52 protein-coding genes (2 of these 52 cut by a window edge) are annotated in these 56,862 nt (G+C 60.3%); 39 read left to right on the forward strand and 13 right to left on the reverse strand.

Features of this window, described 5'->3' with window-relative positions; genetic code table 11:
* The 3 genes from ACRWA7_RS24380 to ACRWA7_RS24390 all read right to left on the reverse strand — a co-directional run.
* Positions 1 to 410, reverse strand: the 5' portion of a protein-coding gene (locus tag ACRWA7_RS24380) for a septation protein A (RefSeq protein WP_060857214.1). Its footprint begins 130 nt before the window's first position; the window shows 410 of its 540 coding nt (coding positions 1–410); its start codon is at positions 408 to 410; the stop codon falls past the left edge of the window.
* Positions 411 to 668: 258 nt separating this feature from the next.
* Entirely contained in the window at positions 669 to 1,091 is a 423-nt protein-coding gene (gene msrB, locus ACRWA7_RS24385; RefSeq protein ID WP_060857215.1) for a peptide-methionine (R)-S-oxide reductase MsrB, read from the reverse strand.
* Between the two features lie 63 nt (positions 1,092 to 1,154).
* Entirely contained in the window at positions 1,155 to 2,741 is a 1,587-nt protein-coding gene (locus ACRWA7_RS24390; RefSeq protein ID WP_438396606.1) for a protein adenylyltransferase SelO, read from the reverse strand.
* A 173-nt stretch (positions 2,742 to 2,914) separates the two neighbouring features.
* Between ACRWA7_RS24390 and ACRWA7_RS24395 the strand changes: the two genes are divergently transcribed.
* The 9 genes from ACRWA7_RS24395 to ACRWA7_RS24435 all read left to right on the forward strand — a co-directional run bounded on the left by ACRWA7_RS24395 (position 2,915) and on the right by ACRWA7_RS24435 (position 12,606).
* Positions 2,915 to 4,573 (forward strand): 3-(methylthio)propionyl-CoA ligase, encoded by a 1,659-nt coding sequence (locus tag ACRWA7_RS24395; protein ID WP_438396607.1) that lies wholly within the window; start codon positions 2,915 to 2,917, stop codon positions 4,571 to 4,573.
* Positions 4,574 to 4,824: 251 nt separating this feature from the next.
* Positions 4,825 to 6,909 (forward strand): 3-hydroxyacyl-CoA dehydrogenase NAD-binding domain-containing protein, encoded by a 2,085-nt coding sequence (locus ACRWA7_RS24400; RefSeq protein WP_438396769.1) that lies wholly within the window; start codon positions 4,825 to 4,827, stop codon positions 6,907 to 6,909.
* Between the two features lie 23 nt (positions 6,910 to 6,932).
* On the forward strand, positions 6,933 to 7,559 hold the full coding sequence (pncA, locus tag ACRWA7_RS24405; RefSeq protein WP_438396608.1) for a bifunctional nicotinamidase/pyrazinamidase: 627 nt from the start codon (positions 6,933 to 6,935) through the stop codon (positions 7,557 to 7,559).
* Between the two features lie 39 nt (positions 7,560 to 7,598).
* Positions 7,599 to 8,777, forward strand: coding sequence for an acetyl-CoA C-acyltransferase (locus ACRWA7_RS24410; protein WP_438396609.1), 1,179 nt, complete (start codon positions 7,599 to 7,601; stop codon positions 8,775 to 8,777).
* Positions 8,778 to 8,866: 89 nt separating this feature from the next.
* Positions 8,867 to 9,169 (forward strand): Dabb family protein, encoded by a 303-nt coding sequence (locus ACRWA7_RS24415; RefSeq protein ID WP_438396610.1) that lies wholly within the window; start codon positions 8,867 to 8,869, stop codon positions 9,167 to 9,169.
* Between the two features lie 4 nt (positions 9,170 to 9,173).
* Positions 9,174 to 9,638 (forward strand): PaaI family thioesterase, encoded by a 465-nt coding sequence (locus ACRWA7_RS24420; protein ID WP_060857221.1) that lies wholly within the window; start codon positions 9,174 to 9,176, stop codon positions 9,636 to 9,638.
* A gap of 39 nt (positions 9,639 to 9,677) precedes the next feature.
* On the forward strand, positions 9,678 to 10,685 hold the full coding sequence (locus ACRWA7_RS24425) for an NADP-dependent oxidoreductase (RefSeq protein ID WP_438396611.1): 1,008 nt from the start codon (positions 9,678 to 9,680) through the stop codon (positions 10,683 to 10,685).
* 26 nt (positions 10,686 to 10,711) lie between these two features.
* Entirely contained in the window at positions 10,712 to 11,581 is an 870-nt protein-coding gene (locus ACRWA7_RS24430; RefSeq protein WP_438396612.1) for an SDR family oxidoreductase, read from the forward strand.
* Positions 11,582 to 11,640: 59 nt separating this feature from the next.
* Complete coding sequence (locus ACRWA7_RS24435) at positions 11,641 to 12,606, forward strand: alpha/beta hydrolase (protein ID WP_438396613.1); 966 nt, start codon at positions 11,641 to 11,643, stop codon at positions 12,604 to 12,606.
* On the opposite strand, the gene ACRWA7_RS24440 is transcribed toward ACRWA7_RS24435, so the two are convergent.
* Together ACRWA7_RS24440 and ygfZ are read right to left on the reverse strand one after the other, a co-directional pair.
* A complete protein-coding gene (locus tag ACRWA7_RS24440) occupies positions 12,603 to 13,436 on the reverse strand; it encodes an NRDE family protein (protein ID WP_438396614.1) in 834 nt (277 codons plus the stop codon). The genes ACRWA7_RS24435 and ACRWA7_RS24440 overlap by 4 nt on opposite strands.
* 9 nt (positions 13,437 to 13,445) lie before the next feature.
* Complete coding sequence (ygfZ, locus tag ACRWA7_RS24445) at positions 13,446 to 14,444, reverse strand: CAF17-like 4Fe-4S cluster assembly/insertion protein YgfZ (protein ID WP_438396615.1); 999 nt, start codon at positions 14,442 to 14,444, stop codon at positions 13,446 to 13,448.
* A gap of 61 nt (positions 14,445 to 14,505) precedes the next feature.
* On the opposite strand from ygfZ, the gene mltG reads away from it, so the two are divergent.
* The 10 genes from mltG (at position 14,506) to ACRWA7_RS24495 (ending at position 24,277) form a co-directional block, all read left to right on the forward strand.
* Positions 14,506 to 15,522 carry an endolytic transglycosylase MltG gene (gene mltG, locus ACRWA7_RS24450; RefSeq protein WP_060857260.1) on the forward strand — a complete coding sequence of 339 codons (1,017 nt, stop codon included), beginning with the start codon at positions 14,506 to 14,508 and terminating at the stop codon, positions 15,520 to 15,522.
* Positions 15,522 to 16,142: a dTMP kinase gene (gene tmk / locus ACRWA7_RS24455; protein ID WP_438396618.1), complete on the forward strand. Its 621-nt coding sequence runs from the start codon at positions 15,522 to 15,524 to the stop codon at positions 16,140 to 16,142. The genes mltG and tmk overlap by 1 nt, the downstream gene beginning before the upstream one ends.
* Positions 16,143 to 16,223: 81 nt before the next feature.
* Entirely contained in the window at positions 16,224 to 17,243 is a 1,020-nt protein-coding gene (locus ACRWA7_RS24460; RefSeq protein WP_060857228.1) for a DNA polymerase III subunit delta', read from the forward strand.
* A gap of 29 nt (positions 17,244 to 17,272) precedes the next feature.
* A complete protein-coding gene (locus tag ACRWA7_RS24465) occupies positions 17,273 to 17,794 on the forward strand; it encodes a GNAT family N-acetyltransferase (protein WP_438396620.1) in 522 nt (173 codons plus the stop codon).
* A 33-nt stretch (positions 17,795 to 17,827) separates the two neighbouring features.
* Positions 17,828 to 18,619, forward strand: coding sequence for a TatD family hydrolase (locus tag ACRWA7_RS24470; RefSeq protein WP_060857230.1), 792 nt, complete (start codon positions 17,828 to 17,830; stop codon positions 18,617 to 18,619).
* Between the two features lie 135 nt (positions 18,620 to 18,754).
* Positions 18,755 to 19,456 carry an ankyrin repeat domain-containing protein gene (locus ACRWA7_RS24475; RefSeq protein WP_438396622.1) on the forward strand — a complete coding sequence of 234 codons (702 nt, stop codon included), beginning with the start codon at positions 18,755 to 18,757 and terminating at the stop codon, positions 19,454 to 19,456.
* 150 nt (positions 19,457 to 19,606) lie between these two features.
* Positions 19,607 to 19,963: a Rap1a/Tai family immunity protein gene (locus ACRWA7_RS24480; protein ID WP_060857232.1), complete on the forward strand. Its 357-nt coding sequence runs from the start codon at positions 19,607 to 19,609 to the stop codon at positions 19,961 to 19,963.
* Positions 19,964 to 20,117: 154 nt separating this feature from the next.
* Positions 20,118 to 21,395 (forward strand): mechanosensitive ion channel family protein, encoded by a 1,278-nt coding sequence (locus ACRWA7_RS24485; RefSeq protein WP_438396623.1) that lies wholly within the window; start codon positions 20,118 to 20,120, stop codon positions 21,393 to 21,395.
* 155 nt (positions 21,396 to 21,550) lie between these two features.
* The gene (otsA, locus tag ACRWA7_RS24490; RefSeq protein WP_438396624.1) at positions 21,551 to 22,957 is read left to right on the forward strand and encodes an alpha,alpha-trehalose-phosphate synthase (UDP-forming); all 1,407 of its coding nucleotides are present in this window, start codon (positions 21,551 to 21,553) and stop codon (positions 22,955 to 22,957) included.
* Between the two features lie 252 nt (positions 22,958 to 23,209).
* The gene (locus tag ACRWA7_RS24495) at positions 23,210 to 24,277 is read left to right on the forward strand and encodes a glycosyltransferase family 4 protein (protein WP_438396626.1); all 1,068 of its coding nucleotides are present in this window, start codon (positions 23,210 to 23,212) and stop codon (positions 24,275 to 24,277) included.
* A gap of 119 nt (positions 24,278 to 24,396) precedes the next feature.
* On the opposite strand, the gene ACRWA7_RS24500 is transcribed toward ACRWA7_RS24495, so the two are convergent.
* The 3 genes from ACRWA7_RS24500 to ACRWA7_RS24510 form a co-directional block, all read right to left on the reverse strand.
* Positions 24,397 to 24,987: a BPSL1445 family SYLF domain-containing lipoprotein gene (locus ACRWA7_RS24500; protein ID WP_060857236.1), complete on the reverse strand. Its 591-nt coding sequence runs from the start codon at positions 24,985 to 24,987 to the stop codon at positions 24,397 to 24,399.
* Between the two features lie 390 nt (positions 24,988 to 25,377).
* The gene (locus ACRWA7_RS24505) at positions 25,378 to 25,857 is read right to left on the reverse strand and encodes a hypothetical protein (RefSeq protein WP_438396627.1); all 480 of its coding nucleotides are present in this window, start codon (positions 25,855 to 25,857) and stop codon (positions 25,378 to 25,380) included.
* A gap of 287 nt (positions 25,858 to 26,144) precedes the next feature.
* Positions 26,145 to 26,453: a PsiF family protein gene (locus tag ACRWA7_RS24510; protein ID WP_060857238.1), complete on the reverse strand. Its 309-nt coding sequence runs from the start codon at positions 26,451 to 26,453 to the stop codon at positions 26,145 to 26,147.
* Positions 26,454 to 26,870: 417 nt separating this feature from the next.
* On the opposite strand from ACRWA7_RS24510, the gene ACRWA7_RS24515 reads away from it, so the two are divergent.
* From ACRWA7_RS24515 to ACRWA7_RS24555, 9 genes are all read left to right on the forward strand, one after another.
* Positions 26,871 to 27,152: a hypothetical protein gene (locus ACRWA7_RS24515; RefSeq protein WP_060857239.1), complete on the forward strand. Its 282-nt coding sequence runs from the start codon at positions 26,871 to 26,873 to the stop codon at positions 27,150 to 27,152.
* Between the two features lie 198 nt (positions 27,153 to 27,350).
* Positions 27,351 to 28,355 carry a substrate-binding domain-containing protein gene (locus tag ACRWA7_RS24520; RefSeq protein WP_438396629.1) on the forward strand — a complete coding sequence of 335 codons (1,005 nt, stop codon included), beginning with the start codon at positions 27,351 to 27,353 and terminating at the stop codon, positions 28,353 to 28,355.
* Positions 28,356 to 28,613: 258 nt separating this feature from the next.
* A complete protein-coding gene (locus tag ACRWA7_RS24525; RefSeq protein ID WP_438396630.1) occupies positions 28,614 to 30,224 on the forward strand; it encodes a sugar ABC transporter ATP-binding protein in 1,611 nt (536 codons plus the stop codon).
* Between the two features lie 272 nt (positions 30,225 to 30,496).
* A complete protein-coding gene (locus tag ACRWA7_RS24530; protein ID WP_060858953.1) occupies positions 30,497 to 31,531 on the forward strand; it encodes a LacI family DNA-binding transcriptional regulator in 1,035 nt (344 codons plus the stop codon).
* A gap of 277 nt (positions 31,532 to 31,808) precedes the next feature.
* Positions 31,809 to 33,533, forward strand: coding sequence for a methyl-accepting chemotaxis protein (locus ACRWA7_RS24535; RefSeq protein ID WP_438396632.1), 1,725 nt, complete (start codon positions 31,809 to 31,811; stop codon positions 33,531 to 33,533).
* Positions 33,534 to 33,815: 282 nt separating this feature from the next.
* Entirely contained in the window at positions 33,816 to 34,577 is a 762-nt protein-coding gene (locus tag ACRWA7_RS24540) for a 2-keto-4-pentenoate hydratase (RefSeq protein ID WP_438396633.1), read from the forward strand.
* Positions 34,578 to 35,322: 745 nt separating this feature from the next.
* Complete coding sequence (locus ACRWA7_RS24545; protein WP_060858950.1) at positions 35,323 to 37,245, forward strand: PrkA family serine protein kinase; 1,923 nt, start codon at positions 35,323 to 35,325, stop codon at positions 37,243 to 37,245.
* Positions 37,246 to 37,471: 226 nt separating this feature from the next.
* Positions 37,472 to 38,737: a YeaH/YhbH family protein gene (locus ACRWA7_RS24550; RefSeq protein WP_060858949.1), complete on the forward strand. Its 1,266-nt coding sequence runs from the start codon at positions 37,472 to 37,474 to the stop codon at positions 38,735 to 38,737.
* Between the two features lie 128 nt (positions 38,738 to 38,865).
* The gene (locus ACRWA7_RS24555) at positions 38,866 to 40,386 is read left to right on the forward strand and encodes a SpoVR family protein (RefSeq protein WP_374728658.1); all 1,521 of its coding nucleotides are present in this window, start codon (positions 38,866 to 38,868) and stop codon (positions 40,384 to 40,386) included.
* A 72-nt stretch (positions 40,387 to 40,458) separates the two neighbouring features.
* On the opposite strand, the gene ACRWA7_RS24560 is transcribed toward ACRWA7_RS24555, so the two are convergent.
* Positions 40,459 to 41,541, reverse strand: coding sequence for an AI-2E family transporter (locus tag ACRWA7_RS24560; RefSeq protein ID WP_438396635.1), 1,083 nt, complete (start codon positions 41,539 to 41,541; stop codon positions 40,459 to 40,461).
* Between the two features lie 189 nt (positions 41,542 to 41,730).
* On the opposite strand from ACRWA7_RS24560, the gene ACRWA7_RS24565 reads away from it, so the two are divergent.
* From ACRWA7_RS24565 to ACRWA7_RS24575, 3 genes are all read left to right on the forward strand, one after another.
* A complete protein-coding gene (locus ACRWA7_RS24565) occupies positions 41,731 to 42,312 on the forward strand; it encodes a TetR/AcrR family transcriptional regulator (RefSeq protein WP_438396636.1) in 582 nt (193 codons plus the stop codon).
* 87 nt (positions 42,313 to 42,399) lie between these two features.
* Positions 42,400 to 43,329 carry an SDR family oxidoreductase gene (locus tag ACRWA7_RS24570; protein WP_438396638.1) on the forward strand — a complete coding sequence of 310 codons (930 nt, stop codon included), beginning with the start codon at positions 42,400 to 42,402 and terminating at the stop codon, positions 43,327 to 43,329.
* Positions 43,326 to 43,985 carry an NAD-dependent epimerase/dehydratase family protein gene (locus ACRWA7_RS24575; RefSeq protein WP_438396640.1) on the forward strand — a complete coding sequence of 220 codons (660 nt, stop codon included), beginning with the start codon at positions 43,326 to 43,328 and terminating at the stop codon, positions 43,983 to 43,985. The genes ACRWA7_RS24570 and ACRWA7_RS24575 overlap by 4 nt, the downstream gene beginning before the upstream one ends.
* A 60-nt stretch (positions 43,986 to 44,045) precedes the next feature.
* On the opposite strand, the gene ACRWA7_RS24580 is transcribed toward ACRWA7_RS24575, so the two are convergent.
* Together ACRWA7_RS24580 and ACRWA7_RS24585 are read right to left on the reverse strand one after the other, a co-directional pair.
* Positions 44,046 to 45,050, reverse strand: coding sequence for an aldo/keto reductase (locus ACRWA7_RS24580; RefSeq protein WP_438396641.1), 1,005 nt, complete (start codon positions 45,048 to 45,050; stop codon positions 44,046 to 44,048).
* An 81-nt stretch (positions 45,051 to 45,131) separates the two neighbouring features.
* Positions 45,132 to 46,514: a DHA2 family efflux MFS transporter permease subunit gene (locus tag ACRWA7_RS24585; RefSeq protein WP_438396642.1), complete on the reverse strand. Its 1,383-nt coding sequence runs from the start codon at positions 46,512 to 46,514 to the stop codon at positions 45,132 to 45,134.
* Between the two features lie 125 nt (positions 46,515 to 46,639).
* On the opposite strand from ACRWA7_RS24585, the gene ACRWA7_RS24590 reads away from it, so the two are divergent.
* A complete protein-coding gene (locus ACRWA7_RS24590) occupies positions 46,640 to 47,500 on the forward strand; it encodes a LysR family transcriptional regulator (RefSeq protein WP_438396643.1) in 861 nt (286 codons plus the stop codon).
* A gap of 220 nt (positions 47,501 to 47,720) precedes the next feature.
* Complete coding sequence (locus ACRWA7_RS24595; protein WP_438396644.1) at positions 47,721 to 49,373, forward strand: tannase/feruloyl esterase family alpha/beta hydrolase; 1,653 nt, start codon at positions 47,721 to 47,723, stop codon at positions 49,371 to 49,373.
* Between the two features lie 50 nt (positions 49,374 to 49,423).
* Here the strand turns inward: ACRWA7_RS24595 and ACRWA7_RS24600 are convergent, their stop codons facing one another.
* Positions 49,424 to 49,846 (reverse strand): CHRD domain-containing protein, encoded by a 423-nt coding sequence (locus ACRWA7_RS24600; protein ID WP_060858956.1) that lies wholly within the window; start codon positions 49,844 to 49,846, stop codon positions 49,424 to 49,426.
* A 234-nt stretch (positions 49,847 to 50,080) separates the two neighbouring features.
* On the reverse strand, positions 50,081 to 50,593 hold the full coding sequence (locus ACRWA7_RS24605) for a Dps family protein (protein ID WP_060858939.1): 513 nt from the start codon (positions 50,591 to 50,593) through the stop codon (positions 50,081 to 50,083).
* 229 nt (positions 50,594 to 50,822) lie between these two features.
* On the opposite strand from ACRWA7_RS24605, the gene ACRWA7_RS24610 reads away from it, so the two are divergent.
* From ACRWA7_RS24610 to ACRWA7_RS24635, 6 genes are all read left to right on the forward strand, one after another.
* Positions 50,823 to 51,533, forward strand: a complete 711-nt coding sequence (locus ACRWA7_RS24610; protein ID WP_438396645.1) for a GntR family transcriptional regulator — start codon at positions 50,823 to 50,825, stop codon at positions 51,531 to 51,533.
* Positions 51,534 to 51,581: 48 nt separating this feature from the next.
* Positions 51,582 to 52,388, forward strand: coding sequence for an SDR family oxidoreductase (locus ACRWA7_RS24615; RefSeq protein WP_060858937.1), 807 nt, complete (start codon positions 51,582 to 51,584; stop codon positions 52,386 to 52,388).
* Between the two features lie 35 nt (positions 52,389 to 52,423).
* Positions 52,424 to 53,356, forward strand: a complete 933-nt coding sequence (locus ACRWA7_RS24620; RefSeq protein ID WP_438396647.1) for a 3-keto-5-aminohexanoate cleavage protein — start codon at positions 52,424 to 52,426, stop codon at positions 53,354 to 53,356.
* A 78-nt stretch (positions 53,357 to 53,434) separates the two neighbouring features.
* Entirely contained in the window at positions 53,435 to 54,181 is a 747-nt protein-coding gene (locus ACRWA7_RS24625; protein ID WP_438396772.1) for an N-acyl homoserine lactonase family protein, read from the forward strand.
* Between the two features lie 42 nt (positions 54,182 to 54,223).
* Positions 54,224 to 55,351 (forward strand): sugar ABC transporter substrate-binding protein, encoded by a 1,128-nt coding sequence (locus ACRWA7_RS24630; RefSeq protein ID WP_438396649.1) that lies wholly within the window; start codon positions 54,224 to 54,226, stop codon positions 55,349 to 55,351.
* Between the two features lie 10 nt (positions 55,352 to 55,361).
* Positions 55,362 to 56,862 carry the 5' portion of a sugar ABC transporter ATP-binding protein gene (locus ACRWA7_RS24635; RefSeq protein WP_438396651.1) on the forward strand. It continues 29 nt past the right edge of the window, so the window shows 1,501 of its 1,530 coding nt (coding positions 1–1,501); it begins with the start codon at positions 55,362 to 55,364; the stop codon falls past the right edge of the window.

The raw sequence follows: 56,862 nt of genomic DNA on the forward strand, positions 1-56,862 counted from the left end.
ACGAACAGGTTGACCACGCCGAGGATCGCAAAAAACACCGCCCATGCGAGGTTCAACTGGCCCCACACGCGATGCGGCAGCACGATCTGCTTGCCCATCATCGCCTCGATGAGGTTCTTGCCGAACGCAACCTGGGAGACGATCAGCGCTCCGGCGAAAAGCCAGTAAAGCGCGGTGGGTTTCCACTTGATGAACGTATCGTTATGCAGCACGAGCGTTGCGCCGCCGAACACGACCACGACGCCCAGGCTCACCCACAGCATGGGGTCCACCTTGCGATGCCGGAACGCGACCCACGCAATCTGCACGAGCGTGGCGACGATCGCGACCGCCGTGGCCGTGTAGATGCCCCAGATCTTGAAAGCAACGAAGAAGAGGAGGATCGGAAACAGATCGAACAGAAATTTCATTTCGTAGATTTCTTAGGGACGAAGAGGGGCATCGATTTCAAACCGGTTGAACGGTTTAGAACGTGCTCGCACGCCAGATGCGGCCCGGATCGAATTGTGTCCGCCGCAGCCGCGAAAAGACGCGTGTGAAGCAAATGTGACTCAAGGGATCTTTAGTAAGTACCCGCTAAAGAAAGCAGTTCAAACCCATGGCTCGAACGCGCCTGTTTGCACCGCAGTCATAAAAAAGGCGGCTTACCGGAGTAAGCCGCCCCGTACTTACTTGGGTTCGAATTGTAGCGCAGCCGAGTTGATGCAGTAGCGCAGGCCCGTTGGCGCGGGACCGTCCTCGAAAACGTGGCCCAGATGCGCGCCGCAGTTCTTGCATTGCACTTCGATGCGCAACATGCCGTGCGTACGATCCGTTTTTTCCTTGATGACTTCGCCATTGATCGGCTTGAAGTAGCTTGGCCAACCGCAGCCGGCATCGAATTTCGTGTCCGATTCAAAGAGCGGCGTGCCGCAACACACGCAATCGTAAACGCCGCGTTCCGTGTGATCCCAGTATTCGCCGGTGAATGGCCGCTCGGTGGCGGCGTGGCGAGTGACCTGATACTGGATATCGGACAGTTCTTTTTTGTAAGTGGCGTCGTCCTTTTGCAGCGGAGCAGCGGGTTCCTTCGTGAGGTCGTCTCGGTTCATCTTTCGTTTCTCCAGAGCGGTAGAGCGGCTTTGATAGTCCGGCTCAAGTATTTGGGGGCTTTTTCAGGAAGAACAACTGACTTCCAGATCGTTCGCCCAGTCGGGCGGCAGGCCGGCGTAGGATTCGAATTCGGGTTGCTCACTAAACGGATGGCGCAGCACGCGTGCCAGCCGTTCGACTTCCGAAAAATCCTTTTCCTTCGCCAGGCGGATGGCGTTTTCGGCCAGATGATTGCGCAGGACGAACTTCGGATTGACAGCGTTCATGGCAATGGCGCGGTCTTCGTCGCTGCGCGTTTCCTCCGATAAACGCAGCCGGTATGCGTTCGCCCAGACGTCGAAGGCGGCGCGATCGAGGAACAGGTCGCGCACCGGCGCATCGCCGCAAGCGTCTGCCTTGTGCATCTTGGCAAGGTTGCGAAACGTCAGCGTGAAGTCGGCTCGGTTCGCGTTCATCGCTTCGAACAACTGGTTGGCGAGTTTATCGTCGCCATCGCGGATTTCCGCAAGACCGAGTTTCGCGCGCATCCGGCGTTCGAGCGCGGGCGCGAACCGGTCTCGGAAGCCCTCCAGCACGCGTTGCGCATCTTCAATGATCTTCTCGTTGCGAACGGATTCGTCGTAATGCGGACCGAATAGCGGCACCAGCGCTTGCGCCAGACAAAACAGGTTCCAGTAGCCAATCTGCGGTTGCATCTTGTACGCGTAGCGGCCTTGCGAATCCGAGTGATTGCAGATGTGACCGGCGTTGAATCCGTCGATAAACCCAAACGGCCCGTAGTCGATCGTCAGCCCAAGGATCGACATGTTGTCCGTGTTCATCACGCCGTGACAAAAGCCGACCGCTTGCCAGTCCGCCATCAGATCGGCGGTGCGCAGCGTGACTTCGTTCAGGAGCGCGAGGTAAGGGTCATCGGCTTCACGGCATTGCGGATAAAACCGGTCGATCACGTGATCGGCGAGCTTGCGCAGTTCGTGCAGCCGGTCGTTCGTGTAGAAATGCTCGAAGTGGCCAAAGCGCACGAAACTCGGCGCAACGCGGGTCACGACCGCCGCCGTTTCCATGGTTTCGCGGCGCACGGGCTGGTCCGATCCGGTCACGCACAGCGCGCGCGTGGTCGGAATGCCGAGATGGTGCATGGCTTCCGAGCACAAATATTCGCGGATCGATGAGCGCAGCACCGCGCGGCCGTCGCCCATGCGTGAATACGGCGTGCGTCCCGCGCCCTTCAACTGCAACTCGAGCCGCTTGCCGGCGTGTTCGATTTCGCCAAGACCCAGCGCGCGGCCGTCGCCGAGTTGTCCAGCCCAGACGCCGAACTGATGCCCTGAATAAACCGATGCATACGGCAACTCATCAGGCGGTAAATCGCGGGTTGTGTTGCCCGTGAAATATTCGATAAATGCAGGATCGTGCGCATGGCTTGCGTCGAATCCGAGTTGCGCGGCGGTATCGGCGGAAATGCCGACCAGATAAGGCGCGGGCAAGGGCGAGGCGGGCAGGCGCGTGAGGAACGCGGAACCGAGCGCGACGAATGAATCCCGGCGGTCGGTTTCAATGGACCCGACCAGCGCATTCACTGCGTCCGGGCCCGCCAGTTCGGCTTCTGCAGCGGCACCGGCAACCGTACCGCTTGGGGAAAACGACATATTGAGCACCTCATGGTTAACCGATATTGTAAATCCGCGCCCGCGCCGCTGCAGGAGCCCGCTCCGAGCCTTTCGCACCTTGGCTTTGAGACAAAATCAGATATTGCTTATCCAGGTATCGCAGTAGAACGCGCATCGAATCCCGTGCATCCGGACTTGTGAGGAACTTGCCCATGACGTCGCCGCTTTTCGGCCAGATGATGGATGTACCGCTGCTCGCTTCATCGCTGATTTCCCACGCTTCGCGCCACTTCGGCAGTACCGAGATCGTGTCGCGCCGTGTTGAAGGCGACATTCATCGCTACACCTGGCGCGATTGCGAAAAGCGCGCGAAGCAGCTTGCGCAGGCGCTCATTGGCCTGAACGTGCAGCCGGGCGAGCGCATCGGCACACTGGCCTGGAATGGGTATCGTCACCTGGAGTGCTATTACGGCGTGAGCGGCATGGGCGCCGTTTGCCACACGATCAACCCGCGGCTGTTTCCCGACCAGATTGCGTTCATCATCAACCATGCCGACGACGAATATGTCGCCTTCGACATGACGTTCACGGCGCTTGTCGACGCCATTGCGCCGCAGTGCCCGAACGTGAAAGGCTGGATCGCGCTTGGCGACGAAGCGTGCATCAGCACCCATCTCGCCGACATGGCCACGCCTGTCATCAGCTACGAAACGCTGCTCGCAAGGCACGATGGCGACTACGCATGGCCCGTGCTCGATGAATGCTCGGCATCGTTTCTTTGCTACACGTCCGGCACGACCGGCAATCCGAAGGGCGCGCTCTACACGCATCGTTCGACGGTCTTGCACGCTTTCGGCGCGGCGCTTCCCGACGCCATGGCCTGTTCGTCACGCGATTCGATCCTGCCCGTCGTGCCAATGTTCCACGTCAACGCATGGGGCATTCCGCACGCCGCGCCGCTCGTCGGCGCAAAGCTCGTGCTGCCCGGCAATTGTCTCGATGGCAAGTCGCTCTATGAACTGATGGAAGCCGAAGGCGTGACCTATTCGGCTGGCGTGCCGACCGTATGGCTGGGTTTGCTCAACTACGTGAAGCAGGCCGGCGTGCGCTTTCACACGCTGCAACGGACGGTGATTGGGGGCTCGGCGTGCCCGCCCGCGATGCTGCGCACGTTCGAGGACGATTACGGCGTCGAGGTCATCCATGCATGGGGCATGACGGAAATGTCGCCGCTCGGCACGCTCGCCAAGCTCAACTGGGAACAGCGCCAGCGTTCGCCGGAAGAACAGCGGCATCTGCGTGAAAAGCAGGGCCACGTCATGTTCGGCGTGGACATGAAAGTCGTCGGCGACGACGGCGCGGAACTTCCGTGGGACGGCAAGTCGTTCGGCGATCTGTACGTGCGCGGTCCGTGGGTTATCGACAGGTATTTCCGCAAGGAAGATTCGCCGCTCGTGGATGGCTGGTTTCCGACGGGAGATGTCGCGACCATCGACGAGGATGGTTTCATGAACATCACGGATCGCAGCAAGGACGTGATCAAGTCGGGCGGCGAATGGATCAGTTCGATCGATCTGGAGAACGTGATGATGTCGCATCCGCAAGTTGCGGAGGCCGCGTGCATTGCGTGTTCGCACCCGAAGTGGACGGAGCGGCCGCTGATCGTGGTCGTGCCGCGTCCAGGCGCGACCGTGACGCGCGAGGAATTGCTCGCGTTTTATGACGGCAAGGTGGCGAAGTGGTGGCGCCCGGACGACGTTGTTTTCGCCGATGAACTTCCGCATACGGCAACCGGCAAGCTGCAGAAGCTGCGGTTGCGGGAGTTGTATCGTGAACATGTGTTGCCGACGGTTGGCGAAAGCGTCGACTAGATCATGATTCACCGGGCTGCCGCCGCGCAGCCCGCGTCCGCCTTTTTCTTCCTTTTACGTCCCGCCTCCGTCATCCCGCAATAATGAAATTGAACGATCGTTCTTTTTTGTGTATTCTTCACGGGTAACGCAGACTTACCGCAACAATTATCGCGGCACGGAAATCAGCGTCATCCGGATTTTTGCCGGAAGATACGAACGAGACATGGCGCGCATCGAATTGCATGAAAGACGGAATGGAGGAAGACGAAATGGCAGTGGATTACACGACCCGCGACGGCATCGCCGTTATCACGCTGAACAACCCGCCGGTGAATGGCCTCGGGTTTTCCACGCGGCTTGGCATTGTTGAAGGCGTGGAGAAAGCCCAGGCCGACGCGTCGGTCAAGGCGATCGTGCTGATCGGCGCGGGCAAGGCATTTTCCGGCGGCGCCGACATCACCGAATTCAATACGCCGAAGGCGACCCAGGAACCGACGCTGCATACCGTCATCAAGGTCGTGGAGAGCAGCGCAAAACCTGTTGTGGCCGCGATCCATAGCGTGGCGATGGGCGGCGGTCTCGAGCTTGCGCTTGGTGCGCATTATCGGATTGCGTCGGCGGGAGCGCAGATCGCGTTGCCCGAAGTCAAGCTCGGCCTCCTGCCGGGCGCTGGCGGCACGCAGCGTCTGCCGCGCGCGGTGGGCCTTGAAACGGCGTTGAACATGATCGTCTCGGGCGCTCCGGTGATGTCGGAGAAGCTGGCCGGATCGGGCCTGTTCGACCTGATGGCCGAAGGCGACCTGCTGGATGAAGCCGTCAAATTCGCCAAGAAAGTCGGCGCGCAAGGCGGGGCGCTTCCGAAGGTGCGGGATCGCAAGATAGATCATCCGAACGCGGAAGGTTTCATTCAGTTCGCGCGCAACATGGTCACGCCGATGGCGAAGAATTTCCCGGCGCCGCTCAAATGCATCGATGCAGTCGCGGCCGGCGTGAAGCTCGGTTTCGACCAAGGCCTGGCGGTCGAGCGCGAATGTTTCATGGCGCTGGTGCAGACGCCTGAAAGCCGCGCGCTGCGTCATGCGTTTTTCGGCGAACGCGCGGCGAGCAAGATTCCCGATGTGCCGTCGAATACGCCGGTGCGCAAGATCGAGCGCGTGGGTGTGATCGGCGCGGGAACCATGGGCGGCGGTATCGCGATGAACTTCATCAACGCCGGCCTGCCCGTGACCTTGCTTGAAACGAAACAGGAAGCGCTCGATCGCGGCCTCGCGACGATTCGCAAGAACTACGAAAGCGCCGTGAAGAAAGGCCGGCTGACGGCTGAAAAGCTCGAAGAACGGCTTGCGCTGATCACGCCGACTCTTTCCTACGATGACCTCAAGGATGCGGATCTCATTGTTGAAGCGGTGTTCGAGGAACTCGGCGTGAAAGAGCAAGTGTTCTCGAAACTCGATCAGGTGGCGAAGAAGGGGGCAATCCTGGCGTCGAATACGTCCACGCTCGATGTCGACAAGATCGCGGCCTTCACCAGGCGTCCCGAAGACGTCGTCGGCATGCACTTCTTCAGCCCCGCGAACGTGATGAAACTGCTCGAAGTCGTGCGCGGCGCGAAGACATCGAAAGACGTGCTCGCGACCGTCATGCAGCTTGCCAGGAAGATCAGGAAGACGGCTGTGGTGTCGGGCGTGTGCGATGGGTTTATCGGCAACCGGATGATCGAGCAGTACTTGCGCCAGGCGCTTTTCATGCTCGAGGAGGGCGCGCTGCCGGCGCAGGTGGATCGCGCCATCGAAAAGTTTGGCTTTGCAATGGGACCGTTCCGCATGAGCGATCTGGCCGGCAATGACATTGGCTGGGCCATTCGCAAGCGCCGCTATCAGGAGAAGCCGGACCTGAAGTATTCGAAGATCGCGGACCGTTTGTGCGAGACCGGACGCTTCGGCCAGAAGACGGGCGCGGGATGGTACGACTACAAGGCTGGGGACCGTGCCGCGCATCCGTCCAAGATCGTGGACGAGATGATCGTCGGGTATTCGAAGGAACACGGTATCGAACGCCGCAAGATTGCCGACGAAGAGATCGTCGAGCGCCTCGTGCTCGCACTCGTCAATGAAGGCGCGCTGATCCTGGAAGAAGGGACTGCGTCGAAGGCGTCGGACATCGACATGGTCTATCTGACGGGCTACGGGTTTCCGCTGCATCGCGGCGGGCCGATGTTGTACGCGGACACGATCGGCCTCTACAACGTCGAGCGCGCGATGCGCAAATACGCCGCGCAAGCCAATGGCGATGCCTGGAAGCCTGCGGCGCGCGTGACCAAACTCGCGGCGCAGGGCCGCGGTTTCAATAGCTGAAACAGCCTGGAAGCGAGGCAGTAATGAAAGGTGCGGACGAAGTCCTGCTTGTCATCGACGTGCAGAACGATTTCATGCCGGGTGGCGCGTTGGCCGTGGCTCACGGCGATGAAGTCGTGCCCGTGATCAACCAGCTTGCGCTGGCGTTTTCGCATGTCGTCGTGACGCAGGACTGGCATCCGGCCACGCATGTGTCCTTCGCCGAGCATCACGCAGGGCGCGCGCCTTTCGAGATGACCACGCTCGCGTATGGCGAGCAGGTTCTATGGCCGACCCACTGCGTGCAGGACACGCAGGGCGCGGCGCTGCATCGCGGCCTGCATGTGCCGCACGCGCGGCTCGTGATCCGCAAGGGGCATCACGTGGGCGTGGATAGTTACTCGGCCTTCATGGAAGCCGATCGCGTCACGCCGACGGGCCTGACCGGCTATCTTCGTAATACCGGCGTGAAGCGCGTCTACTGCTGCGGACTGGCGACGGATTATTGCGTCGCCTGGTCCGCGCTCGACGCACGCGGCGCGGGCTTTGAAACAGTTGTTATCGACGACGCCTCCCGCGCCATCGACCTGAACGGATCGCTTGAACGCGCGTGGGAGCAGATGACGGCCGCCGGGGTTTTGCGGACCCGCTCTGTGGACGTGCTGCGCTGAACACCATCAACATTATTCGTACTTGAAGTGGAGACAGGAATGACTGACGCGGTAATCGTATCGACGGCACGTACGGGCCTGGCCAAATCGTGGCGCGGCGCATTCAACATGACGCACGGCGCAACGCTCGGCGGCCACGTGACGCGGGCGGCGGTGGAGCGCGCCGGCATTGACCCGGCGCGCGTGGAAGACGTGATCATGGGCTGCGCGAATCCGGAAGGCGCGACGGGCATGAACATCGCGCGGCAGGTCGCGTTGCGCGCCGGTTTGCCCGTCAGCACGCCCGGCATGACGGTGAACCGCTTTTGCTCGTCCGGGCTGCAAACCATCGCGCTCGCGGCGCAGCGCGTGATTGCCGGCGAAGGCGATGTCTTCGTGGCCGGCGGCGTGGAGTCCATCTCGTGCGTGCAGAACGAGATGAACCAGCACATGCTGTTCGACGGCTGGCTGAAGGAACACAAGCCCGGCATCTACTGGTCGATGTTGCAGACCGCCGAGAACGTCGCGAAGCGCTACGAAATCTCGAAGGAACGCCAGGACGAGTACGGCGTTCAGTCTCAACTGCGTGCAGCGGCCGCTCAGGCTGCGGGCAAGTTCAATGACGAGATCGTGCCGATCACCGTGCTCGCCGGTGTCGCCGACAAAGCCACGGGCCGCGTCTTTACAAAAGAACTCACGCTTTCATCCGATGAAGGCATTCGCGCCGACACGACGCTCGAAGGGGTATCGAAGATTCGCACCGCCATGCCTGGCGGCGTGATTACCGCGGGCAACGCCAGTCAGTTTTCCGATGGCGCGTCGGCCTGCGTGGTGATGAATGCGTCGCTGGCCGAAAAGGAAGGGTTGAAGCCGCTCGGGATTTTCCGGGGCTTTGCGGTCGCGGGATGCGAGCCGGACGAAATGGGTATCGGCCCGGTGTTCGCCGTGCCCAAGCTTTTGAAGAAGGCCGGGCTCAAGGTCAGCGACATCGGCTTGTGGGAATTGAACGAGGCGTTCGCGGTTCAGGTGCTGTATTGCCGCGATACCCTGGGCATTCCCGCCGACCGTCTGAACGTGAACGGCGGCGCGATTGCAGTGGGACATCCTTACGGCGTGTCGGGCGCGCGGCTGACGGGACACGCGTTGATCGAAGGGAAACGGCGCGGCGCGAAATTCGTGGTGGTCACCATGTGCATTGGCGGCGGGCAGGGCGCGGCCGGGTTGTTCGAGGTGGTGTGAGCCATGACGGTCGCCCGGGGTTTTTGATACGCTTGGGCGACGCGGCATATCCGTGCCGTGTTCGCTGCAGCTACAACCAGGAGCCTGTCTTGTTACGACACATCGTCATGTGGAAGCTGAAGGAAAACGCCGAGGGCGGCACGCGCGCCGAGAACATGGTCAAGCTGAAGGCCAAGCTCGAAAGCTGCCGCAGCATTGTTTCAGGTCAGGGGCATTTTGAGGTCGGTGTGGCGCAGGACGGCTACGAAGCCACGTGCGACGTCATCCTCGTTTCGGATTTCGATAACAAGGAAGCGCTTCACGCGTATCAGGTCCACCCGAAGCATGTTGCTATCAAGGACTTCGTGGCGGCGGTGCGTGAGTCGCGTCAATGCATCGATTACGAAGTCTGATCCCATGGCCGACTTTTCCGCGCTGCCAGAAAGCCCGTTCATCGATTCACTCGGGGTGCAGCTTGTTTCCGCCGAAGATGGCGCAAGCGAAGTCTTGCTTGCGTTGACCGCCACGCACATGAACACGTGGGGAATCGCGCACGGCGGCGTCACCATGACCCTCGCCGATGTCGCCCTTGCAATGGCGGCGCGCAGTCTAGCGGGCACGGGCATAGGCGTTGTCACCGTCGAAATGAAAGTGAACTTCATGGAGCCGGGCCGGGGCGAACTGCGCGCGTTCGCGCGCGTGCTGCATCGCTCGACCACCATGGCGTATTGCGAAGGCGAAATCCGCGATAGCGAAGGGCACTTCGTCGCCAAAGCGCTCGGAACATTCAAGTACATGCGCAGGCTCGCGGTTGGCCGCGATATTGCGCAACAACGCCTTCGATCCGATCCGTCGGCGAAACCCGGTCCGAGCGACGCCTGACCGTCAGGGAACGCATCAAGACCGCACAGGAGCATCACGATGTCCGAACGCGCTTCAATCAATCGTCAGATTCTCCTCGTCTCGCGTCCTCAGGGCGCGGCGAGCACCGACAACTTCAAGCTCATTGAAACGCCACTTGCGCCGCTCGCCGATGGCCAGGTGCGCGTGCGCAATCACTACCTCTCGCTTGATCCTTACATGCGCGGCCGCATGGACGACGCGAAGTCGTACGCCGCGTCGCAGCCGCTCAACGAAGTCATGATCGGCGGGACGGTGGGCGAAGTGGTGGAGTCGAAGCATCCAAAGTTCGCGATCGGAGACAAGGTCGTTGGAACCCATGGCTGGCAGGAATTTGGTACATCGGATGGCCGGGGCCTGCGCAAGGTCGACGATACGCACATCCCGCTTTCCGCGTATCTCGGTCCCGTGGGCATGCCCGGCGTGACGGCATGGCTTGGCCTGAACAAGATCATCGAGCCAAAGGCGGGCGAGACGGTGCTTGTCAGCGCCGCGAGCGGCGCGGTGGGCAGCGTGGTCGGACAGCTGGCGAAGGCCGCGGGTTGCCGCGCGGTGGGTATCGCGGGCGGCGCGGACAAGTGCCGGTATGTGACCGAAACCCTCGGCTTCGACGCGTGCGTGGACTATAAAGCGGGCAATCTCCACGACGACCTGAAAGCGGCGCTGCCCGATGGCGTGGACGGCTATTTCGAAAACGTCGGCGGCGAAGTGCTCGACGCCGTGTTGTCGCGCATGAACGCGTTTGGCCGTATTGCGTTATGCGGGATGATCGCGAACTATGACGGCTCGCCAAAGCCGCTTACGAAACCCTCGCTGCTGCTCACGCAGCGGCTGAAGGTGCAAGGCTTCATCGTCAGTGAGTCGCCGGAAGTCTGGCCCGAAGCGCTTGCGCAGCTTGGCGGCCTCGTGGCGCAGAAGAAGCTGCTGTATCGCGAAAGCATTGCGCAAGGACTCGAGAACGCGCCCGAAGCGTTTCTCGGCCTGCTCAAGGGCAAGAACTTCGGCAAGCAGCTCGTGAAGCTGATCTGACGCGGGTTGCATCGAGGGGAGACACAGTGGATCAGTTCGACGGAAAAGTGGCGGTCATCACGGGCGCCGGCAGCGGCTTCGGGCGGGCGTTCGCCATGCAGGGTGCGTCGCTTGGCATGAAGCTCGTGCTTGCCGACGTCGATGTCAAGGCGCTCGCACAAACCGTCGAGATGGCGCGCGCTCTGGGTGCACAAGCGCTCGGCGTGCCCACCGATGTCTCCGATGCAAAGCAGGTCGACGCCCTCGCCAGCGCAACCATGGACACGTACCGCGCCGTGCATCTGCTCTTCAACAACGCGGGCGTTGGCGCGGGCGGCTTCGTATGGGAGAACAGCGCGAACGACTGGGCGTGGGTATTCGGCGTCAACGTAATGGGCGTGGCGAACGGCGTGCGCGCGTTCACGCCGTTGATGCTCGCGCAAAACGAGCCCGCGCATATCGTCAACACGGCGTCTGTCGCCGGTCTGCTTTCCGCGCCTGCGATGGGCGTGTACAACGCATCGAAGCATGCGGTCGTCGCGCTGACCGAGACGCTTTATCACGACCTGAAGATTGCTGGCGCACAGGTGGATTGTTCGTTGTTGTGCCCGGCGTTCGTGCCAACGGGCGTTGCCCAGGCGGAACGCGCGCGGCCCGAAGCGCTGCGCAACGACGAACCCATGACGACATCGCAGCGCATGGCCGTCAGGCAACTGACGAAAGCGGTGGAGGGCGGCAAGCTAAGTGCGAACGACGTGGCGCAAATCACGTTCGACGCCGTACGCGAACGGCGGTTCTACGTGCTGACGCATCCGAAGATCCTGGCGTCGGTACAACTGCGTTTCGATGACGTCGCGCAAATGCGTAACCCGACCGATCCGTTGTCGCTGAAACCCGAGGTCAGAGGGCGAGGATAGGGCGAACCGGGAGGGCCGAATGTGTCATTATCGCGAGCTTTCACCGCCATACATTCCTCATGCCGCTGAATCCCGCCATTGCGCAGGTCCTCGAACTGATCGCGAAAGCCAGGCGGCCGCCGTTCCACACGTTGACCGCCGAAGCTGCGCGCGCGTCGTACGAACGCAGTGCGCTGATCATCGATATTGCGCCCGCGCCCATGTTCGATATCCAGGAACTCACGATTCCCACGCGTGATGGCGCGTCCATTCGCGCGCGGCTGTTTCATCCGGTCGAACCGGCGTGGACGTCGCCCGCGCCGACGCTCGTGTATTTTCATGGCGGCGGTTTCGTGGTGGGCAGTATCGATACCCATGCCGCGCTGTGCCGGCGTCTCGCGGCCGATTCGGGATGCGCGGTGGTATCGGTGGATTACCGGCTCGCGCCCGAACACAAGTTCCCAAGCGCCGTCCACGATGCATTCGATGCCCTCGAATGGCTTCACGAGCAAGCGGCGTCGCTAGGCCTCGATAGCACGCGTTTTGCCGTCGGCGGCGACAGCGCCGGCGGTACGCTCGCCACCGTTTGCGCGGTGCTCGCTCGCGACGCCGGCATTGCGCTGCGCCTGCAATTGCTGATTTATCCGGGCGTCAGCGCGCGTCAGGACACACGTTCCTATGCGCAATTCGCGGAAGGCTACGTGCTTTCGGCGAAAACGGTGGAGTGGTTTTTCAAGCACTATCTGCGTAACGAGAATGACCGCGATGACTGGCGTTTTGCGCCATTGGACGCGCGTGGAGGGATGCCATCGCTTGAGGGCGTTGCGCCGGCTTGGATAGCTGCCGCAGATCACGATCCGCTCTTCGATGAAAACATCGCCTACGCTGCGAAACTCAAACGCGAGCGCGTGCCGGTCGAACTGGTCCGCTACGAAGGCATGACGCACGAGTTCTTCAAGATGGGCGGGCTGGTGCCGGATGTCGCGAAAGCGCATGCGGACGCAGCGAACGCGTTGCGCAAATACCTGAGCGCGACAGAAAGTTAGCGGACGATCACGAACGCGTCGCTGCGTTCGAAGTTTCCAGGGCGGACGATCTTGTGCGAGCCGTCGTCGTCGCTGAGTTCCTTGATTTGCAGCGTAAGCTGATTGCCAGCGGAGGCAACGCGCAGCGCGGTGGTACTGCGCGTCCCATACCCATCCGACTCTATGAACGCCGCCGACAACACACGCTCGCGCTCAAGCGAAACGCCGGTGGAGGGCAGCAGCGCGTCATCAGCAACATGGGGATTTCGCATTGTCTCGATCAGCACGTCCAGCGAGGGCTGGATCTGATCGCCGGCATGGACGAGATCGCGAAGCGCTTCGCGTTGGGCGACGAGCTTCGGCCAGGGTGTATCGAGCAAACTGTTCGACAAGCCGTGAATGCCGGCATCGAGCAACGCGGGCGGGGCGTCGGCGCGATTGCCGTACCACGCAAGTTCGCGCCGCGTGAAATCGCCGACGATCAGGTTGAAGCCGTTATACAGACGGCCGTTGCGCGCAACGTGATTGAGATAGTCAAGCGGCGCGACCGGCTTTCCTGTCAGGAAATCGCTGACCAACGTACCGCGGGTCGGCGCATCCGGTCGAACTTCAGAAGGCGCCCGATAATTCGTCAACGCGGCAAAGCAGCCATCGCGCGTCACGCCGAGCCACGTTCCGCCGCCGGTCAGATCGCGTCCGGCAAGCAGGTCGGGCGCATCGTTCCACCAGTGCATCGGCTCGGTTTCGCGGCTATAGAATTCGTCGCGGTTCGCGGCGAGCGTGAGCAAAGGAATACCGGACCGCGACGATCCGTCAGCGTCCGGCTGCCAGTCGAAGACGATCAGGCACATGAATTCGGCTCAGGCTTCGGTCGGTAGCGTATAGGGCAACGTCGAGAACTTGAGCATGGGGCCATCGGCCGTGCCCACATGCACCGAACCGTGCTCCAGAGCCGCGAGCTTGATTTCCACCAGCGCGTCCACGCCGCCTTCCGGCGCGCGCGCGACGTTGACCACGAGGCCGCACGGCTGGCCGGGATCATCGGAGTGAAAAAGTTCGTTGCCGGGCTGGGCCGATTCCATGTGCGCAAGTGCTGTGCGCCGTTTGATCGTGCCGCGATACTGGCTGCGCGCAACCACTTCCTGGCCCGGATAGCAGCCTTTCTTGAAGTTCACGCCGCCAAGCACGTCGAAGTTCACCATCTGCGGGACGAACTGCTCGGCAACCGGCTGAGTGATGCGCGGCTCGCCCGCGTGGATGTCGAGCCAGTCCCACACGTCGGCGCTTGCGCGCGTCAGCTTCTTTTCCAGATCGGCGAGGTGCGCGTCCACTTCGGCTTTCGGACCGACCCACAGAAAACGCGGCCGGCCAACGGCGTCGGGCACACGGATCAGCGAACCGAGCGGGCCGTCGACCTTGACATGCACGCCGTCAGGCATGGCGTCGAAGAGATGGGACAGCGCATGGCGCACGTCGCCGGCAAACCCTACGGCTGTGAGCGTAGGCGTGGTGTCGGCGAGTTTGGCCTTGGCGCGCATCACGAACATGGACAAGCGCTTTTGCACCGTGGCCTGAAGGTCCGCGGCGATCATCAGGCGCACGGCGTCCCCCGCGCGCCACATCAGGAAAGACGCCATCAGGCGGCCCTTGGGCGAGCAATAACCCGCCAGGCGCGCCGACGACGCATCCAGATGCTGGACGTCGTTAGTCAGTTGGGTGTGAAGAAAAGCGGCGGCGTCGTCACCGGTTGTATCGATGAATCCGAACTGCGTGAGCGGCGCAAAAATACCGCCGCCGGGCACGGCCTGAAAGGGCGAAGCAGCGGACGGCGTGGCAGGTGAGGCGGCTGAAGAATTCATGGACCTGACTTTGGCGGATTCGAGCTTGTATTATATGGGTCTATCCCAGAGCGTGTTTCGCATGTCCCTTTTGAAGAAATGTCTGGTCGCGGCTGTCGTCGCGGCCGTGGTTGGCGGTGCGCTCGTTGCGGGCATGTTCAAGTGGGCGAACAGCCCGGTCGACCTCGCCGCGCCCGAACTCGATATCACCATCAAGTCCCACAGTACGCTCAAAAGCGTGAGCATCCAGCTTGATCGCGGCGGCGCGCACATGCGGCCCGAGCTGTTCGTGCTGATGACGCGCGCGCTGGGTCTTTCGTCGCAGTTGAAATCGGGGAACTACGCGTTCAAGGAAGGCATCACGCCGTACGAGATGCTGCAAAAGATCGCGCGTGGCGACGTGAACGAGTACGTGGCGACGATCATCGAAGGATGGACGTTCCAGAAAATGCGCAGCGAACTGGACGGCAATCCCGCGCTCCAGCACGACACGGCCGGCATGACCGATACGGACTTGCTCAAGGCTATCGGCGCGCCGGACGACCTGATCGCGAAGGCGAGCGCGGAAGGCTTGTTTTTTCCCGACACCTATCTCTTCGACAAAGGCACGAGCGACATCGCCGTCTACAAGCGCGCCTACAGGCTGATGCAGATGCGCCTCACCGAAGCGTGGAACGCGCGCGCGCAGAACCTGCCGTACAAGACGCCGTACGAGGCGCTGATCATGGCCTCGATCGTGGAGAAGGAAACCGGGCGCGCCGCCGACAGGCCACTGGTCGCGGCGGTGTTTGCGAACCGCCTGCGCATCGGCATGCCGTTGCAGACCGATCCGTCGGTGATCTACGGCCTGGGCTCGGCTTACGGCGGCCGCCTGAAGAAGAAAGATTTGCAAACCGACACTCCGTACAATACCTACACGCGCATGGGCCTGCCTCCCGGCCCCATCGCGCTGCCCGGCGTCGCGGCGCTCGCGGCGACAGTCAATCCGGCGTCGAGCAGCGCACTGTATTTCGTGTCGCGCGGCGACGGCAGCAGCTTCTTTTCAGACAACCTCGGCGACCACAATCGGGCCGTCGACAAGTACATCCGGGGACAATGATGGTGCGTGGCAAGTTCATCACGTTTGAAGGCATCGACGGGGCAGGAAAGACCACGCACCTCGGATGGTTTCGCGAGTGTCTGGAAGAGAAGATTGCATCGGGCGGCCGTTCTGTCGTGATGACGCGCGAGCCCGGCGGCACGGCGCTTGGTGAAAGCTTGCGCGAACTGCTCCTGAACCAGCCGATGGACCTCGAAACCGAGGCGCTGCTGATGTTCGCGGCGCGCCGCGAACATCTCGCGCTCGTGATCGAGCCAGCGCTGGCGCGGGGCGACTGGGTATTGTCCGATCGTTTCTCCGATGCCACGTTCGCGTATCAGGGCGGCGGGCGCGGCCTGCCGCGCGACAAGCTGGAAGCACTGGAACGATGGGTTCAAGGCGGTTTCCAGCCGGATCTGACCGTACTCTTTGACGTTCCCACGAATGTTGCGAGCGAGCGGCGCGGCGCGGTGCGCGCTCCCGACAAGTTCGAAAGCGAATCCGATTCCTTCTTTGGACGCACGAGGGCCGAATATCTGCGCCGCGCGGCGGAATCGCCGGACCGGTTCGTGGTAATCGACGCCACGCAATCAGTCGTCGATATTCAGAAGAAACTTGAGAAAGTAGTTTCAAGCATTTGATTTTAAAGTAAATAATATTTACTTAAAGTTAATTATAACTTTAAGCAGCCCGCCATAAACATCTGATTCAAAAGACTTTTCATGATCTATCCGTGGCAAACCGATGACTGGGCGCGTCTGGGGCAACTTCGCGCAAGCTGGCCGCATGCACTGCTGCTGCACGGCCGCGCGGGCATCGGAAAGCTGCAGTTCGCGCAGCATCTGGCGCAAAGCCTTTTGTGCGAAGCGCCGACCGCGACTCACGAGCCGTGCGGGCACTGTGTTGCCTGCTTGTGGTTCAGGCAGGGCAATCACCCGGATTACCGGGCGGTGCTCCCCGAAGCGCTTGCCGGAGAATTGATCAGCGACGACAAACCGGACGCCGATGAAGGCAAGAAAACCAAGGTGCCGAGCAAGGAAATCAAGATCGACCAGGTGCTTGGGTTGATGAACTTTTTCAGCCTCGGCTCGCATCGGGGCGGCGCGCGGGTCGTGCTGGTTTATCCGGCCGAATCCATCAACGTGTTCGCAGCCAACGCCTTGCTTAAAACGCTGGAAGAACCGCCGGCCGGTGTCGTCTTCATTCTGGTGACGGCGCGTATCGACCGTTTGCTCCCGACAATCATCAGCCGATGCCGCCAATGGCCAATGACGCTTCCGGCCACTGAACCCTCCGTGGCCTGGCTCGCGCAGCAAGGCGTCCCGCAGCCGGCGGCGCTGCTTGCCGAGGCGGGCGGCGCGCCGTTGACGGCGCTGGCGCTGGCACACGACGAAAACCGCGCGTTGCGTGATTTCGCATTGGCGCAACTGGCCGCGGGTCCCGGTTGTGACGCGTTTGCGTGCGGCGAGAACCTGCAAAAGCTGCCTGTGCCGATGGTCCTCGGCTGGCTGCAACGCTGGCTCTACGATCTGCTGGCGCAGAAAACGGCTGGGCGGCCGCGCTATTACCCGGCGGCATCGAAGGCGCTCGAACGCTGCGCCACGCAACTCAATGCGGACCGCTTCGCCCGCTATCAAAAATCGGTGACGCGCCAGCGCGCGGTGGAAAATCATCCGCTCAACGCGCGGCTGGTGTTCGAAGAACTGTTTCTAGGCTATCGCGACGTGTTCAACGCCGCCTGATATTTCATTTATTCGCACGCAAACGCACCATGACGCTCAATTTCCGCGACGCCATTCTCGACGATCTTCCCGGTATCGTGGCCATCTACAATTCCACGGTGCCTTCGCGCCTCGTGACGGCCGATCTGGAGCCGGTGACGGTCGAAAGCCGCCTCGCGTGGTTCCACGCTCACGGACCGAAAGCCCGGCCGCTATGGGTCGTGGAAGAAAACGGCGCGGTTGTGGCGTGGCTGAGTTTCTCCGATTTCTACGGCCGCCCGGCCTATCTGCGCACCGCCGAAGTCAGCATCTACCTCCACGAAAGCACGCGCGGGCGCGGACTTGGCACGCAGTTGCTGGAAGCCGCGTTGCAACGCGCGCCGGAGTTGGGCATCGATACGCTGCTGGGCTTCGTCTTCGGCCACAATGACCCGAGCCTGCGGCTTTTTCGCCGCTTCAACTTCGATGTATGGGGCACGTTGCCGCGCGTGGCCGTGCTGGATGGCATCGAGCGCGATCTTGTGATTCTTGGCCGCCGCCTGATCGGCGAATCGGCCAAATCCAGCGCTTAACCCAAGCCTTACCCACGTCTCAACGGAACCACCATGTTCGTCGATTCACATTGCCACATCAATTTCGAAGGTCTCGCCGACCGCATGCCCGAAGTCCTCAGCAAGATGCGGGAGCTGAAGGTGACGCATGCGCTCTGTGTATCGGTGGATCTGGAGACGTTGCCGTCCGTCCTGAAGATCGCGGAAGAAAACGAGCACATCTATGCGTCGGTGGGCGTGCATCCCGATCACGAGGACGCGCGCGAGCCGAGCGTCCAGGACCTCGTGGAACTGGCGCGGCATCCGAAAGTGGTCGCCATCGGTGAAACGGGACTGGATTATTACCGCCTGGAAGGGCGCAGCATTGCCGATATGGAATGGCAGCGCGAACGCTTTCGCACGCATATTCGCGCGGCGCACGCGACCGGCAAGCCGCTGATCATCCACACGCGGTCGTCGTGGGAAGACACGCTGCGGATCATGGCCGAAGAGCGCGCAAGCGTGCCGGGCGGCGTGATGCATTGCTTCACCGAACCATGGCACGTTGCGCAAGCCGCGCTCGAACAGGACTTTTACATTTCGCTGTCGGGCATTGTCACGTTCAAGAGCGCGAAGGACGTTCAGGATGTGGCGCAGCGCGTGCCGCTCGACCGTTTGCTGATCGAAACGGACTCGCCGTATCTCGCGCCGGTGCCGTATCGGGGAAAGCCGAATGAACCTGCGTACGTAAGTTATGTCGGACGTTTTATCGCGCAGTTGCGCGAAACGCAGGAAGACGCGCTCGCCGCGGCCACGACCCGCAATTTCTTCAGGCTCTTCAAGATTCCCGAGCCAGTGGAACCTTGATCCGGCCCGCAGTCTTGCTGCACGAACCATTAAAACCATCAGATTCGATCAGTAATCCCCAAGGAACACATGTTTAAATTTTCGGCGGTCTCGTCTTCGACATCTTCTTCGATATCTTTCAACCGGCATACGGCATTGCGCGCCAGAACGTGGCGGACCCTCGTCACGGGCGTGCTCCTGACGGCGTCCGCGATTGCGCAGCCGGCCTTCGCCGCGCCCGCCGATTCCATGATCAAGGCGGTGAAATTCGACGATGTGTCGGCCGTCAAGAAGCTGCTGGCGCAAGGCGTGGATCCGAATCTCGTCGATAACACCGGCGCGCCGCTGCTCGTGATCGCAGCGCGCGAGAAGTCGGACAAGGTGGGCAAACTGCTCGCCGAGAATCCGAACACCGACCTGGAAAAGCTCGACTCCGCGGGCGAGAACGCGATGATGCTGGCCGCGCTCAACGACGACCTCGAATTCGTGAACATGCTGATCGCGAAGGACGCGGAAGTGAACAAGAAAGGCTGGACGCCGCTGCACTACGCGGCCACCAACGGTCACGACGACGTGGTCAAGGTGCTGCTCGACCATTCGGCGTATATCGATTCCGGCTCGCCGAACGGCACGACGCCGCTGATGATGGCCGCGCGCGGCGGTCACCTGTCAACGGTCAAGCTGCTGCTTGACGAAGGCGCCGACTTGCGCGTGAAGAACCAGATCGGGATGACGGCGGTGGACTTCGCCAAGCAGTATCACGAGAAGGACGTGGCGGAAGGTCTGGCGGCGCGCCTCGCGTCGATGCAGACGGGCGCATCGGGAGTTCCGCAAACCGGTACAAACAGTGCAAAATGACGCACTCGCGGGATGAGAACCGGAAAAAACGAACCGGTTTTCTTCCACGATACGAGGAAAAGCCTAAACAAGCCGGGGCTCGAGCCGAAGGCGCTCTAAGGCGCAGGGAGGGCCACACCCGGCAACCGCCAAACATAAGAAAGGATCATCATGCTGCGGGTTTTAGTCATGGCCGGTGCGCTTGCGTTTCCGCTCTGCGCGGCCGCGTTCACCGGCAACGATCTGAACATGCTTTGCACCAAGACGGACACCGCTTCGCGCAGCGCATGCGCGGCTTACATAGAAGGTGCTGCTGACGGCATCTACAACACCATTGAAGCAATTGGCGGAACGTCCGGCCCGCAGGTCGGACAGTATTTTTGCCTGCCAGTCGATGTAAAACCGCAGGAACTCACTGATGCGGTGCGCAAGTTCATTGCCGATAACCCTGCGCAAGGTAACTTCAACGCGACCACCATGGTGTCGCTCGGGCTCGGCAAAGCCTTTCCGTGCAAGGCGGAGAAGTAGGCAGTCCAGCTTTCCAGTAACAATGTTGCCCGCCGCCCGCTCGGCGGGCACGGCATTTGCTGCACTGCAATAAAGCGGGCATCCTAAAGCGGCATCCAAACGGTTCCTTCCAAATCCCCGTCGTATCCACCTTTCAAAGGCTGATTCCACGACGATGATCAATATCGACTCCTTCGAGCGCATCGCTTCCGCGCCGCTCAACACATGGCCCGGCGCAATTGTCGTGGCAACGCTTGCCGTTCTGTTTGCTATCGGCGTGCATCGGATTGGAGCGCGTATTCTCTTGCGCATCGCGCGGCCGTATCCGCTGATGAGCGTGGTGCTGCGTTTCATCGATAAACCCGCGCTTGCGCTCCTCATCATTCTCGGCCTCGGCTTCATACTGGTCGAAGCGCCTGATTCGCTGCCTTTCGCCACCGCGCTGCGCGACCTGCTAACCGTGCTGTTGATCGTCGCGCTGACGTGGCTTGCCGTGCGGTCGGTCGGGGCAGTCGCCGAGGCGCTGGTCCAGTCTCATCCGCTCGATTCCAAAGACAATCTTCAGGCGCGCCGGATTCACACGCAGGCGCGCGTCTTGGCGCGATCCGTGATGGTGGTGATCGTGATCATCGGATTCGGCGGGGCGTTGATGACGTTTCCGGCCGTGCGGCAGATCGGCGCGAGCCTGCTGGCGTCGGCGGGTGTGGCGGGACTGGTGGCTGGTATCGCCGCGCGGCCGGTGCTCGGCAACCTGATCGCCGGGTTGCAGATCGCGCTGTCGCAGCCCATCCGGCTTGACGACGTGGTCGTGATCCAAGGCGAATGGGGCCGCGTGGAAGAGATCACCGGCACGTATGTGTCCATACGCATCTGGGATCAAAGGCGGATGATCGTGCCGCTGCAGTGGTTCATTGAAAATCCGTTCACCAACTGGACACGCAATAGTTCGCAAATTATCGGGACGGTGTTTTTAAATGTCGATTACCGGATGCCGCTCGCGCCCATGCGCGAAGCGCTCGAACGCATTCTCGAGCACGCGCCGGAATGGGATGGCCGTGTTCAGGTGCTCCAGGTCACCGACGCAACCGAGAAGTCGATGCAGCTTCGCGTACTCGTCAGTTCCTTTGATTCAGGCCTGAACTTCGACCTTCGATGCCGCGTGCGCGAAGGTTTGCTGAACTTCGCGCAGGCCGAGTATCCGCAATTTCTGCCGCGTACACGGGCGGATTTCGCGCCGGAGGGCGAGCACGTCGACTTTGTCGCGCCATTGGAGCGCACGCAGGCGAGCAGCGCGATCCGGCCCGCCATGCGTGGGACCGCCAACACGGAAGCCGATCCGGTAGCGAGCCGGGGAGAACGGAATGGGCCGAATCCATCGGCGCATTCGGCGGCATCGACAGCTAAAACAGCGCCTGAACCCGCCGAGCCGGTCGGCGTGGGAAACCCGCGCTGATCGGGCACCTCGTGTTGGCACCCGGGGCAAAAGTTTGAACTGACGCCGCCGTCTGCGGCCAAACCCGCTATAAATTCGAGACAGCGGTGAGAGATACTCGCGCACCGCCGGCCGGAAGCGGCCGCCTCTCACGAACCAATAAAGGAATGAAGAGAATGAGCCGCCTAGTCGTTGTATCGAACCGAGTCGCCTCGCCCACGGAGACCAAAGGCTCCGCCGGCGGCCTTGCCGTAGGCGTGTTCGGCGCACTGAAGGACAGCGGCGGCGTGTGGTTCGGCTGGAGCGGCGATGTGGTCAGCGACACGGTCGCAAACCAGGGCCCGAAACTCGAACAGGACGGCGCGGTTACGTTCGCCACCATCGGCCTGCCCAAGAAGGACTACGACCAGTATTACCGCGGGTTTTCGAACGCGACGCTCTGGCCCGTTTTCCATTATCGAAACGATCTGGCCGTTTATGACCGCGAGGAGTACGCCGGATATAGACGCGTGAACTCGTGGCTCGCGCATCGCGCAATCAAGCTGCTTCAGCCCGACGATGTCATCTGGGTTCACGACTACCATCTGATTCCGTTTGGCGAAGCGCTGCGCGCCGAAGGCGTGACCAACAGGATGGGGTTTTTCCTGCACATCCCGTTTCCATCGCCGCAAATCCTGCTCAACATTCCGCCGCACGAAGAGCTCGTGAAATCGCTGTGCTGCTACGACGTCGTGGGTTTCCAGACGCCCGGCGATCAGGCTGCGTTTCATGATTACATCGTGCGCCACGCGCATGGCACGGCGAGCGCCGACGGGCACGTGGAGGCGTTCGGGCGCAAGTTGAAGACCGGTGTGTACCGGATCGGCATTTTCCCCGATGAAATCGCCGAGCAGGCCAAGCGCGGCGAAGCGCGGCAGGACGTGATGGACCTGAAGCAGAGTCTGGAAGGGCGCAAGCTCATCATGAGCGTGGACCGGCTGGATTACTCGAAAGGTCTAGTCGAACGCTTCAAGGCGTTCGAGCATTTTCTCGAGAAATCGCCGGAATGGCGTGGCAACGTCACGCTCGTGCAAATCGCGCCGCCAACACGGTCCGACGTCGATACCTACCAGCAGATCCGCCATAACCTCGAATACGAGGCAGGGCGGATCAATGGCCGTTACTCGGGTCTCGACTACACGCCGATCCGCTACATGAACCAGCGCTATGACCGCTGGAAGCTGATGTCGCTGTTCCGCGAATCGCAGATCGGGCTGGTGACGCCGTTGCGCGACGGCATGAACCTCGTCGCAAAGGAATACGTCGCGGCGCAGAATCCCGACGATCCCGGCGTGCTCGTACTGTCCCAGTTCGCCGGCGCCGCTGACGAAATGACTGGCGCGCTGATGGTGAATCCTCACGATATCGTGGGAATGAGCGAAGCGATTGGACGGGCTTTGTCGATGCCACTGGCCGAGCGTCGCGAGCGCTACGAAACCAACATGAAAATGCTGCGCAAGTACGACCTCGGCGTGTGGCGCGACTCGTTCCTCGCGGATCTGCGCGGTGTCGATCAGGGCAAACACGCGCCTCAGAAGCGCTAAGCGCGGCTCTAAACTACGTTCTCCCAACCTTAAAACGCGCTGGAACGTCGAAGTAACGTTGCAAGACGAGTGTTTCGTGACTGTAACAGCGTCATGAAATTGAAAGTTTTGCCGACCGCGGAGCGTTCACGGCCAATAATGCAGGTGTCGTCGTTGCGCGCTGACCACGCGCGATGGCGGCCGTCGACCGTCCTTATCCGGCATCGCTGGATAAAGAGCGCGGCGACGCGAGACCGAGTGGAGACGAGAACAATGAGAATTGCGCAAATAGCCCCGCTGACCGAGTCGGTGCCACCCAAGCTGTATGGGGGAACCGAGCGGGTGGTGTCGTACATCACCGAGGCGCTTGTAGACCTTGGCCACGACGTGACGTTGTTCGCCTCGGGCGACTCGCAAACCACGGCCAAGCTGGAAGCCGTCTGGCCGCGCGCCTTGCGTCTCGATCCGGCGATTCGCGACCGGATTGCGCCACATATGCTGCTGATGGAAATGGTGCGCCGACGGGCGGACGACTTCGACGTGCTGCATTTCCACATGGATTACTACTCGTTTTCGCTCTTCAAGCGGCAGGACACGCCGTTTGTCACCACGCTTCATGGCCGGCTCGATCTTCCCGAGCAGCAGCCGATTTTCAACACCTTCAACACCGCGCCGGTAATCTCCATTTCGGATTCGCAGCGTCATCCGTTGCCGCAGGCGAAATGGCTGACGACCGTTTATCACGGACTGCCGGAAAAGCGCTACATGCCGCAGCCGGTCGACCAGACGTATCTGGCGTTCCTTGGACGGATATCGCCGGAAAAACGCGTCGATACCGCCATTCGCATCGCCGGCCGCTGTGGAATGAAAATCAGGATTGCGGCGAAAGTGGACTCGGCGGATCGCGAATATTTCGAACGTGAAATCGCGCCGCTGATGAAACTGCCGTACGTGGAATTCATCGGCGAGATCGACGATCATCAGAAGGCCGATTTTCTTTCGGGCGCGCATGCGCTGCTGTTTCCAATCGACTGGCCGGAGCCGTTCGGCTTGGTGATGATCGAAGCCATGGCGTGCGGCACGCCAGTTGTCGCGTTCAATCGCGGTGCGGTGCCCGAAGTGGTGGACGAGGGCGTGTCGGGATTCATTGTCGAGGACGAGATTGGCGCGGTTGCCGCCGTGAACCGGCTGCACACCATCTCCCGTGCAGGCGTGCGTAAATGCTTTGAAGAGCGCTTTACGTCGCATCGGATGGCGCAGCAATACGTGGACGCGTATCAGGCCGTCGTGCGGGCGCAAAAGCGCGCGCGTTTCAAACTGATCGATAGCGCCACGAGCTAAAGCATCTGTAGTAGACGCTTCAACGAAAACCGCCGCGCATGACGACTTTTCGGGTCGTGCTGCGCGGCGGTTTTTTTGCGGCTTGGTTTCATCAAGCTGGCCTTACGCCAGCGTGGAACCTAGATGTTCAGGCGCGACACCTTCGTGCCTTCCAGCGAGAGATTCGCCATCAGGCCGGCGTTCGTCAGCACGAACACTTCAACCGGCGCTGTTGCCGTCGTGGAATCGATGTTGCCGTTCGCGCCCATCTTCACCAGCGCAACCGATGCATCGCCGCCCACCGACCAGCCGTCGGTATTGCGGAATTTGTCGAGTGCGTCCTGGGTCATGAACAGGAAGATGATGGACTTGGATTGCGCACCCGCTTGCAAGCCAATGGAACCCGAAGTCGTGCTGTAGTAGCCGACCGAGCTGCCGCCCACTCGCAGCGCGCCCTTGCCGTACTGCGCGCCAACAATGAAGCCCGCCTGGATCACTGACGGGAACACGAGCACGCCGCGCGCCTTGCCCACGAGTTCGCGTGAACCCTTGGCCGTGACGTACAGCCGCTGCATGGTCGCATCGATATCCGCGTCGATAGAACGGCGTGCGTCCGAGTCACCGGCCGTCTTCTGTGCGCCTTGGTTCGACGTCGTCGTGCAACCGGCCAGCGCGAGGCCGCCCAGTGCAAGTGCGGCGGTCGATTTGATCATGAAGTTTCGTCTTTGCATCGTTTTCTCCATCGTGGTTTTTTGGGAAACCCCATCTAACGAGTGTTCCAGCAGGGCGATTTATAACACAGCGGGTTGCCGAGCAACACCTACCGAATCGCGCGAAGCCTTACCCCGCTTGGGCTGCGGCACAATCACGCATAATAGTCAGGTAATTTTGACCTTTATCGAACTGCACCCCGGTTCAGGCAAGAAGCCGCTTGTTTGTGCTCAACATTTGGCGGTCCCGCCGGCCACGCTGTACTGCGCAAAATACAGGCCAGCTCCCGCAGGCGCAACACAAATACGGTCAAACTTACTGGGAATATAAGCTGAAAAAGAGCGGCAGATTGAATGAAAAAGTTGTGATGTGTTGTCACCGCGCAAAGATTTTGGCGGCAACGTGCGATGTCACGGCTTCGCCACGCGTGGAGGTTCATGTGTTTTCGACTCATGCCCTTGCGCTTTTTTCATGGGATGGCGCAGCGAGCGGCGAATCACGCCGATAATCGCGCCGAGCACGAAAAGCGTGACCGCTGGCACAACCCAGTAGCCCACGAAGGCCGTCCAGAGATAGCCGAACAGTACGCTCTTGCGAACCGCGTACTGAGCGATGGCTTGCTGGTTTGCAGCCGCTTTCATGGCCAGCACGTCTTGCGGACAGCCAGCGGAACGCGCTTCATCGATCAGACCGTGGCAACGCTGTATGGCGGGCAGGGCGCGCTGGGCATCGGTGAACGTCCAGGAAGAAAGCGCATGTGACAGATCTTCGGAATCGTAAGCAAGCTGCTCGCGGATTTCGTTCGCCGCGACGATCATGACCGGGACCGCCCAAAAAACGATCAGGACCAGCCACCGCCTGAACCAGCGGTTCTTATATCGCCACACCATCCTCGGGCCTCCGTCCGTTGCAATGCTGCAAGCCGGCTAGACTGGCGGACCGATGGCGCTTGAATGTCGTATTTGTGTTGAAGGGCGGGCCGCCTTCGCGTCATCTTATGAGATAAAACGCGCGCCGCGTAGCGAGACCGTAGGTGCACTGCAATATGATGGGCGCGGGTTTGCCCGCGTTTAACGACATCGCCCGTGCCGCGTTTTCGGGTCTGAAAATAAACAAAAAGCCGCGTACCCGAAGGCACGCGGCTTGACACAAAAGACTCGCGTCACCTTGCTGCGGCTTATCCTTTGTTGCTCAGGCAGTCCTTCATGAACGCCTTGCGCTCATCGCCTTTCTTGCCTGTAGCTGACTTGTTGCAGGCGGTCATTTTTTGCTGCTGGGTCATAGGTGCAGTTGCAGCAACAGGAGCCGATGAAAGGCAGTCTTTCATATACGCCTTGCGCTCGTCGCCCTTCTTGCCTGCGGCCTGCGTGTTGCAGGTGCTCATTTTCGACTGCTGGCTGTTCTGCGCGAACGCCGGCGCTGCTGCGAAGCTTACGCTTAAGGCTGCGCCCAGCACCAACGCTGACATGGTTGCCTGGATCTTCATTGCGATGCTCCCTTTTAGTTGAATGACTTTCTATAAGGTGACGCCGGTTGTTGATAAAAACCGGCCTGTGCCGCCGGTTTCCGTGTTTCGGCGCCTCATTATGGCAAAAAGCACCACCCATGCAGTACGGTTTCGTACTGATGCAGCATCAAATCCCGCGCTCGCGCATCAGGCCGAAACGCTTTGCCAATGTCAGCCACCGGACATCATCCAGGTTGTAAGCTAGTGCTTCACGATGAAGAAAACCAGCTCCAGCGGTCTTACACTTTCTTCGATACGTACGATCAGGTGTTGTTGAGTCGTGCCCGCGTTGCAGCGTTGCTACATCGGAGAATCTGTTTGCTGCCGTTGTGATTCAAATCGTCGCAGATATGTGTCGGCCGATCCGCTTGTTCAAACCGTTTGAAGGAGTCGCGTATGACCAGCCCCTTGTCAGATCACTACAAAGGTTTCGAGATCAGCGTCCAGGCGTTGCGCCGAGCGAAGGATCGCGATGAGCCCGACGACGGCCCGCGCCATTTCGATATCGTCGTGACCATCTCACGAAGCGCAGCAGGCGAGAGCGGCAAATCGGAGATGTTCGGCGTGCCGGATCAGGAACCCTTCAGCAGTCCCATCGACGCCACGCGGGCGGGGATCGACTACGCGCGGCAGATCATCGACAAACAGGTGGAAGGGCAATCCGTCGACGAGCTTTGAGCGTTTCCCATGTGAGTCGGCTTGGATCCGCTTCGTGCGCCGGCACGCTGAAATCAGGGGCAACAGCAATTGCGGCATGCGGGGGAAACGTCCACGCTCAACGCCAGCCGTCGGCCAAACGGCTGGCTGGTGCATTTTTTACGCTCGCTTATGTGCCCGCTTTATCCAACAACTCGAACAATTCGGGAGATTCGTTGCATGAACTCATTTGACCAGGCCGGTAACAAGACAAACAAACTCGCGCTGCGCCGACGCTTTCTCTCCGTCGCGGTGTCGCTTGCGGCATGTGCCGCGTTGCCTTTGTCGCTGTATTCGAGCGGCGCGGCTGCGCAAACCGCGCACAAGCCGAAGGTCGCGCTCGTAATGAAATCGCTCGCGAACGAGTTCTTCCTGACCATGGAAACCGGCGCGAAGGATTATCAGAAACACAACCCGAACCAGTTCGACCTGATCACGAACGGCATCAAGGACGAAACCGATACCGCGAACCAGATCCGCATTGTCGAGCAGATGATCGTCTCGAAGGTCGACGCGCTCGTGATCGCGCCGGCGGATTCCAAGGCGCTGGTTCCGGTCATCAAGAAAGCGGTCGATGCCGGGATCATCGTGGTGAATATCGACAATAAGCTCGACTCCGACGTGCTCAAGTCGAAGGACCTGAACGTGCCGTTCGTCGGCCCGGACAACGCAAAGGGCGCGCGTCAGGTGGGCGAGTATCTGGCGAAGAAGCTCAAGTCCGGCGATGAGGTTGGCATTATCGAAGGCGTCTCGACCACGACTAATGCGCAGCAGCGCACAGCCGGTTTCAAGCAGGCCATGCAAGCTGGCGGCATGAAGGTGGTGGCGCTGCAATCGGGCGACTGGGAAATCGACAAGGGCAATGCGGTGGCGTCGCAGATCCTGAACGCGAATCCCAACGTGAAGGCGCTGCTGTGCGGGAACGACAACATGGCGATCGGCGCGGTATCGGCTGTGCGTGCCGCGGGCAAAGCGGGCAAGGTGCAGGTCGTGGGCTATGACAACATCAACGCCATCAAGCCCATGCTCGCCGACGGCCGCGTGCTCGCCACCGCCGACCAGTACGCTGCAAAGCAGGCGGTTTTCGGTATCGATACCGCGTTGAAAGCGCTTTCCGAGCACAAAAAACAGTCCGAGCTGTCGGGGGTAGTTGAAACGCCCGTGGATCTGGTCACCAAAAAGTAGTAAGTATTTGCATGAAAAAATGGGATTCGCACAGGTTTTGTCTGTCGAATTCTGTCTAAAATCTCAAGAACTGAGCATCGCTGCCGATAAATGAAGGAATAGCCAGGTCGTGAGGGCATCTTTCCGATAGCCGGCCAAGCGGTGCTCGGCATAGTTTTTACTGGCGCGAAAGGCAGGAATCGCTCGGTGAAAGTGCTTGTCTGCAAACGATTGCGGGCGGCGAATTTCGGGCATGCTGTCTGGCGCAATGGGACGAGGATGGACAATATTGTGTCTGCTGCTCCGGTCCTGAGGGTGAGCGGTATCGGCAAAACCTACGTGGAGCCGGTCCTGACAGGCGTCACGCTGGATCTGCGTGCGGGCGAAGTGCTGGCGCTGACCGGCGAAAACGGCGCAGGCAAGAGCACGCTGTCCAAGATCATTGGTGGACTGGTCGATCCAACCACCGGTTCCATGACGCTTGGCGGCGCGCCCTACGCACCGGCGAGCCGCAAGGAAGCCGAGGCGCTCGGCGTGCGGATGGTGATGCAGGAACTGAACCTCCTGCCGACGTTATCGGTGGCGGAGAACCTGTTTCTCAACCGTCTGCCCCAACGCAAAGGCTTGAAGTTCGGCTGGATTGACCGGGCGGCGCTACGCGAGGACGCGCACCATGCAATGCGTCAGGTCGGACTGGATGCGATCGATCCCGACACGCTGGTGGGCGAACTGGGAATCGGGCATCAGCAGATGGTCGAGATCGCGCGCAACCTGATTGGCGATTGCCGTGTGCTGATCCTCGATGAACCCACGGCCATGCTGACCGCGCGCGAAGTCGACTTGCTCTTCGAGCAGGTCGAGCGGCTGAAGGAGCGCGGCGTGGCGCTGGTGTACATCTCGCACCGGCTGGAAGAATTGCGGCGGATTGCGGGGCGCGCGGCCGTATTGCGCGACGGCAAGCTGGTTCACATCGACGCCATGGAGAACCTGACGAGCGACCGGCTCGTCGCGCTCATGGTGGGGCGTGACATTGGCGAGCGGATCGATCTGGGCGAGCGGCGGATCGCCGGCGTTGCACTGAAAGTCGATGGCATGCGCCGGGGCGACGTGGTCGGAGACGTGTCCTTCGAAGTGAAGGCGGGCGAGATTTTCGGCATCAGCGGGCTGATCGGCGCGGGACGTACCGAGTTGATGCGGCTGATCTACGGCGCGGACAAGGCGGATGGCGGCGTGGTATCGGTGGCGCATAAAGGCGCGGCGCTGACGCCGGTTGCAATCGCGTCGCCCGCCGACGCTGTCAGGAACGGCATTGCGCTCATTACCGAGGATCGCAAGGGCGAAGGTCTGCTCCTGCCGCAGCCGATCGCCGCGAATATTTCGCTCGGGAACATCGGCGCGGTATCGAGCAGGGGATTTGTTGATGGACGCCGCGAAGCCGCGCTTGCGCAAACGCAGATCGACGCCATGCGCATTCGTGCGGCCGGTCCGTCGCAACCCGTTTCGGAGTTGTCGGGCGGCAATCAGCAAAAGGTTGTGATCGGGCGCTGGCTCGCGCGCGATTCAACGGTGCTGCTTTTCGACGAACCCACGCGCGGCATCGACGTTGGCGCGAAGTTCGACATCTATGCGCTGATGGGCGCGCTCGCGTTGGAAGGACGCGCGCTGGTGGTGGTATCGAGCGATCTGCGTGAATTGATGCTCATTTGCGACCGGATTGGCGTGATGTCGGCGGGACGGATGACCGGAATTTTCGATCGCGATACCTGGACGCAGGACATGCTTCTCGCAGCGGCGTTCGCAGGCTATGCGAAACGCGACGAGATTCTTCAGGAACCCATCGTGCCGGATGCCAAAGCGCCGCCCGCCGAGGCAAGGGAGGTCGAACGATGAACCATGGACGGCAATAGAAGTACCTGTCGCGCGGCTCGAACTGCGGGACAGCAAATGCAAAAAAACGCAGCAATCCAAAAAGGCCGGCACGGGGATTCACGTCGGCGGACGGCCGGAACAGGTCGCGAAACAAGTTGGAACACAAGCGGAACGGGTGCTGGCAGACGGGCGGTCCGATAAATGCGGATGTGAGCCGATGTATCGGAAAACCCATTGTGGGCGCCAATTAAAAGAGCAAGAGAAAGACCAAAAGTCGGAGAGAAGGACCAAGTATGGCGACGATCAAAGATGTAGCGGCCATTGCGGGCGTTTCGTTCACCACGGTGTCTCATGTTGTGAACAACTCGCGGCCCGTGTCGGCTGAAGTGCGTGTCAAGGTCGAGCGCGCGATCCGGGAACTGGACTACGTGCCATCGGCCGTGGCGCGTTCTCTCAAGGCGCGCAACACGCTCACCATCGGCTTGCTGGTGCCGAACGCAACCAACCCTTATTTCGCGGAACTGGCGCGTGGCGTGGAAGACGGATGCGCGAAGAACGGCTACTGCATGTTCTTCTGCAATTCGGACGACGACCCCGCCAAGCAGCGCAGCTACCTTCGCGTACTCCAGGAAAAGCGCATCGACGGGCTGGTGATCGCATCGGCGGGAGAAGACGCGGTGCTCGCCCAAAGCCTCGCCGGCGCGCGCGAGCCGCTGGTCATTCTCGATCGGAACATAGAAGGGGTCTCGGCGGATCTGGTGCAGATCGACCACGAAAAAGGCGGCTATCTCGCGACGCGCCATCTGCTGCAACTCGGGCATTCGCGGGTCGCGTGCATTACCGGGCCCATTGCCACGGCGGTCAGCGCCATGCGCGTTCACGGTTTCATTCGCGCGATGGCGGAGCGCGGTATTGAAATAGAGCCGCATGCGATCCAGCAGGGCGCATTTTCCGCGACGGGCGGTTACGAAGCGGCGTCGCAACTGTTCGATACCCTCAAGCCCACTGGCATTTTCGCGTGCAACGACATGATGGGCGTAGGCGCGCTGCGGGCGGCGGCGGAGCGGGGAATCAACGTGCCGCGGGATTGCTCGATCATCGGATTCGACGACATTGAACTGAGCCGGTACACCTATCCGGCTTTGTCGACGGTGGGTCAATCGGTACGGGAACTGGGTGAACTGGCCGCCCAAACGCTGATTGACCGGATTGCCGGCAAGGTGCCAGCGAGCACGCGCAGGCGCGTGGTGACGCCGCACATGATCCTGAGGGAATCGACCGGTGTAGTGCCGCAGGAACGTCTGGGCGAAGTCTCGCAAAAGCATTGACCGGTGTCTCGGCAGCAGTGGCCGGAGCAATGACTCCGGCCCCATCTAAATACCTACTACATTCGAATATCTGAAGCGCGTTTGTTGCAAAGCAGCACCAGAAACACTCAACATCGATTCGTCTGACGAAATAACATTTCAATATTTTCCTAAAGTGCGTGGCTTGCAGGCCGTAAATCCTGAGCAAGCAGGCGCGTTTAGTCGCATCGTGGAAACACGATGGCGGATGTCAAACGCCCGCTGCCGGTTCTCTCAACACGCGGCTTCAAGGAAAATCATGAACATGAGTCTCACGATCAAGGCCCGTCTGGGCCTTACGATGGCCTTCCTCGGCCTGCTGCTCGTCGCAATCGGCGGCCTTGGATACTACGGAATGACGCAGGCCAACCGCGCCTATCGCGATACTTTCGAAAACCAGATGCCGAGCGCGAACGCCGTGAGCAACGCCGAACTCTATTCGGCTCGCGAACGCCTCGTGTTCGATCGCGCCGCTTTTCTCGCCGGAACACCCGAAGCCGCTTCGACCATGGAACGGGGCGCGATGATGCGCTCCCGCGCCGATGGCTACTGGAAGAAATACACCGAACTTCCCGTGGAAGACGCGCAGGAAAAGCAACTCGCGGATGCGTCGAACGCCAAGCGCCTGGCATTGCAAAAGTTGATCGATGGCGGTTATGACGCGGTGAAAGCCAACGATCAGGCGCGCATCGTGGAATCGGCAAAGGCCATGCAGGCGGCGTACAACGAACTCTCGGGCGCCAACGACGCCCTGCGCAAGTTCCAGTTCGACGCCGCACGCCAGGGTTACGACGCGGCCCAAAGCGCTGCATCGACGTTCGAAACGCTGAGCCTGGGCGCGATCGTGATTGGCCTGATTGCCGCCGCGCTCTCGTGGTTCGCGCTGCGCCGTGCAATCGGCCGGCCGCTCGACGAAGCCATCGGACACTTCGACGCAATCGCCGCCGGCGACCTGCGCCGCGAGGTCAACGTCAGTTCGCGCGACGAAATGGGCTTGCTGATGCAAGGTCTTGCGCGTATGCAGACGAGCCTTGCCACGACGGTGCGCAGCGTGCGCTCGGGCAGCGAATCCATTGCGTCGGCAACCAAGCAGATCGCGGCGGGCAATATCGACTTGTCGTCGCGTACCGAGGAACAGGCTTCCGCGCTGCAGGAAACGGCGTCAAGCATGGACGAGCTGACCGGCACCGTGAAACAGAACGCCGATAACGCCCGTCAGGCGAGTTCGCTTGCGGCGAATGCGTCGGAGATCGCGAACAAGGGCAGCCGCGTGGTTGCACAGGTCGTCGGCACGATGGGCGATATCAACCAAAGCTCGGCAAAGATCTCGGACATCATCACGATCATCGAAGGAATTGCGTTTCAGACGAATATTCTTGCGCTCAACGCAGCGGTCGAGGCAGCGCGCGCAGGAGAAGAGGGCCGTGGCTTTGCGGTCGTGGCGGGCGAAGTGCGCAGCCTGGCGCAACGCTCATCGGCGGCGGCGAAGGAAATCAAGGGCCTTATCGATACTTCCGTGGAGCGGGTCCAGTCGGGCACGTTACTGGTCGACGAAGCCGGCCGGACGATGGACGAGATCATCGGCGCCGTGCAGCGCGTGACCGACATCATGGGCGAAATCGCGGCGGCGTCCGAGGAACAGAGCAGCGGTATCGAGCAGGTCGCGCGTGCCGTCACGCAAATGGATGAAGTGACGCAGCAGAACGCGGCGCTGGTGGAAGAGGCCGCTGCTGCCGCGCAGTCGCTGGAAGATCAGGCGGCAAAACTCCGCCAGGCGGTGGCGGTATTTCATCTGGACGATGACGGTTCGGTGACGGCCGGCATGGGTCAAACGGCTGCGAGGCATGTGTCTGTAGCCGCGGCGAAGTCCCGGCCTGCGGGTTCGCCCAAGACGAAGCGTATGCCCTTGGCCACGCAGGCCAAACCAGTGGCCGCCGCGGCGCGTCCTTTGGCGGCGGCAGGCGGCGATTGGGAAACTTTCTGATCCTGTTTCCAACCAGGACTTTGGGCGCGCCGCGAGCTTTTTCGCGGCGCGTTTTTTTTTCGTTCGGCGCTTGGATGCCTGTTCGGTCGGCCCGATTACAGCGTCGACCCTGCAACGTCGACCTGCGTTTTAAACGATCGTTTGATATCAACGCGTCTGTACGAGCAGGCTTTCAGAGCGCGTATCCGACTCGCGGCTCGGGTCCGGTTCCCCGTACACTGTGCGCATCCTCGTTCAGGCTGTCATGCCTGAATGCTTCCGATAATCACCACAGGACACGCCATGACCGAATCCACTCTCGCCGCGCAACTCGTGCAGGCCCGTCGGCAGCGAACGCTGATCGAGGAACTCGAATCGGCAGATATTCCCGCCGACGCCAACGCGGCGTACGTCATTCAGCAAGAAGTCCTGTCACTGACGGGCGCGCGTATCGGCGCATGGAAAGTGGGCGCCCGGGCTCCCGGTGCGCAGGCGAACACCGCGCCTGTCGATGCGGAACTCGTTCACACGTCTCCCGCCCGTATTGCGCATGCGGCGTTCTTTCGCGTGCTGATCGAGATGGAAATAGCATTTCGGTTTTCTTATGCCCTGCCGCCGCGCGCTGAAGCTTACAGCCGTAGTGAAATATTCGCGGCGCTGGGCGGCATGGCGGTCGCGCTCGAGGTGGTCGACAGCCGTTTCGCACAATGGCCGAATCTCGCGCCGCTGGCCCAGCTCGCCGATTCGCAAAACAACGGCGCACTGATCGTGGGCAAGATGGAGCCGTATGAAGTCATCGCACCGGGTTTCGACTTTCTGTCGCCACAACTCGAACTGAGCGTCGATGGCGTCTCGATCGTGCCGCCAAGCGCAGGCAATCCGGCGGGCGATCCGCGCGAGCTGCTTGTGTGGTTCGTCAATCACTGCAGCGCGCAGGGGCACACGGTGCAGCCTTTCTGGACCGTCACAACCGGCTCCTATACCGGAGCGCGCCGCATTGAAGGGCCAGGTGTGGTGAGCGGGAGAATTGACCGTATCGGAGACATTGAACTGATTCTGGAGTAAGCAGGCAAGGGGTGGCCCTTACACACCACAAAAAGCTCAACGCTTGAAACAGGCACTCGCGGATCGTCGAACGAGTGCCTTTTTTTATTGTTTAAATCCCTTTGCGCATATCGGGTATTGGTGAGTTTGATTGCGTGCGTAAAGGCGCAAAAGCGCGGGTTACGGTGGTCAACCGATGGCAATGCGGTTCGTTGTGTAGGAAAGAGCACGCGGTAATGACATCGGTTGAAAAGCGTTATTGAACGTGAGCGTACCTTGTTGTCAAAAAGGGCATTACGTCTGCATCGTTTGGGCTTCGCTGCGCGTATATATGTATGCAGCGAGGCAATCCATCCGCCGATACACAAGCTTTATACCGGTGGATAACATGTGGATGAGTCTGTGGATGAACGGAGGATAAGCGTGGCTGACGCGCATGGTTACATGGCATAAACGCCCGATGCACAAACGTTGCGCGCACTTCATCTGCGGCAGCAGCAGCCATACGCTTTGGCTGCTAGCGTGTCGCATGGGTCCAGGGCTTGTACAGCAAGGCTGTGCAGCTATTGCCGAAGACGTTTCGCGAGTCGGGATGATGATTGTAGGTGAACGAAAATATTCCACCAAGCTAGGAATACTTCGAAGCAAATCAGCAACGCATTTGCATGAAAAAAAATTCGAATAGGTTTAGGATGAACTGAAGCGATGTTGTTCTGATTAGGCGCGCCGCGCACGCATTGCTTTCTGACTTCGGCGAGGAGGTAGCATGGATATCTACAGCAGTTTCGCGACCCGCTTCGAAAAAACCCGCGAGGAGGAATTCTCGCTCGAAGAGTATCTCGCGCTCTGCAAAGACGATCCTGCAACGTATGCAACAGCGGGCGAACGGATGTTGGCGGCTATCGGGGAACCGGAGTCGGTCGACACGCGCACGGACCCGCGTTTATCGCGTGTGTTTGCAAACAAGGTGATCAAGGTGTATCCGGCATTTCGTGAGTTCTACGGAATGGAGGAAGTGATCGAGCAGGTGGTGTCGTACTTCCGGCATGCAGCCCAAGGGCTGGAAGAGAAGAAGCAGATCCTGTATTTGCTGGGTCCGGTGGGCGGTGGCAAGTCATCCATTGCCGAACGCTTGAAACAACTGGCCGAGCGTGTTCCTTTCTATGCAATCAAGGGTTCGCCCGTCAACGAGTCGCCGCTCGGGCTTTTTGACTACGACGAAGACGGTCCCATTCTCGAAGAGCAATACGGCATTCCGCGCCGTTACCTCAAGAACATCCTGAGTCCGTGGGCGGTGAAACGCCTTCACGAATTCAATGGCGACATCCGCAAGTTCCGCATTGTTCGCCGCTACCCGTCCATCCTTCGCCAGATCGGTATCGCCAAGACCGAACCAGGCGATGAAAACAATCAGGACATCTCGTCACTTGTCGGCAAGGTCGACATCCGCAAGCTCGAAACCTACTCGCAGGACGACGCCGACGCCTACAGCTACTCTGGCGGTTTGTGTCTTGCGAACCAGGGCTTGCTCGAGTTCGTCGAAATGTTCAAGGCGCCAATCAAGGTCTTGCACCCGCTTTTGACCGCCACTCAGGAAGGCAACTTCAAGGGTACGGAAGGCTTCGGTGCAATCCCGTTTGACGGCGTGGTGCTGGCTCACTCGAATGAGTCCGAATGGAAGACGTTCCGCAATAACAAGAACAACGAAGCATTGCTCGATCGTATTTTCGTGGTGAAGGTACCGTACTGCCTGCGCTATAGCGAAGAGATGAAGATCTACGAGAAGCTGCTGCGTAATTCTTCATTGACGGACGCCGTATGCGCGCCGGGCACGCTCAAGATGATGGCGCAAATGGCGGTGCTCACGCGTCTTCATGAGCCGGAAAACTCCAGCCTCTTTTCGAAGATGCAGGTCTATGACGGCGAGAACCTGAAGGACACGGATCCCAAGGCGAAATCGTTTCAGGAGTATCGCGATTTCGCGGGTGTAGACGAAGGCATGAACGGCGTTTCAACCCGTTTCGCGTTCAAGATCCTCTCGCGGGTATTCAACTTCGACTCAACGGAAGTTGCTGCTAATCCGGTCCACCTGATGTACGTGCTCGAACAGCAGATCGAACGCGAACAGTTCCCGCCGGAAACCGAACAGAAATACCTGTCCTTCATCAAGGACGTGCTGGCGTCGCGGTATGCCGAATTCATCGGCAAGGAGATTCAGACTGCGTACCTGGAATCGTATTCCGAGTACGGTCAGAACATCTTCGACCGCTATGTGACTTATGCCGATTTCTGGATTCAGGACCAGGAATTCCGCGATCACGATACAGGCGAAAGCTTCGACCGTGCTTCGCTGAATGCGGAACTGGAAAAGATCGAGAAGCCGGCGGGCATCAGCAACCCGAAGGACTTCCGCAACGAGATCGTGAATTTCGTGTTGCGGGCGCGTGCGGCGAACGGCGGCAAGAATCCTGCGTGGATCAGCTACGAGAAGCTGCGCGTGGTGATCGAGAAGAAGATGTTCTCGAATACCGAAGAGCTTTTGCCGGTGATCTCGTTCAACGCCAAGGGTTCGGCCGAAGAGCAGCGCAAGCACGAGGATTTCGTGAACCGGATGGTCGCGAAAGGTTATACGCCGAAGCAGGTGCGTCTCTTGTGCGACTGGTATCTGCGCGTACGCAAGTCTTCGTAATGTATCGAATCGCAAGAAGGGAGAAACGAGCTGCTCCAAGCGAAACCAGGCAAAACGTGATTGAATCAGTTGTGTGTTGCTAGTTCCATAGTCATACGTTCGCACGACGCCGGCAGCAAGCCGGCGCAATGCGAACATCTTGGCGAGTACGTGTCGGTCCAACCCGCAGCGTGCGGTTCAGGTCACGAGCGTTTCGCTTCCTCGCCAATTACGCGGGAGACTGGATGTGCTGCATCAAATCATCGACCGCAGGTTAGCCGGTAAGAACAAGAGCATTGCCAACCGCGAACGCTTTTTGCGTCGTGTCAAAAACTACATTCGCCGCGCGGTGTCGGACGCCGTTCGAGACCGTAGCATCAAGGACATTCAAAGCACGCAGAGCATCACCATTCCGAAAAAGGACATTGCCGAACCCTCGTTCCGGCATGGCCCTGGAGGAAAGCGTGAGCTCGTGCATCCGGGTAACGCCGAATACGTTCGTGGCGACAAGATTGCGCGTCCGAATGGCGGCGGAGGCGGTGGCGGCAAGAGTGCGAGTAACGAAGGCGAAGGGCAGGACGACTTCGTGTTCGAACTCTCGCGCGAAGAATTCATGCAGTATTTCTTCGATGACCTCGAACTGCCGCGCCTCGTGAAAACGCAATTGGCGGCGGTCCCGACATGGAAGAACGTACGCGCGGGTTTTTCGGCGGAGGGCACGCCGAATAACATCGACGTCGTGCGGTCGTTGCGCAGCGCGCTTGGACGCCGCATTGCCCTGGGCTCGCCCTTGTCACGTCAATTGCACGAAATGGAGCGCCAGCTTGAAGTGCTTCTAGACGAAAAAGGTGACCCCGACGAGATTGCGCGTCTCGAAGCCGAGATCGTGATCATGAAAGGGCGTATCACGCGGATTCCTTTTATCGATCCGTTTGATTTACGGTACGTCAACCGGACCAAGCAGCCAACGCCGTCCAGCAAGGCGGTGATGTTCTGTCTGATGGACGTCTCGGGCTCCATGGACGAACAACGCAAGGACCTGTCCAAGCGCTTCTTCATTCTTCTGTACCTGTTCCTGAACCGGAATTACGAAAAGATCGAAGTGGTCTTTATCCGGCATCACACGCGGGCGGAGGAAGTCGACGAAGAGACTTTCTTCCATTCAACGGAAAGCGGCGGCACGGTGGTGTCGAGTGCGCTCGAGTTGATGAAGAAGATCATGGACGAGCGTTATTCGCCATCGGAATGGAATATCTACGGCGCACAGGCCTCGGACGGTGATAACTGGACCGACGATTCGCCCAAGTGCCGCAAGCTTCTCTCTGAGGATATTCTTCAGAAGGTGCGTTATTTCGCGTATATCCAGGTGGCGCCCGAAGAGCAAAACCTCTGGGTTGAATATGCGCATCTGGCGCAGAACGCGCCCGAACTCGCGATGAAAAAAGTCGAATCGGCTGCGGATATCTATCCGGTCTTTCGCGAACTGTTCGAGAAACAACAGGCGGCTGCATGACGACAAGGCATTTGGACAACGAAGCACGTGGGTATCATCTGAAACCCGGCGAAGAACTGAAGGCGCAAGACAGCGCGCCGCAAAAGGCCAGGAAGCCGCAGGCACGCGCGACGCCGGAAGGAGACACCATGAACGTGGCGGAAAAAAGGCCGTTGCCGTGTCCATCGGACTGGACGTTCGAACTCATCGAGGAATACGACACCGAGATTGCGCGCGTGGCGCAGCGCTATGGGCTCGACGTATATCCCATTCAACTCGAACTCATCAGCGCCGAGCAGATGATGGACGCGTATGCGTCGGTAGGCATGCCGGTGAATTATCGGCACTGGTCATTCGGCAAGCACTTTCTTTCTACGGAGAAGAGTTACAGGCGTGGGCAGATGGGTCTTGCCTATGAGATCGTCATCAATTCGAATCCGTGTATTGCGTACCTGATGGAAGAGAACACGATGACGATGCAGGCGCTCGTCATTGCACATGCCGCTTATGGGCATAACTCGTTCTTCAAGGGCAACTATCTGTTCAAGCTGTGGACGGATGCGCATGCGATCATCGATTATCTGGTCTATGCAAAGAATTACATTGCGGAATGCGAGGAGCGGCACGGGATTGATCGGGTCGAGGAATTGCTCGATTCTTGTCACGCGCTGATGAATTATGGCGTCGACCGGTATAAGCGGCCGCAGAAGTTATCGCTGGCAAAGGAAGCTGCCGCCCGGCGTGAACGTGAAGCGTATTTGCAATCGCAAGTGAATGAACTCTGGCGCACGCTGCCCAATAAAAAGGCGACGACAACTGAAGAGATCGAAAGCCGGTATCCACCGGAACCACAGGAAAACCTGCTGTATTTCGCGGAAAAAAATGCGCCCTTGCTCGAACCTTGGGAGCGCGAAGTGATTCGGATCGTGCGCAAGGTGGGGCAGTATTTTTATCCGCAGCGGCAAACGCAGGTCATGAACGAAGGCTGGGCGACCTTCTGGCATTACACGCTGCTCAATACGCTGTACGCGGAAGGCCGGCTTGAAGACGGCTTCATGATGGAGTTCCTCCATTCGCACAGCAACGTGGTGTACCAGCCGCCCGTGACCAAGCAGTATTACAGCGGCATCAATCCGTACGCACTCGGATTTTCGATGATGAGCGATATTCGCCGCATCTGCGAAAACCCAACGGATGAAGACCGCGAGTGGTTCCCTGAACTCGCTGGCAGCGATTGGCTTGAGGCATTGCATTACGCCATGCGCAACTTCAAGGACGAAAGCTTTATTGCGCAATATCTGTCGCCGCATCTGATTCGGGAAATGCGCCTGTTCTCCATTCTTGACGACGACATGCGCGACTCGCTGGAGGTGTCGGCCATTCACGACGAAAGCGGCTACAAGTACGTGCGGCAGGCGTTATCGCGCCAGTACGACATGCATCATAGGGAGCCGAATATCCAGGTGTATTCGGTGAACACGCGCGGCGACCGGAGCTTGACGCTGCGGCACTTCATGACCGACAACCGTCACCTCACCAACGACAGTGAGGAAGTGCTGAAGCACATGGCGCGATTGTGGCAATTCGACGTGTACCTCGAAAGCGTCGATGAAAACGGCACGGTCAGGAAACGTTTCGACTGCAAATACACGGGGGCGGAGCGGCGCTGATCCGGCTGGAAGCCTCACTTAGCAAAACGGCTCGCCGATCCATTCGGCGAGCCGTTTTTCATTGGCGTGCAGTCAGACCTTGTCGATAGTGCGAGTCCCTTCTGCCTGGCCTTCTTCGTTTTGCGTGAACAGGTCCCAGGCCGCCATGAACAGCGCGGCAATCAGCGGCCCGATAACAAACCCGTTGATGCCAAACAGTCCCATCCCGCCCAGCGTTGAAATCAGCACGACCCAGTCCGGCATCTTCGTGTCCTTGCCCACAAGAATCGGGCGCAGGATGTTGTCGACCAAACCAATGATAACTACGCAGAAGGCGATCAGGATCACGCCTCGCCAGATGTCGCCGGTAAGCAGGAAATAGGCGGCGGCCGGCGCCCAGACGAGCGCGGCGCCGATTGCCGGAAGCAGCGATAGGAAAGCCATCAGAACGCCCCAGAGCAGGGAACCCTGGATACCGAGAAACATGAAAATCATCCCGCCGAGAAAACCCTGAGCAGCCGCAACGGCAATATTGCCCTTCACGGTTGCCCGCACGACGGTGGTGAACTTCGCAATCAGGTGCTGCTTGGGCGCTTCGTCAAGCGGCAATGCGCGGCGGATGCGCCGGCCGATTTCGCCGCCATCGCGCAGCAGGAAGAACACCAGGTACAGCATCACGCCAAAGCTGATCACGAACTGGAAAGTGTTCTGGCCGATGCTGAGCGCCTGAGTTGCGACAAACTGGCTGATTGCCGCTGCGCCATCGGTAAGCCGTTTCTGGATGCTTGGAATATCCGTGAGCCCGAAGCGACCGAGCAGCGTCTGTACCGACTTGGGCAATACGTGAATGGCTTCCTGGAAGTATGTCGTGAAATTCGGCTGGCCCGACTTGATCTGCGTGTAGGCAAGGCCGATTTCCTGGACCAGCGTGGCCGCAACGAAGCTCAGCGGCAGGATCACGATCACGATGGTCAAGCCCAGCGTCGCAAAGGCGGCAAGATTGCGGCGCTTGCCGAATTTGGCAGCGAGGTATCGCTGCATGGGCTGGAACAGAATGGCGAGAATCGTGCCCCAGAAGATCGCGCCGAAGAAGGGCGTCAGGATCCAGCAAAGCGCGACGGTAACGACGAACAGCAGAAAGTGGAAAAAATGCTGGTGAACCGAGTGGTTATTCATAAAAGCCTTGAAGGAAGCTGATTCATCAAGTGGCTGCGGCAAGCTCCGGTGCCGGTGCACCCATAGCAAGAAGATGGCCCGATGCTAGCACGCACGCGTTTTGACTCCGGCGCGCGCTGACTTGCAGACATCGTCAAACCGGTTATAATTGAGTGTTCACTCATTAATTTAATCCGCTAGAAATTTCTGATGGCCCGACCCAAGAGTGACGACAAACGCAACGCGCTGCTGCTCGCCGCTGAACAGGTGTTTGCCGAGCGTGGACTGGCTGCCGCGCCCACTTCAGCCATTTCGAAGCAGGCGGGCGTCGCGGAAGGGACGTTGTTCACGTATTTCCGCACCAAGGACGAACTGGTCAATGCGCTGTATCGTGCGATCAAGCTCGAACTCGCCGATGTCCTGATGTCGCATTTTCCCAGGCAGGGACCGGTGCGTGACCGTCTTGAGTATCTGTGGAATGCGTTTGTGAATTGGGGCGTGGCCAATCCGCAGCGCCTGAATGTGCTGGACCAGTTGTCGGTGGCGGATATCGTCACAGAGGAATCGAAGGCGGTTGGCTACGAACCCTTCGCGGAAATCGAAGCGCTGGCGCTGTATAGCATCGAGACGCAGGTTCTGGAGGCGTATCCGTGCGAGTTCATCGCGGCGACCATGAAAGCGCTGGCCGAAACAACCATGGGATTCATGAGCGCTTTTCCGGATGAAGCGGACCGATATAGGAAGGTCGGCTTCGATGTTTTCTGGAACGGCGTTGCGCGTCACTCAGCTTAAGTAACGCAGCATCATCAGATCGGAAGCCAATCGAATCGTTTGTTTAATGACTGATTACTCACACAATTAAACCGAAAGGATGTGCACATGAGCGAATGGACTACTGCGGATATCCCGCCGCAAACGGGCAAGCTGGCTGTCGTGACGGGCGCAACGGGCGGACTGGGATACGAAACATCGCTGGAACTGGCTCGCGCCGGAGCGGAGGTGATTCTCACGGGCCGCAACGAAGCGAAGGGCCGGGCCGCGCTTGAACGCATTCGCCACGAAGTGCCGGGCGCGCGAGTCCGCTTTGAGATGCTCGATCTGGCGAGTCTCAAATCGATATCGCGTGCTTCGGCGCATTTGCTCGCGGATGGCGCGCCCGTCGATATCCTGGTGAACAATGCCGGCGTAATGATGCTTCCGCAACATGAAAAGACCATCGACGGTTTCGAGCGACAGTTCGGCACGAACTATCTCGGGCATTTCGCGCTGACCGCGCAGTTGCTGCCGCTGCTGCAAAAGAGCGCTGCGCCGCGGGTGGTGAACCTGAGCAGCCTCGCGCACCGGCGAGGGAAGATCGCCTTCGATAACCTTCAAGGCGAGCGTGCGTACAAGGCGTGGCCTGCGTATGAACAATCGAAACTTGCCATGCTGATGTTCGCGCTCGAGTTGCAACGCCGTAGCGACGCCAACGGCTGGGGTCTCATGAGCAACGCCGCGCATCCCGGATTTGCACGAACGGATTTGATCGCCAATGGACCGGGAACATCAGGCATGTTCGCCATGCTCAGCCGTATGCTGTCGCGGTTTCTTAGCCACAGCGCGGCCGAAGGCGCATTGCCTACATTGCTAGCCGCCACGGCGCCCGAAGCGCGCGGCGCGGCGTACTATGGTCCGAAAGGTTTCCAGGAACTGATTGGGCCGCCGTCGGAAGCTCGCATCTTTCCTCAGGCGGCTGATGCGGCGGTCGGCGCGAAACTCTGGGATGTATCGGTGAAACTCACTGGCGCGGACTGGCCGGAGAAAGCATGAAAGTCATCATTTTTGGCGCCACGGGAATGGTCGGGCAGGGCGTGTTGCGCGAATGTCTGCTCGATCCTGACATTGAACGTGTGCTCGCGGTCGGGCGTAGTTCCACCCGGCAACTGGACCCCAAGTTCACGGAGATCGTGCACAGCGATCTCTTCGATCTCTCGGCGATCGAAGACAAGCTGACCGGTTTCGATGCCTGCTTTTTCTGCCTCGGCGTGTCGTCGTTCAGGATGAACGAAGCCGATTACGCGCACCTGACGTATGACCTGACGTTTGGCATTGCGCGAACGTTGTCGAGGCTGAATCCCGCGATGACCTTTTCATACGTCTCGGGTTCGGGTACGGACTCGACCGAGCGCGGCAACAGCATGTGGGCGCGCGTGAAGGGACGCACAGAGAACGCGCTGCTGCGCATGCCGTTCAGGGCGGCTTACATGTTTCGCCCGGGAATGATCCAGCCGATGGATGGGATCCGCTCGAAGACGCCGATGTATCAGGCGATCATTTCCATCGCGCGGCCCTTGTTTCCGCTGTTGCGGCGCTCGTTTCCCAACGCGATCACGACAACCCAGCAACTTGGCCGCGCGATGATCGTCACGGCGAAAGAGCGCGGGCCGTCGAGAGCGCTGGAACCGCGGGATATAACGAAGTACTAGCTTGATACGCGCGCCGGTCAACGCGGGCGCGTTCGTCAGCGGCCATCGATCCATCGACAATCAACGCGCCGCGTCGCCCCAGCGATATTCCTTCGTCGCATCGTCGAGCTTTGCTTTCAACGCGTCATCGAGATTGAAGTCGACGGCCGCGAGGCTGTCCGTCAGTTGTTCCGGCTTGCTCGCGCCGATGATCGCCGAGGTGATCGCCGGATTCGCGAGCACCCAGGCGACCGAGGTCTTCGTCAGCGACTCGCCGGTTTCGCCCACGATCTGCTGCAGTTTCCCGATGGTCTCGAACTCGCGCTCATGCCAATATCGCTGCGAATACACTTCGCCAGCCTTGCCCACGGTTGCGGTAAAACGTCCGTCGGACGGTTTGGCGTCGTGCTTGTGCTTGCCCGTGAGCAAACCGCCTGCAAGCGGGTTGTACGGAATCACGGCGAGATTTTCGTCGGTGGCAAGCGGCAGCAGTTCACGCTCGATCTGCCTGAAAAGCAGGTTGTAGCGCGGCTGGACGGAGACGAAGCGCGCAACGCGCAGCACATCTGAACGGCCCAGCGCGGTCGCGAGCCGGTACGCCAGGAAATTCGACACGCCAATGTAGCGCGCCTTGCCATGACGCACGATGGTGTCGAGCGCCTCCAGGGTTTCGTCGAGCGGCGTTTCGAGGTCGTCGCTATGCAGTTGGTACAAGTCGACGTAATCGGTGTTCAGCCGTTTGAGCGATGCATCGATTGCATCCAGCAAGTGCTTGCGCGACGCGCCCTGATCCCACGGCGCCGGGCCCATCTTGCCAACAGCCTTGGTTGCCAGGATGAATTCGCTGCGGCGCGAGGGTGTTTCCTTCAGCCATCCTCCGACGATTTCCTCCGTGCGCCCGGCATGAGTTTCGTCGGCGCCCAGCGGATAGACGTCGGCGGTATCGATGAAATTCACGCCCGCTTCAGCCGCGCGGTCCATGATGCTGTGCGACACCTTTTCTTCAGTCTGCAAGCCGAACGTCATGGTGCCAAGACACAGGCGCGAAACGGTCAGGCCAGTCTTCCCAAATTTACGATATTGCAAGGCGAGCTCCTTGAGCGAGGTTGACCGGAAAGTACATTGAAGAAGCTTAAACGCTACGCACAATGCTTGCAGATCATGGCGCTACGAAGTGGCTGCTTGCGTGGCCGGTCGAGGAACGGCATCGAGGAAACGAAACACGATGGCGGACCCGAGCGTGACCAGTCCCACGCAGACGAACGCAATGCGAAATGCCGGCGCGGCTGAGCCGAGGCTCGTGGAAAAGACGGAAACGAGGCCGCCGCCAATCGATACACCCAATCCGATCGCGAGCATCTGCACCATCGAGAAGAGGCTGTTGCCGCTGCCCGCGTCCTTGACGGACAAGCCCTTGAGCGTGACGCTGTTCATGGCCGCGAACTGCATGGAGTTGCACGCGCCAAACACCGCGAGAATCGCGATCTCCAGCACGAGCGGCGTGCTCATCGAAAAGGAAGCGAAGCCGACTATCGACGCGCCGACCAGGATCGTGTTCCACAGCAGGAAGTTGTCGTAGCCATAACGCTTCACTAGCGGCGTGATCCAGCCCTTCGCGACCGTGCCGGCGAACGCGGCAGGCAACATCATCAAGCCGGAATGCAGCGGCGTATAACCGAGTTGCAATTGCATCAGGAGCGGCAAGAGAAACGGCACCGCGCTAGAACCGACCCGGCACAACAGGTTGCCGATCAAGCCGACGCTGAAATTCGGCTCGCTGAAAAGCGACAGCTTGAACAGCGGATTCGCCCGGTTTCTTGCATACGGAATGTAAGCGAGCGCGGCAAGCGCGGACACCGCGAACAGACTGCCCGATACCAGCACCTTGTGCGACTGCGCGGGGCTATCGAGCGCCATTGAAAACGCGACCATGCACAGCGACAACATGGCGCCGCCGATAAAGTCGAAAGGCGGCGCATCGGCAATGGCGTCATCGGGGAGAAAACGATGCACGGCGAGCAAGCCGACCGCGCCGATGGGCACGTTGATCAGGAAGATCCAGTGCCACGAAAACGCTTCGACGAACCAGCCACCGAGCGTCGGGCCGAGAATGGGACCGACCTGGCCAGCGATGGAAATCACCGCCAGCGCCGAGACGTAAGCTTCGCCAGTCACGCTGCGAAGCACCGCGAGCCGGCCGATGGGCAGCAGCATCGAGCCGCCTATGCCCTGAATCACGCGCGCCACGATCAGTTGATTGAGGGACTGCGCGTTCGCGCAGCAGAGCGAGCCAATCACGAACAACAGGATCGCGACGAAATAGACGCGCCGCGTGCCGAAGCGGTCCGCGAGCCAGCCGGACGCGGGCGTGAGCAAGGCCATGGTCAGCGTGTAGGCGACCACGATTGGCTGCATGGCGAGCGGTTGCGCGTTCAGGCTTCGTGCAATGGAAGGCAGGGCGGTATTGACGATGGTCGTGTCGAGGGCCTGCATGAAAAAGCCGACGGCCACGATCCAGAGAAGCGCGGTGTGTGAGTTTTTTTGGGGCATTCGGTTGCTGCTGGGTGTTGTAGCGCGGAATCCCGTGCAATGTGAAGATTTTAAGACGAGACGTGGTTATCGGGAACCCCGCTGACTGCATTGACTGTGATCGGAATCATCGATGACAATGGCATATGCTCAATCCTGTCTGGCTGAACACGTTCGCGACGGTGGCCGCGTCGCACAGTTTCACCGACGCCGGCCGTCAGCTCAGCCTGACGCAGTCGAGTGTCAGCGAGCACATCCGGCGTCTGGAGGAGCATGTCGGCCGCCGCCTGCTTGTACGCGATACCCATTCGCTTGCGCTCACCGCCGACGGCGAGGCCATGCTCGTGCACGCGCGCGTGATCCTGGAAGCCATGTCCCACGCCGAGTCGCAGTTCCGTTCGCCACGGCTGCGAGGGCGCGTGCGCCTGGGTTCATCGGATGATCTGGCGCTCGGACCCTTGCCCAGCGTGCTCGCCGCGTTTCGGCGCACGCATCCCGACGTAGAACTGGAAATCACCATCGGCATGACGGGGCGGCTTTACGAACATCTCGACGCAGGCGCGATCGACCTGTTGATCGGCAAAAGGCGGCTGGGAGACCGGCGCGGCATTCCGCTCTTTTCCGGAAAACTCGAATGGCTCGCGCGAACCGGCACCGAAGTGGATCTCGCGCAACCGTTGCCGCTGATTCTTGTCGCCGAACCGAGCGTGACGCGCGCCGTCGTACTCGATGCACTCGCCGCCGTTGGCGCGCGCTGGCAAATGGTCTGCACGAGCAGTTCGCACGCCGGCTGCGTTGCCGCGGCGCGCGGCGGACTGGGGCTGACCGTGCGCTCCAATTTCCTCGCGGGCAGGGGACTGGCGCCGCCTGTCAATCGCGCCGAATTGCCGGAATTGCCGGAGGTCGAGTTCATCGCGCTGGCGGCCCGGCATTTGAGCCGGCCGGCCGAAACGTTGCTGGAACTCCTGCAGGACAGTGACTTGCGCGGCGAATGGGCGGGGGAGTGAATCGCGCGCGCTCAAAGGTCATTTACACGTCACACGCCGGGCATGCGACGTGCGAACGCGCTTGCTTCAACACGTTGCAAGGTTGTGCAAACACAACGCGCGGGAAACCGGATTCCTTTCAATAAGAAGCTTCTTATATATTGTGCGGCGAAAATACCTCGGCCTGAGGCCAGTCTCAGGCAACAGTTCAGTTCCACTCGCGGTAACCAACATCTAATCGATGCCCCAAGTCACACGCCGTCTCCTGCGTACCCTGCTGTTCGCCGCTTCGTTCGCCGCCTCGTTCGTATGCTGCGCCCACGCGCGCGCCGCTTCCTATGTCGTCAAGCACTGCGCCGAATTGCTGGGCAAGGAAGTGCCGGCGTCGGTCATCGGCTTGCCCACGCGCGGGGCGCTCATTACCGATGCGTCCTTCGTGGCCGCCGCCGCGCCTCACAACCGCAACGGCGATTATTGCCGGCTGGTCGGCGTGATCAAGGCACAACTCGACACCACGCCCGACATCCGCTTCGAAGTGAATCTCCCGGCGCGCTGGAACGGCCGCGCGCTGCAAATGGGCGGCGGCGGATATAACGGCGTGATCGTAAGCGGAACGGAACCTACCGCGTTCGCGCCGGCTGCGTCGCCGTTATCGATCGGGTATGCGACCTACGGCTCGGACTCCGGTCATGTCGGCAATTCAGGCCGCGCCGATTTCGCGATGAACGACGAAGCCGTCGTCAACTTCGGCTACGGGGCGCTGAAGAAGGCGCACGATGTCGCGCTTGCGCTGATCATCATGGGTTACGGGCAAAAGCCCGAGCAGACGTATTTTGCGGGCGGCTCGACCGGCGGGCGCGAGGCGTTCACCGTGATCGAGCGTTATCCCGACGACTACGACGGCGTGATCGCGAACGCGCCCGCCATCAATTTTTCGGGCGTGCGGTTGATGGGCGTGAAGGTCGGCCGCGCGTCGTACGGGACGCCGGGCGGATTTGTCGGACCGGTGCAGCAAAAGCGCGTGGTCGAAACCGTGCTGCAGGAATGCGATGGGCTCGACGGCGCACTGGACGGCATTGTCGCGAATGTGGAAGCGTGCCGCGAACGGGAGCCCAGGATCATCGCGCAATTGCGCTGCGCGAACGGACAGCGGCCATCGCAGCGGGACAGTTGTTTGTCAGAAGCGCAACTGGCGACGCTCGAGACCTTGCGCGATGGATTCACACTTCCCTACGAACTCGCGCATGGCGTGACGCGTTACTACGGATACAACGTCTTTCAGGGCGTGGATTTTTCGAGCGGACTGGGACTTGGCAATTCGAGCGTGCTGGTGCAGCCACCGCGCTTCGACGCCAACGGCTATCTGTTCACGCAAGGCGACAGTTACATGAAGTATTTTGTCACGCATGATCTGCGCTTCAACACGCTCGGCTTCGATCTGAGTCAACCGGGCGAGTACAAGGGGCGGCTGGTGGATTTATCGTCGACAGTCGGCGCGATGAACCCGGACATGTCGGCTTTCATTGCTCATGGCGGCAAGCTGATCACCATGCACGGTCTCGCCGATGAAGTCATCAGCCCGAACCAGACCATCGCTTTCTATCGTTTGCTCGTGGCGAAGTACGGGCAAAGCATTGTCGATTCTTTCATGCGGCTTTACATGGTGCCAGGCTTCCAGCACGGCAACGGCGTGTTCATTCCGGCATGGGACGAACTCGGCGCGCTGGACAGATGGGTGACGGCGAACATTGCGCCGGAGACGCTGGTTGGCGTCGATATCGCAAGCGCCACGAACGGGCGGAGCCGCCCGCTTTGCCGGTATCCCGGATTTCCGCGATATATCGGCAAGGGAAGTATCAACAACGCGGCGAGCTTTCGCTGTGAGAATCCATAGGGCTTGGGGCTCGCCGCTTTTCAGGCGTTACGCGTGTTCCGGCTTCGCAGTTACTTCGCCGCTTCCACCTGACCGCGGATTTCACCGCCCGGGTTCTTCGCGGTGTGCACGTTGAAATACCAGTTGCCGGCGAGCAGGTCTTTCGCTTGAGCATCGGTCAGCGTGGCGCTGCCTTCAATCGGGCTCGGCAGCTTGCTCGGGTCGATGGGAATCACTACGCCCGCGTTCTTGCCAACCGGCGCCGGACCATGGAAATGCGCCATGCTCGCCGGGCCTGTCAGGTCGGCGTACGTCACCTTCCATTGCAGCATCCTGGAGGCCGTGTCGTATGTTCCATCCAGCTTGCCGTGGCCCTGGCTGTCCTTCGGCGGGACTTCCGACGACGCCAGCAAGTCGGCTTTCAGATTGACCGTATCGGCGAAGGCGAGGGCGGGAACGGCCAGCGTAAGCGAGAGTGCGGCGGCGGTCAGCATGCGATTGAGTTTCATGAGCGTTTTTCCAGTTTTTATGGACTGATGGAACTTCACGACGTTGCTCGGCGAAGGCTGTCCTTGGACCCCGGCCGAGGGTTTCGATAATACGCGTTGCGTCGTTAGCTGCTTTGGGAAACGCCTGTGCGCACGGGTTTATTCCATGTGCATCGAGCGTATGCGATACGCAATAAAAAGGCGCCCTCGGCGCCTTTTCAACCAACGTTTGCTCGGGGCTTACGATCGCGTGGCTTCGAACAGGAACCAGACGCGCTCTTCGGTCTGATCGATCCAGTTTTCGATAAGACTTGCCGTCGCCACGTCTTCCTTCTCGTCGCACATGTCGTGCAGTTCGCGCATGTACTTCACGAGCGACTCATTGTCGCCACGCAGTTCGTTGAGCATGTCCACCGGCGCAACGAAATCGGCGTCATTGTCGGCGAGGCGCTTCAGCGTACTGATTTGTCCGACCGATCGCAGCGTGGTGCCGCCAAGCTTGCGGGCGCGCTCGGCGATCGGATCGATCATGTCGTAGACGAACTGCGCCTGGTCGTCGAGGAGCAGGTGATAGTCGCGAAAGTGCGGTCCGCTCACGTGCCAATGAAAATTCTTCGTTTTTACAAAGAGGGAAAACACATCGGCGAGCAAGCGGGTCAGCCCTTCGGCAACCTGCTTGCGGGCGTCGTTGCCCAAGTCCGTGGGCGTGGTCAGCGCGGCAGAAGCGGCGCTCGGTTTCTTCGATGTAGCCATGGAAACTCCTGGTTTTTGGATTGACGGAAAAAGTTTTCACCAGCGCAGCGTGTTGCACATCTCGTGCCTAATCGCCTGCATTAGCCAAGTTTGAGGCGCACGCGTGACAGGACGTTGTGGCCCGCGTTTTCCCCTATGTCTTCCCGGTTGACTCAAAACCGAACGGGTAGCACACTTCGTGACATAGTGTGATCACAGGTCACAGATCGCGTAAGGAGTCGTTTAATTCATGGCACAAGGCACGACGCGTGAAACAGGTGAATCGCTGCCGCTGGAACTCGTGGCGCGCGAAACCATGGCGGGGCGCGTTTATGCGCAGTTGCGCGAAGCGATCATGACGGGCCGCTTCGCGCCCGGCCAGGCGCTGAGCCTTCGCGGCGTGGCCGAGGCGGTGGGTTCATCGACCATGCCCGTGCGCGCCGCGCTGACGCGGCTGCAGGCGGAAGGCGCGCTGATCGACGGTCCGGGCCGCGCGCTCATGGTGCCGCCCATGACGCTGGAACTGCTCGACGAGTTGCGCGACGTGCGGATTTCGCTGGAAGGATGCGTTGCGAAACGCGCGGCCTCGCGCATGACAAACGAGCATTTGAGTGCGCTGCAGGCGGTCTTCGACGCGATGAACGAGCATGTGGAAGCCGGCGACGTCCCGGCGTATTTGCGCAGCAACTTCGAATTTCATATCGCCATTTATACGCATGGCGCGAGCGATCTCACGCTCGCGACGATCCAGAACTTGTGGATGCGCATTGGTCCGTTCCTGAATCTCGTGGCGCCGGATATTGCGCACATGAGGTTATCGATGGCGGCGCACAGGAAGATTGTCGATGCGCTCTGGAAGGGCGATGGCGAAGGCGCGCGCGCGGGTATAGAGGAAGATATCGGCGGCGCCGCAGCGGACTTGCAGGAACGCTTGCAAAGCAGGGAGGCGGCGCGCGCGTAGCTGGATTCAAGGACTCGACGACCTATAAAAACATCAACGGAGACAAGCATGACGGTTCTGCAAATGTTGAAGCCGCACGCGGGATTGCGCGTGCTCGTGACAGGCGGCGCATCGGGCATTGGACTTGTAATGGCGCGGGCTTTTGTCGATGCCGGTTCGCGTGTTCACGTGTGCGACGCAAGCGCGGACGCTATTGAGACGCTGCTCAAAGCCGAGGAAAACGCCGAGATGAACGCGATCACCGCGACCCTCGCGGATGTGTCGGATCGTGCGGCCGTGGACCGGGTTTTCGATGACGTCGCCGCCCAGCTCGGCGGTCTCGACGTGTTGATCAACAATGCGGGCATCGCGGGTCCGACTGGCGGTATCGACGAGATGGATGTTGACGACTGGGAGCAGACCGTCGACGTGAATCTCAACGCGCAGTTCTATTTCGCGCGCCGCGCCGTGCCATTGCTGCGCGAGGCGCGCGACGGCGGATCGATCATTGCGTTGTCGTCGGTGGCGGGCCGGCTGGGTTACGCGTTCCGCACGCCGTATTCGGCGACCAAGTGGGCGGTGGTCGGCCTGACGAAAAGCCTCGCAATAGAACTCGGGCCGGACAACATTCGCGTCAACGCCATTCAGCCGGGGATTGTGAAGGGACCGCGCATCGAGCGCGTGATCGCCGCGCGCGCCCAGCAACTCGGCCTCTCCTATGAAGACATGGAGAAGGACTATCTCGCCAAGATCTCGCTGCGCCGCATGACGACGCCCGAGGAAGTCGCCGCGACCGCGCTGTTCCTGTGCTCGCCGGGCGGCAGCGGCATTTCGGGGCAGGCCATTTCGGTGTGCGGCAACGTCGAAGTGCTTTAAAACACGTTCCTTATTTCTCGCGAGGTCTGAAAGCAATGGCTACGAAGCGCAAGGTCATCATCACGTGCGCGCCTACTGGCGCGATCCACACGCCGTCCATGTCACCCTACTTGCCGGTCACGCCGCAGGAAATTGGCGATGCCGCGCTGGCGGCGGCAAAGGAGGGCGCGGCAATCCTGCACCTGCATGCACGCGACCCCAACGACGGCCGCCCGACGCAAGACCCCGCCGTGTTCCAGCAATTCCTGCCGCGCATCAAGGCCGAGACGAATGCGGTGATCAACATCACGAGCGGCGGCAGTCCGCACATGACGGTGGAAGAACGCCTGAAGCCGGCCCACCACTTCAAGCCGGAAGTTGCATCGTTGAACATGGGGTCGATGAACTTCGGTCTCTACCCTATGCTCGACCGCTTCAAGGAGTTCAAGCATGACTGGGAGCGCCAGCATCTGGCCAACAGCCGCGACCTGATCTTCAAGAATACCTTCAAGGATATCGAATACATCCTGACCTCCTGCGGCGCGAACGGTACGCGTTTCGAGTACGAATGCTACGACATCTCGCACCTCTATAACCTCGCGCATTTCGTGGATCGCGGACTCGCGAAACCGCCGTTTTTCGTGCAGAGCGTGTTTGGCCTGCTGGGCGGGATCGGGCCGCATCCGGAAGACCTGATGCATATGCGGCGTACCGCAGACCGGCTCTTCGGAAGCGACTACGTCTGGTCGATTCTCGGCGCGGGCCGCCATCAGATCCCGCTCGCGACGCTTGGGGTGGCGCAAGGATCGAACGCGCGTGTCGGGCTCGAGGATTCGTTGTGGATAGAAGCCGGGAAGCTGGCCGAATCGAGCGCGGCCCAGGTCGTGAAGATCCGTCAGGTAATAGAAGGCCTGTCGCTCGCCATTGCAACGCCCGACGAAGCGCGCGCCATGCTCGGGCTCAAAGGCGCGGACAACACGAACTTCTGACGCCACCCTTCAACCGCCTCCTTTCAACCTTTTATGGCGGAGATCACTGTGACTGTGCCGAAACTCAAGGTGGTCGCCATGCCTACGGGGTGGCTGACTGTTGATCGTTCATCGCAGATATATGGCCGGTATTACGGCCAGCAGATCAAGGTGCCCGTCTGGTCGACGGCGATCGTGGGCGGCGATAAAAAGATCGTCGTCGATACCGGCATCCACGATCCCGGCTGGGTATCGAGCTTCGTGTGCCCATGCGAACAGGCGCCGGAAGAACGGCTGGAACGCGCGTTGAAGGAATACGTAGGATGGAGCACGGACGACGTCGATATTGTCATCAACACGCATCTGCATTACGACCATTCAGGCGGCAATACGCTCTTCAAGAATGCGCGTTTTATCGTGCAGGCGAGCGAATGGGAATACGCGGGGCATCCATTGCCCACGCAAACCACGTTCTATCAGGAATTCCTGATAGGCCGCGAACCGCTCGCGTTTTTCCGCTGGCAGTTCGTGCATGGCATTACCGACATTGCTCCCGGCGTGCGCGTGGTGCCCACGCCCGGACATACGCCAGGGCATCAATCGGTTGCAGTGGACACTGCCGACGGCGTGGTGCTGATCGCGGGCGATTGCGCAAGCTGCATGGAGAATATCGTCGATCTCGTGCCGGTCGGGATCGTTCATGAGACCGCCGCCGAACTCGCATCGCTCAGGCGAATCCGGCAGATTGCGGACTTCGTCATCCCCGGTCACGACCCGAATGTCGTGGCGGGATCCGCAGGTATCGAACTGCCTGCAAGCGCTCGTTTGAAACACGTCGAAAGTTAGTAGTACAGGCATACATAACCATACGCAGGATCGGAGGAAGACATGAAAACGCTGACGAACACCATCCGTCGGGCGGCGCGGCTTGCGCTTGCGGCCTCGTTGCTCGCGACGCTGGCGGTATCGCAACACGCCACGGCTGCGGGGAAATACAAGGTATTTCTATCGATGAGTTATGTAGGCAACGACTGGCAAACGGAAGCGGCGAACATGGTCAAGGCCATGGCGGCGACACCCGGGCTCAAGGACAAGGTCGACCTGGAAGTGCAGGTCGCCGGCACGGATGCGCAAAAGCAGATCCAGCAGATCAACTCCATGGTTCAGGCGGGCGCCAGGGCCATTGTGATCTACCCGATCTCGCCGACCGCGCTGAACCGGGCGATCAAGAACGCGTGCTCGAAAGGCGTGATCGTGGCCGCGTACGACGGCGAAGTGACCGAACCGTGCGCGCATAACGTGACCATCGACCAGAAGCAGGCCGGGACCGTCACGGCGGAATGGCTTGCGAAGACGATCAATGGCAAGGGCAATATCGTGCTGATCAACGGCGTGCCGGGGACGTCGGTGGATCGCGCGCGCACCGAGGCGGCGAAGGCCGTGTTCGCGAAGTATCCAGGGATCAAGATCGTTGCCGAAGGCACCGGCATGTGGAGTCAGGCCACGGCCAAGACGGAGTTGTCGAAGATCCTTGCGACCAATAGCTGGGACAAGATAGACGGGCTGTGGATGCAGGTGGGGTGCTTCACGGCCGCGTCCATGCAGCTCGAAGCGGGCATAGCCGACGACAAGGTCAAGCCGTGCGCGGGTGAGTCGTCGAACGGACATCGCGTGCAGATGCTGCCGCCGGGAACCGTAAAGGGCGATGGGTCATATCGCTCGATCGGATACCGGTCGATCTCCTACGGCTCGCCGCCGTACTCGGGCGCGCTGGCGCTCAAGATGGCCGTGGGCAAGCTGGAAGGCAAGGATTTCCCCCCGCATGTGACGCTCAAGTTGCCGCTGGTCCTCACGTCCGAATCGAAGCTGTGCAAGACAGGTTCCATCGATGAACTGAAGGCCGGCTGCACCGCGTTCACGCCGGACAAGGTGCCACCGGGCTGGTTCGCCGACATTTATTCCGCCGAGACGAGCGAGGTCGGTTTCAACGCGGCGTTGACCGGCAATCCGGACTAAGGAGCGTTTCATGCAGAGCCACTCACAGGCGGTGGACGGCGGCTGGGCAATCGACCTGTCGAACGTGACCAAGCGCTTCGGCGCAACCGTTGCGCTGGACAACGCGTCTTTTCGCGTCAGGCGCGGCGCCGTGCACGCGCTGCTTGGCGAGAACGGCGCGGGCAAATCGACAACGGTCAAGCTGCTTTCGGGATTGATGCAGCCGGATGAAGGCAGCATCTCGATCCTCGGCCGCAGCGTGAACATGCGCGGCCCGAAAGACGCGCATCGGGCGGGCGTGCAGACCGCGTTCCAGGAAATGACGCTGGTCCGCGATCTGACGGTCGCGCAAAACCTCCTGATGGCGTATGAACCAACCGGTTGGTTCGGCAGCATTCGCCAGCGCGAGGCGCAGCGGCAGGCGGCCGAGTGGCTCGACAGGCTTGAACTGGGCGATGTGCGTCCCGGCGCCTACATCCGCGATCTCGCGTTGCCGGTGCGCCAGAAGATCGAGATTGCGAAGGCGCTCGTGCGCAAGCCCGAAGTGCTGTTGCTCGATGAACCGACATCGGCGTTGTCGGGCCGCGATGTTTCATGGCTTCAACGCCGCACAGAAGAGATGAAGGCGCGGGGCGTTACATTCGTGTTCATTACGCACCGCATGCAGGAAGTGCGCGAGTTCTGCGACAGCCTGACGGTGTACAGGAACGGCCACGACGTAGGTGCATTCGATACCTCCTCCATCTCCGACGACGAAGTCATCCGGCTCGTCATTGGCCGCTCGATGGAAGCGAAATATCCGCCGAAGCTTGCATCTGCAGCCGTGCTCGAAACGCCCGCCATGGAAGCACGCGCCATCAAGGTGGACGGCGTGGTGAACGACTTCGACCTGACGCTCAAGGCAGGCGAGGTCCATGGCATCGCGGCGCTTCAGGGCATGGGGCAGCGCGAGATTTTCGAGGCATTGTTCGGCGCGGAATTTATCGATGCAGGACAGATACTCGTCGATGGCAAACCGGTCACGCTGACGTCGACGGCTGATTCGTTGAAGGCGGGGATATCCACGAGTTTTCTGCCCGAGGATCGCAAGACGGAAGGCTTGTTCCTGCGTCTTCCGGGTGGAGAAAACGTCTCGTTGCCGGTAATCAAGCGCTTTACGCGCTTCGGTTTGATCGACCGCAAACGCGAGCAGGCGGCGGTCAAACGAGCACTTGCGCAAATGGAAGTCAATCCGCGCGCCGTGTACAAGCCGTGCCTCTCGTTCTCCGGCGGCAACCAGCAAAAGATCGCGATGGCGAAATGGCTGCTCACGCAAAGCCGCGTGTGGCTGATGTTCGACCCGACACGCGGGATCGATGTCGGGACGAAGCATCAGATCTTCGTATTGATGCGCGCGTTCGCCGCGGCCGGGGGCGCCGTGCTGTTCTATTCCACCGACGTGCCCGAACTGGTGAACGTGTGTGACCGTGTCTCGGTGGTGTATCGGGGGCGAAATGTGGCCGAACTGACAGGCGACGCGCTCACCGAAGAGA

Origin of the sequence: Caballeronia sp. DA-9, from assembly GCF_051615025.1 — a bacterium.
Lineage (GTDB): Bacteria > Pseudomonadota > Gammaproteobacteria > Burkholderiales > Burkholderiaceae > Caballeronia > Caballeronia sordidicola.

Excerpts from the sequence above, each read along its gene's own strand:
- ACRWA7_RS24600 (WP_060858956.1), bottom strand. The coding sequence starts at position 49,846 with ATGCTGACCGCCGCCGCACTCTCGCTTACGCTGGCCGTTCCCGCCCTC.
- ACRWA7_RS24400 (WP_438396769.1), top strand. The coding sequence starts at position 4,825 with ATGGCAGTGGATTACACGACCCGCGACGGCATCGCCGTTATCACGCTG.
- ACRWA7_RS24510 (WP_060857238.1), bottom strand. The coding sequence starts at position 26,453 with ATGAAGATCCAGGCAACCATGTCAGCGTTGGTGCTGGGCGCAGCCTTA.
- ACRWA7_RS24565 (WP_438396636.1), top strand. The coding sequence starts at position 41,731 with ATGGCCCGACCCAAGAGTGACGACAAACGCAACGCGCTGCTGCTCGCC.
- ACRWA7_RS24605 (WP_060858939.1), bottom strand. The coding sequence starts at position 50,593 with ATGGCTACATCGAAGAAACCGAGCGCCGCTTCTGCCGCGCTGACCACG.
- ACRWA7_RS24505 (WP_438396627.1), bottom strand. The coding sequence starts at position 25,857 with ATGGTGTGGCGATATAAGAACCGCTGGTTCAGGCGGTGGCTGGTCCTG.
- ygfZ (WP_438396615.1), bottom strand. The coding sequence starts at position 14,444 with ATGAATTCTTCAGCCGCCTCACCTGCCACGCCGTCCGCTGCTTCGCCC.
- ACRWA7_RS24535 (WP_438396632.1), top strand. The coding sequence starts at position 31,809 with ATGAACATGAGTCTCACGATCAAGGCCCGTCTGGGCCTTACGATGGCC.
- tmk (WP_438396618.1), top strand. The coding sequence starts at position 15,522 with ATGGTGCGTGGCAAGTTCATCACGTTTGAAGGCATCGACGGGGCAGGA.
- ACRWA7_RS24625 (WP_438396772.1), top strand. The coding sequence starts at position 53,435 with ATGCCTACGGGGTGGCTGACTGTTGATCGTTCATCGCAGATATATGGC.
- ACRWA7_RS24590 (WP_438396643.1), top strand. The coding sequence starts at position 46,640 with ATGCTCAATCCTGTCTGGCTGAACACGTTCGCGACGGTGGCCGCGTCG.
- ACRWA7_RS24555 (WP_374728658.1), top strand. The coding sequence starts at position 38,866 with ATGAACGTGGCGGAAAAAAGGCCGTTGCCGTGTCCATCGGACTGGACG.
- ACRWA7_RS24525 (WP_438396630.1), top strand. The coding sequence starts at position 28,614 with ATGGACAATATTGTGTCTGCTGCTCCGGTCCTGAGGGTGAGCGGTATC.
- ACRWA7_RS24620 (WP_438396647.1), top strand. The coding sequence starts at position 52,424 with ATGGCTACGAAGCGCAAGGTCATCATCACGTGCGCGCCTACTGGCGCG.
- otsA (WP_438396624.1), top strand. The coding sequence starts at position 21,551 with ATGAGCCGCCTAGTCGTTGTATCGAACCGAGTCGCCTCGCCCACGGAG.
- ACRWA7_RS24570 (WP_438396638.1), top strand. The coding sequence starts at position 42,400 with ATGAGCGAATGGACTACTGCGGATATCCCGCCGCAAACGGGCAAGCTG.
- ACRWA7_RS24440 (WP_438396614.1), bottom strand. The coding sequence starts at position 13,436 with ATGTGCCTGATCGTCTTCGACTGGCAGCCGGACGCTGACGGATCGTCG.
- ACRWA7_RS24515 (WP_060857239.1), top strand. The coding sequence starts at position 26,871 with ATGACCAGCCCCTTGTCAGATCACTACAAAGGTTTCGAGATCAGCGTC.
- ACRWA7_RS24630 (WP_438396649.1), top strand. The coding sequence starts at position 54,224 with ATGAAAACGCTGACGAACACCATCCGTCGGGCGGCGCGGCTTGCGCTT.
- ACRWA7_RS24615 (WP_060858937.1), top strand. The coding sequence starts at position 51,582 with ATGACGGTTCTGCAAATGTTGAAGCCGCACGCGGGATTGCGCGTGCTC.
- ACRWA7_RS24425 (WP_438396611.1), top strand. The coding sequence starts at position 9,678 with ATGTCCGAACGCGCTTCAATCAATCGTCAGATTCTCCTCGTCTCGCGT.
- ACRWA7_RS24495 (WP_438396626.1), top strand. The coding sequence starts at position 23,210 with ATGAGAATTGCGCAAATAGCCCCGCTGACCGAGTCGGTGCCACCCAAG.
- ACRWA7_RS24465 (WP_438396620.1), top strand. The coding sequence starts at position 17,273 with ATGACGCTCAATTTCCGCGACGCCATTCTCGACGATCTTCCCGGTATC.
- ACRWA7_RS24560 (WP_438396635.1), bottom strand. The coding sequence starts at position 41,541 with ATGAATAACCACTCGGTTCACCAGCATTTTTTCCACTTTCTGCTGTTC.
- ACRWA7_RS24520 (WP_438396629.1), top strand. The coding sequence starts at position 27,351 with ATGAACTCATTTGACCAGGCCGGTAACAAGACAAACAAACTCGCGCTG.
- ACRWA7_RS24470 (WP_060857230.1), top strand. The coding sequence starts at position 17,828 with ATGTTCGTCGATTCACATTGCCACATCAATTTCGAAGGTCTCGCCGAC.
- ACRWA7_RS24480 (WP_060857232.1), top strand. The coding sequence starts at position 19,607 with ATGCTGCGGGTTTTAGTCATGGCCGGTGCGCTTGCGTTTCCGCTCTGC.
- ACRWA7_RS24390 (WP_438396606.1), bottom strand. The coding sequence starts at position 2,741 with ATGTCGTTTTCCCCAAGCGGTACGGTTGCCGGTGCCGCTGCAGAAGCC.
- ACRWA7_RS24500 (WP_060857236.1), bottom strand. The coding sequence starts at position 24,987 with ATGCAAAGACGAAACTTCATGATCAAATCGACCGCCGCACTTGCACTG.
- ACRWA7_RS24540 (WP_438396633.1), top strand. The coding sequence starts at position 33,816 with ATGACCGAATCCACTCTCGCCGCGCAACTCGTGCAGGCCCGTCGGCAG.
- ACRWA7_RS24545 (WP_060858950.1), top strand. The coding sequence starts at position 35,323 with ATGGATATCTACAGCAGTTTCGCGACCCGCTTCGAAAAAACCCGCGAG.
- ACRWA7_RS24410 (WP_438396609.1), top strand. The coding sequence starts at position 7,599 with ATGACTGACGCGGTAATCGTATCGACGGCACGTACGGGCCTGGCCAAA.
- ACRWA7_RS24485 (WP_438396623.1), top strand. The coding sequence starts at position 20,118 with ATGATCAATATCGACTCCTTCGAGCGCATCGCTTCCGCGCCGCTCAAC.
- mltG (WP_060857260.1), top strand. The coding sequence starts at position 14,506 with ATGTCCCTTTTGAAGAAATGTCTGGTCGCGGCTGTCGTCGCGGCCGTG.
- ACRWA7_RS24435 (WP_438396613.1), top strand. The coding sequence starts at position 11,641 with ATGCCGCTGAATCCCGCCATTGCGCAGGTCCTCGAACTGATCGCGAAA.
- ACRWA7_RS24575 (WP_438396640.1), top strand. The coding sequence starts at position 43,326 with ATGAAAGTCATCATTTTTGGCGCCACGGGAATGGTCGGGCAGGGCGTG.
- ACRWA7_RS24530 (WP_060858953.1), top strand. The coding sequence starts at position 30,497 with ATGGCGACGATCAAAGATGTAGCGGCCATTGCGGGCGTTTCGTTCACC.
- pncA (WP_438396608.1), top strand. The coding sequence starts at position 6,933 with ATGAAAGGTGCGGACGAAGTCCTGCTTGTCATCGACGTGCAGAACGAT.
- ACRWA7_RS24585 (WP_438396642.1), bottom strand. The coding sequence starts at position 46,514 with ATGCCCCAAAAAAACTCACACACCGCGCTTCTCTGGATCGTGGCCGTC.
- ACRWA7_RS24460 (WP_060857228.1), top strand. The coding sequence starts at position 16,224 with ATGATCTATCCGTGGCAAACCGATGACTGGGCGCGTCTGGGGCAACTT.
- ACRWA7_RS24420 (WP_060857221.1), top strand. The coding sequence starts at position 9,174 with ATGGCCGACTTTTCCGCGCTGCCAGAAAGCCCGTTCATCGATTCACTC.
- ACRWA7_RS24610 (WP_438396645.1), top strand. The coding sequence starts at position 50,823 with ATGGCACAAGGCACGACGCGTGAAACAGGTGAATCGCTGCCGCTGGAA.
- ACRWA7_RS24595 (WP_438396644.1), top strand. The coding sequence starts at position 47,721 with ATGCCCCAAGTCACACGCCGTCTCCTGCGTACCCTGCTGTTCGCCGCT.
- ACRWA7_RS24395 (WP_438396607.1), top strand. The coding sequence starts at position 2,915 with ATGACGTCGCCGCTTTTCGGCCAGATGATGGATGTACCGCTGCTCGCT.
- msrB (WP_060857215.1), bottom strand. The coding sequence starts at position 1,091 with ATGAACCGAGACGACCTCACGAAGGAACCCGCTGCTCCGCTGCAAAAG.